At 61.2% G+C, this 57,671-nt stretch carries 50 protein-coding genes and 1 pseudogene (2 of these 51 only partly in view); 18 read left to right on the forward strand and 33 right to left on the reverse strand.

From position 1 onward, the window contains the following. A protein-coding gene (locus AC6JA3_RS11555) for an ABC transporter ATP-binding protein (RefSeq protein ID WP_035760651.1) crosses the window boundary here: on the forward strand, positions 1-858 show its 3' portion. The gene continues 42 nt to the left of window position 1, outside the view; 858 of the gene's 900 nt are visible here — the last part of the coding sequence; its start codon lies off the left edge, out of view; the stop codon is at positions 856-858. Next, positions 858-2,384 carry an ABC transporter permease gene (locus tag AC6JA3_RS11560; protein WP_497920132.1) on the forward strand — a complete coding sequence of 509 codons (1,527 nt, stop codon included), beginning with the start codon at positions 858-860 and terminating at the stop codon, positions 2,382-2,384. The genes AC6JA3_RS11555 and AC6JA3_RS11560 overlap by 1 nt, the downstream gene beginning before the upstream one ends. A gap of 143 nt (positions 2,385-2,527) precedes the next feature. On the opposite strand, the gene AC6JA3_RS11565 is transcribed toward AC6JA3_RS11560, so the two are convergent. After that, positions 2,528-3,010, reverse strand: a complete 483-nt coding sequence (locus AC6JA3_RS11565; RefSeq protein WP_026540489.1) for a pyridoxamine 5'-phosphate oxidase family protein — start codon at positions 3,008-3,010, stop codon at positions 2,528-2,530. 262 nt (positions 3,011-3,272) lie between these two features. On the opposite strand from AC6JA3_RS11565, the gene AC6JA3_RS11570 reads away from it, so the two are divergent. After that, a complete protein-coding gene (locus tag AC6JA3_RS11570; protein ID WP_026540488.1) occupies positions 3,273-3,695 on the forward strand; it encodes a pyridoxamine 5'-phosphate oxidase family protein in 423 nt (140 codons plus the stop codon). On the opposite strand, the gene AC6JA3_RS11575 is transcribed toward AC6JA3_RS11570, so the two are convergent. From AC6JA3_RS11575 to AC6JA3_RS11590, 4 genes are read right to left on the reverse strand one after another with little or no spacing between them, the layout of a single operon-like run. Further along, complete coding sequence (locus tag AC6JA3_RS11575) at positions 3,634-5,568, reverse strand: heavy metal translocating P-type ATPase (protein ID WP_347783661.1); 1,935 nt, start codon at positions 5,566-5,568, stop codon at positions 3,634-3,636. The genes AC6JA3_RS11570 and AC6JA3_RS11575 overlap by 62 nt on opposite strands. 9 nt (positions 5,569-5,577) lie before the next feature. Continuing rightward, complete coding sequence (locus AC6JA3_RS11580; protein WP_026540486.1) at positions 5,578-6,645, reverse strand: zinc-dependent alcohol dehydrogenase family protein; 1,068 nt, start codon at positions 6,643-6,645, stop codon at positions 5,578-5,580. Between the two features lie 48 nt (positions 6,646-6,693). Beyond that, positions 6,694-7,158, reverse strand: a complete 465-nt coding sequence (locus AC6JA3_RS11585) for a pyridoxamine 5'-phosphate oxidase family protein (RefSeq protein ID WP_026540485.1) — start codon at positions 7,156-7,158, stop codon at positions 6,694-6,696. After that, positions 7,155-7,625: a pyridoxamine 5'-phosphate oxidase family protein gene (locus AC6JA3_RS11590; RefSeq protein WP_347783437.1), complete on the reverse strand. Its 471-nt coding sequence runs from the start codon at positions 7,623-7,625 to the stop codon at positions 7,155-7,157. The genes AC6JA3_RS11585 and AC6JA3_RS11590 overlap by 4 nt, the downstream gene beginning before the upstream one ends. A 153-nt stretch (positions 7,626-7,778) precedes the next feature. Here AC6JA3_RS11590 and AC6JA3_RS11595 point away from each other — a divergent pair, with 153 nt between their 5' ends. Continuing rightward, complete coding sequence (locus AC6JA3_RS11595; RefSeq protein ID WP_223945344.1) at positions 7,779-9,488, forward strand: sensor histidine kinase; 1,710 nt, start codon at positions 7,779-7,781, stop codon at positions 9,486-9,488. Here AC6JA3_RS11595 and AC6JA3_RS11600 read toward each other — a convergent pair. Beyond that, positions 9,481-10,188, reverse strand: a complete 708-nt coding sequence (locus AC6JA3_RS11600) for a response regulator (protein ID WP_223945343.1) — start codon at positions 10,186-10,188, stop codon at positions 9,481-9,483. The genes AC6JA3_RS11595 and AC6JA3_RS11600 overlap by 8 nt on opposite strands. A 304-nt stretch (positions 10,189-10,492) precedes the next feature. Here AC6JA3_RS11600 and AC6JA3_RS11605 point away from each other — a divergent pair, with 304 nt between their 5' ends. After that, positions 10,493-11,356: a universal stress protein gene (locus AC6JA3_RS11605; protein ID WP_223945342.1), complete on the forward strand. Its 864-nt coding sequence runs from the start codon at positions 10,493-10,495 to the stop codon at positions 11,354-11,356. 216 nt (positions 11,357-11,572) lie between these two features. After that, entirely contained in the window at positions 11,573-12,982 is a 1,410-nt protein-coding gene (mtr, locus tag AC6JA3_RS11610) for a mycothione reductase (RefSeq protein WP_497920133.1), read from the forward strand. Positions 12,983-13,372: 390 nt separating this feature from the next. On the opposite strand, the gene AC6JA3_RS11615 is transcribed toward mtr, so the two are convergent. Further along, a complete protein-coding gene (locus AC6JA3_RS11615; RefSeq protein WP_162150370.1) occupies positions 13,373-13,954 on the reverse strand; it encodes a TetR/AcrR family transcriptional regulator C-terminal domain-containing protein in 582 nt (193 codons plus the stop codon). Positions 13,955-14,173: 219 nt separating this feature from the next. On the opposite strand from AC6JA3_RS11615, the gene AC6JA3_RS11620 reads away from it, so the two are divergent. Beyond that, the gene (locus tag AC6JA3_RS11620; RefSeq protein WP_347783439.1) at positions 14,174-15,418 is read left to right on the forward strand and encodes an MFS transporter; all 1,245 of its coding nucleotides are present in this window, start codon (positions 14,174-14,176) and stop codon (positions 15,416-15,418) included. Beyond that, a complete protein-coding gene (locus AC6JA3_RS11625) occupies positions 15,415-17,004 on the forward strand; it encodes an amidohydrolase (protein ID WP_497920134.1) in 1,590 nt (529 codons plus the stop codon). Before AC6JA3_RS11620 ends, AC6JA3_RS11625 begins: the two co-directional genes overlap by 4 nt. A gap of 228 nt (positions 17,005-17,232) precedes the next feature. On the opposite strand, the gene AC6JA3_RS11630 is transcribed toward AC6JA3_RS11625, so the two are convergent. Then, a complete protein-coding gene (locus AC6JA3_RS11630) occupies positions 17,233-18,174 on the reverse strand; it encodes a LysR family transcriptional regulator (RefSeq protein ID WP_026546662.1) in 942 nt (313 codons plus the stop codon). A 120-nt stretch (positions 18,175-18,294) separates the two neighbouring features. Between AC6JA3_RS11630 and AC6JA3_RS11635 the strand changes: the two genes are divergently transcribed. Genes AC6JA3_RS11635 through AC6JA3_RS11645 form a run of 3 tightly spaced genes read left to right on the forward strand, consistent with a single transcriptional unit; the run spans position 18,295 to position 20,929 of the window. Then, positions 18,295-19,287, forward strand: a complete 993-nt coding sequence (locus AC6JA3_RS11635; protein ID WP_026546661.1) for a DUF1852 domain-containing protein — start codon at positions 18,295-18,297, stop codon at positions 19,285-19,287. 20 nt (positions 19,288-19,307) lie between these two features. Continuing rightward, positions 19,308-20,354: a methionine synthase gene (locus tag AC6JA3_RS11640; RefSeq protein WP_026546660.1), complete on the forward strand. Its 1,047-nt coding sequence runs from the start codon at positions 19,308-19,310 to the stop codon at positions 20,352-20,354. A 2-nt stretch (positions 20,355-20,356) separates the two neighbouring features. Further along, the gene (locus tag AC6JA3_RS11645; protein WP_347783441.1) at positions 20,357-20,929 is read left to right on the forward strand and encodes a flavin reductase family protein; all 573 of its coding nucleotides are present in this window, start codon (positions 20,357-20,359) and stop codon (positions 20,927-20,929) included. A gap of 53 nt (positions 20,930-20,982) precedes the next feature. On the opposite strand, the gene AC6JA3_RS11650 is transcribed toward AC6JA3_RS11645, so the two are convergent. The 7 genes from AC6JA3_RS11650 to AC6JA3_RS11680 all read right to left on the reverse strand — a co-directional run bounded on the left by AC6JA3_RS11650 (position 20,983) and on the right by AC6JA3_RS11680 (position 31,104). Next, positions 20,983-21,660, reverse strand: a complete 678-nt coding sequence (locus AC6JA3_RS11650; RefSeq protein WP_347783442.1) for a response regulator — start codon at positions 21,658-21,660, stop codon at positions 20,983-20,985. Beyond that, positions 21,660-24,299: a DUF4118 domain-containing protein gene (locus AC6JA3_RS11655; protein ID WP_347783443.1), complete on the reverse strand. Its 2,640-nt coding sequence runs from the start codon at positions 24,297-24,299 to the stop codon at positions 21,660-21,662. Before AC6JA3_RS11655 ends, AC6JA3_RS11650 begins: the two co-directional genes overlap by 1 nt. A 49-nt stretch (positions 24,300-24,348) precedes the next feature. Beyond that, a complete protein-coding gene (gene kdpC / locus AC6JA3_RS11660; protein WP_026540471.1) occupies positions 24,349-24,954 on the reverse strand; it encodes a K(+)-transporting ATPase subunit C in 606 nt (201 codons plus the stop codon). Between the two features lie 7 nt (positions 24,955-24,961). Further along, on the reverse strand, positions 24,962-27,100 hold the full coding sequence (gene kdpB, locus AC6JA3_RS11665; protein ID WP_026540470.1) for a potassium-transporting ATPase subunit KdpB: 2,139 nt from the start codon (positions 27,098-27,100) through the stop codon (positions 24,962-24,964). Beyond that, positions 27,097-28,764 carry a potassium-transporting ATPase subunit KdpA gene (gene kdpA, locus AC6JA3_RS11670; RefSeq protein ID WP_051420774.1) on the reverse strand — a complete coding sequence of 556 codons (1,668 nt, stop codon included), beginning with the start codon at positions 28,762-28,764 and terminating at the stop codon, positions 27,097-27,099. The genes kdpB and kdpA overlap by 4 nt, the downstream gene beginning before the upstream one ends. A 6-nt stretch (positions 28,765-28,770) precedes the next feature. Continuing rightward, positions 28,771-28,869 carry a potassium-transporting ATPase subunit F gene (locus tag AC6JA3_RS11675; RefSeq protein ID WP_155854075.1) on the reverse strand — a complete coding sequence of 33 codons (99 nt, stop codon included), beginning with the start codon at positions 28,867-28,869 and terminating at the stop codon, positions 28,771-28,773. Between the two features lie 258 nt (positions 28,870-29,127). Next, a complete protein-coding gene (locus AC6JA3_RS11680; RefSeq protein ID WP_026540468.1) occupies positions 29,128-31,104 on the reverse strand; it encodes an APC family permease in 1,977 nt (658 codons plus the stop codon). A gap of 413 nt (positions 31,105-31,517) precedes the next feature. On the opposite strand from AC6JA3_RS11680, the gene AC6JA3_RS11685 reads away from it, so the two are divergent. Both AC6JA3_RS11685 and AC6JA3_RS11690 read left to right on the forward strand, forming a co-directional pair. Beyond that, positions 31,518-31,850: a carboxymuconolactone decarboxylase family protein gene (locus AC6JA3_RS11685; protein WP_223945323.1), complete on the forward strand. Its 333-nt coding sequence runs from the start codon at positions 31,518-31,520 to the stop codon at positions 31,848-31,850. A gap of 8 nt (positions 31,851-31,858) precedes the next feature. Further along, the gene (locus AC6JA3_RS11690) at positions 31,859-32,305 is read left to right on the forward strand and encodes a (R)-mandelonitrile lyase (protein ID WP_223945322.1); all 447 of its coding nucleotides are present in this window, start codon (positions 31,859-31,861) and stop codon (positions 32,303-32,305) included. 403 nt (positions 32,306-32,708) lie between these two features. Here AC6JA3_RS11690 and AC6JA3_RS11695 read toward each other — a convergent pair whose 3' ends face one another. From AC6JA3_RS11695 to AC6JA3_RS11705, 3 genes and pseudogenes are all read right to left on the reverse strand, one after another. Further along, entirely contained in the window at positions 32,709-33,461 is a 753-nt protein-coding gene (locus AC6JA3_RS11695; protein WP_238324866.1) for a hypothetical protein, read from the reverse strand. A 3-nt stretch (positions 33,462-33,464) separates the two neighbouring features. Beyond that, positions 33,465-34,112: pseudogene (locus AC6JA3_RS11700) on the reverse strand (carboxylesterase family protein); the annotation flags it as partial. A 52-nt stretch (positions 34,113-34,164) separates the two neighbouring features. Then, positions 34,165-35,484, reverse strand: a complete 1,320-nt coding sequence (locus AC6JA3_RS11705) for an MFS transporter (protein ID WP_026540466.1) — start codon at positions 35,482-35,484, stop codon at positions 34,165-34,167. A gap of 230 nt (positions 35,485-35,714) precedes the next feature. On the opposite strand from AC6JA3_RS11705, the gene AC6JA3_RS11710 reads away from it, so the two are divergent. Beyond that, entirely contained in the window at positions 35,715-36,593 is an 879-nt protein-coding gene (locus AC6JA3_RS11710; protein ID WP_162150369.1) for a LysR family transcriptional regulator, read from the forward strand. 71 nt (positions 36,594-36,664) lie between these two features. Here AC6JA3_RS11710 and AC6JA3_RS11715 read toward each other — a convergent pair whose 3' ends face one another. From AC6JA3_RS11715 to AC6JA3_RS11745, 7 genes are all read right to left on the reverse strand, one after another. Continuing rightward, a complete protein-coding gene (locus AC6JA3_RS11715; protein WP_035760648.1) occupies positions 36,665-36,877 on the reverse strand; it encodes a hypothetical protein in 213 nt (70 codons plus the stop codon). A gap of 131 nt (positions 36,878-37,008) precedes the next feature. Beyond that, a complete protein-coding gene (locus tag AC6JA3_RS11720; protein WP_026540464.1) occupies positions 37,009-38,406 on the reverse strand; it encodes an aldehyde dehydrogenase family protein in 1,398 nt (465 codons plus the stop codon). 115 nt (positions 38,407-38,521) lie between these two features. Then, entirely contained in the window at positions 38,522-39,850 is a 1,329-nt protein-coding gene (locus AC6JA3_RS11725; RefSeq protein ID WP_051420772.1) for an aspartate aminotransferase family protein, read from the reverse strand. Positions 39,851-39,943: 93 nt separating this feature from the next. Then, positions 39,944-40,342 carry a GlcG/HbpS family heme-binding protein gene (locus AC6JA3_RS11730; RefSeq protein ID WP_091470866.1) on the reverse strand — a complete coding sequence of 133 codons (399 nt, stop codon included), beginning with the start codon at positions 40,340-40,342 and terminating at the stop codon, positions 39,944-39,946. A gap of 102 nt (positions 40,343-40,444) precedes the next feature. After that, on the reverse strand, positions 40,445-41,398 hold the full coding sequence (locus AC6JA3_RS11735) for a phosphotransferase (RefSeq protein ID WP_223945321.1): 954 nt from the start codon (positions 41,396-41,398) through the stop codon (positions 40,445-40,447). 133 nt (positions 41,399-41,531) lie between these two features. Continuing rightward, positions 41,532-42,659, reverse strand: coding sequence for an N-methyl-L-tryptophan oxidase (gene solA, locus AC6JA3_RS11740; RefSeq protein WP_223945320.1), 1,128 nt, complete (start codon positions 42,657-42,659; stop codon positions 41,532-41,534). A 35-nt stretch (positions 42,660-42,694) separates the two neighbouring features. Further along, on the reverse strand, positions 42,695-43,309 hold the full coding sequence (locus AC6JA3_RS11745; RefSeq protein WP_223945319.1) for a TetR/AcrR family transcriptional regulator: 615 nt from the start codon (positions 43,307-43,309) through the stop codon (positions 42,695-42,697). Between the two features lie 224 nt (positions 43,310-43,533). Between AC6JA3_RS11745 and AC6JA3_RS11750 the strand changes: the two genes are divergently transcribed. From AC6JA3_RS11750 to AC6JA3_RS11765, 4 genes are all read left to right on the forward strand, one after another. Continuing rightward, complete coding sequence (locus AC6JA3_RS11750; RefSeq protein ID WP_223945318.1) at positions 43,534-44,331, forward strand: tyrosine-protein phosphatase; 798 nt, start codon at positions 43,534-43,536, stop codon at positions 44,329-44,331. A gap of 46 nt (positions 44,332-44,377) precedes the next feature. Further along, on the forward strand, positions 44,378-45,826 hold the full coding sequence (locus AC6JA3_RS11755; protein ID WP_347783445.1) for an APC family permease: 1,449 nt from the start codon (positions 44,378-44,380) through the stop codon (positions 45,824-45,826). 66 nt (positions 45,827-45,892) lie between these two features. Then, positions 45,893-47,461, forward strand: a complete 1,569-nt coding sequence (locus tag AC6JA3_RS11760) for an amidohydrolase (RefSeq protein WP_223945317.1) — start codon at positions 45,893-45,895, stop codon at positions 47,459-47,461. A 131-nt stretch (positions 47,462-47,592) separates the two neighbouring features. Beyond that, a complete protein-coding gene (locus AC6JA3_RS11765) occupies positions 47,593-48,444 on the forward strand; it encodes an SDR family NAD(P)-dependent oxidoreductase (protein ID WP_051420770.1) in 852 nt (283 codons plus the stop codon). Positions 48,445-49,836: 1,392 nt separating this feature from the next. Here the strand turns inward: AC6JA3_RS11765 and AC6JA3_RS11770 are convergent. From AC6JA3_RS11770 to AC6JA3_RS11805, 8 genes are all read right to left on the reverse strand, one after another. Beyond that, positions 49,837-50,781: a sporulation-delaying protein SdpB family protein gene (locus tag AC6JA3_RS11770; RefSeq protein WP_497920136.1), complete on the reverse strand. Its 945-nt coding sequence runs from the start codon at positions 50,779-50,781 to the stop codon at positions 49,837-49,839. Beyond that, positions 50,778-51,362 (reverse strand): SdpA family antimicrobial peptide system protein, encoded by a 585-nt coding sequence (locus AC6JA3_RS11775; RefSeq protein ID WP_431768468.1) that lies wholly within the window; start codon positions 51,360-51,362, stop codon positions 50,778-50,780. Before AC6JA3_RS11775 ends, AC6JA3_RS11770 begins: the two co-directional genes overlap by 4 nt. A gap of 45 nt (positions 51,363-51,407) precedes the next feature. Next, positions 51,408-52,109 carry a sporulation delaying protein family toxin gene (locus AC6JA3_RS11780; RefSeq protein WP_223945315.1) on the reverse strand — a complete coding sequence of 234 codons (702 nt, stop codon included), beginning with the start codon at positions 52,107-52,109 and terminating at the stop codon, positions 51,408-51,410. A gap of 45 nt (positions 52,110-52,154) precedes the next feature. Beyond that, complete coding sequence (locus tag AC6JA3_RS11785) at positions 52,155-52,604, reverse strand: SdpI family protein (RefSeq protein WP_223945314.1); 450 nt, start codon at positions 52,602-52,604, stop codon at positions 52,155-52,157. Positions 52,605-53,538: 934 nt separating this feature from the next. Then, positions 53,539-55,194, reverse strand: coding sequence for a dipeptide ABC transporter ATP-binding protein (locus AC6JA3_RS11790; RefSeq protein ID WP_347783447.1), 1,656 nt, complete (start codon positions 55,192-55,194; stop codon positions 53,539-53,541). Continuing rightward, positions 55,191-56,147 carry an ABC transporter permease gene (locus AC6JA3_RS11795; RefSeq protein ID WP_026546656.1) on the reverse strand — a complete coding sequence of 319 codons (957 nt, stop codon included), beginning with the start codon at positions 56,145-56,147 and terminating at the stop codon, positions 55,191-55,193. The genes AC6JA3_RS11790 and AC6JA3_RS11795 overlap by 4 nt, the downstream gene beginning before the upstream one ends. A 10-nt stretch (positions 56,148-56,157) precedes the next feature. Then, on the reverse strand, positions 56,158-57,105 hold the full coding sequence (locus tag AC6JA3_RS11800; protein WP_026546655.1) for an ABC transporter permease: 948 nt from the start codon (positions 57,103-57,105) through the stop codon (positions 56,158-56,160). 7 nt (positions 57,106-57,112) lie between these two features. After that, positions 57,113-57,671, reverse strand: partial view of an ABC transporter substrate-binding protein gene (locus AC6JA3_RS11805; protein WP_347783448.1) — the end only. 1,079 nt of this gene lie beyond the right edge of the window; the window shows 559 of its 1,638 coding nt (coding positions 1,080-1,638); its start codon lies off the right edge, out of view — the gene reads right to left on this strand; its stop codon occupies positions 57,113-57,115.

The raw sequence follows: 57,671 nt of genomic DNA on the forward strand, positions 1-57,671 counted from the left end.
GTCAAAACCTTCGGCAGAACACGTGCCTTGGACGGGCTGGATCTGCAGGTCGGCCCCGGGGAAGTCCACGGCTTCCTGGGACCCAACGGGGCCGGGAAATCAACAACCCTCCGCCTCCTCTTAGGACTGATGCGCCCAACGGCAGGAACAGCCCGGGTTTTTGGACTTGATCCCTGGCGGGACCCTGTCCGGGCGCACCGGGACATAGCTTATGTCCCGGGGGATGTGAGCTTGTGGCCGAACCTTTCCGGTGGTGAGGTCATCGATTTGCTGACAGGCCTGCGCGGGGGCGTCAATGAACCGCTCCGCCGGGTCTTGATCGAAAACTTCGAATTGGATCCGCGCCGCAAGGCCAGGACGTATTCGAAAGGAAACCGCCAGAAGGTGGCCCTGATTGCGGCGTTCGCACGCCCTGCACGCCTGTATCTGCTCGATGAGCCGAGCGCTGGTTTGGATCCTGTCATGGAGTCGGTCTTTCGTCAGCAGGTTCAGCGCGTAACCGCGGACGGCGCCACAGTGCTGCTTTCGAGCCACATCCTCAGTGAGGTTGAACAGCTCTGTGAAAAGGTTACGATCATCCGTGCAGGGCGCACCGTGGAATCAGGGACTCTCGCAGGTTTGCGGCACTTCAAACTCACTCATTTCAGAGTGGAATGCCCCGACCCTGCAGTCTTTGAGTCCCTGCCCGGCGTTCGGGACCTTGTAGTCGACGGCGGTGTGGTTGAGTTCGACGTTGACCCGGCCGATCTCGCGCCGGTACTGCGGGCAGCGGCAGCAGCCCGACTCAGCGGGCTCACCGTGTCCCCACCGTCGTTGGAGTCCCTCTTCCTCAGCCACTACAGCAGCCAGGTGCGTTGATGTCCGGCATGTTTGCCCTGCTCGTGGTTCAGGCGCGCAGGGAACGGGTGCTGCTGCCCGTTTGGATTCTCGGAATCGCTTTTCTGAGTTACATCATCTCCAGTGCCGTTTCCACCGAATTCGGCGACGAAGCAGCCCGGCGGGCGATCATCACTGTTGCTGTCCTTGCAGGTTTGATGAGCACGTTCTTGGTTATCCGGCACACCCGTACGGATGAAGAACTTGGGCGGGCGGAACTAGTCAGTTCCACTCCGGTAGGCCGGGCGGCACCTATTACGGCAACGCTTATCCTAGGAGGGGCAACGAACCTGGTTCTGGCAGTCTGTGTGGCGGCGGGGCTTGCCGCCACAGGTTTGCCCGGCATTGGTGCTCTCACCGCTGGAGCGGCCGTAGGTTCTGTTGGCTGGTTCTTCGTGGCCGTCGGTGGACTTGTAGCACAGATATTGCCCTCGGGGCGGTCGGCCAACGGCGCAGCAGCTGCTTTGGTGGGCGGAGCCTACTTCGTTCGGGGCATTGGTGACGCCTCAGGCATTCCGTCCGCTGATCTGACCCGAGTGACGAGTGGATGGTTTTCGTGGCTTTCCCCCATCGGCTGGGGGCAACGTTCCCGGCCTTTTACGGTGGCTGATCCCACACCTCTGCTGGTATTGACGACAGCGGGCCTTCTTCTGGCCTTGGCCGTGGCAGCGCTCAGGAGCAGAAGAGATTTGGGCGAAAGTCTGCTGGCCGAACGCACAGGGCGGGATCGGCTCGCGTCCGGGTCATCCTCGTTTCTTGGCTTGGCGTGGCACCAGCAACGCTTAACCATTCTTGGATGGTGTGTCTTCGCGGCTCTGCTTGGCAGCATCGCCGGTGGGCTGGGACCTGTAGTCACCCATGTCATCGGCGGCAATGAGTCTCTTCGCGAGCTGATTCTCCGGCTCGTTCCCGGCGGCCGTGGAGAGCTCATTGACGTTTTCACCACCGCCTTGCTGGGCATCGCTGGCGTTCTTGCCGCTGCCGCAGGCGTCCAGGTGGTGCTGCGGCTCCGGGCAGAGGAAGCGGAGGGACGCGCTGAACTGCTATTGGCGGCCCCGCGTTCGTCGGCGCGTTGGCTCGCCGCGAACCTGATAATCGCAGTGGCTTCTGCCGGCGTAGTTGCAGTAGTCGCGGGAACGGCAGCGACGGCAGGACTTGCCCTGTCAGGGGCGGCGAGTGGACCGCCTGGATTGCTGATCGGCGCCGCCCTCGCCCACGTGCCGGCCGCCGTCGTTTTCATCGCTGCTGCGGCCGTGGCCTTCTCTGTCATCCCGCGGGCGAGCATCGCCGTGGGCTGGGGGTTCCTGGCTGTCGGGCTGGTCCTGGGCCAATTCGGCGAACTGATGCGCCTGCCAACCTGGCTCCAGGACCTTAGTCCTTTCCGCCACACGGCGGCGATGCCCGTCGAAGCATTCGATCCCATGGCTGCCCTCAGCATGACCGGCATTGCCCTGGCCGGGGCAGGAATCGCCGGTTATTTACTCAGGCACCGGGACCTCGCAGCCTGAGGAGCTGCTGCAAGAGAGGCGCAGTTGCCCGGTCATGGGTACAAAGGGTGGGCTGGTCCGGACGTGCTGCTGTGATCCGTTATCCAGCATGTGCTGGGCCGCACTCTACTGACGCGGCCCACGCCGAAGGTGCCGTGCGTTGCCTAATGAGTGTCGCCGTCGTGATCGTCGGTGGCGGTCGGATCCAGCGGCGGCCACCACTTCGTCGGAGGTGCAATAACGAACCGGCGACCGGTGATCTCCGTGGGCGTGACCCTGACCAAAACGTCCTTGGCGCCAGGCTGCCATGGGGAAAGACCGGCTTCCACTGCCTCTTGGATGTCTTCAGGATGGGTCACGAACTCCGGGCTTCCTTTGAGGATGACACTCCAGGCGACGGTTCCGTACCGGTTGAACCCATCGGCTTCCAGCGCAATCACCGCCCCGTCCCGCAGGGCATCGTGCTTCGTCCCTGGTCCCGTTCTGAAAAGAACAGTTCCATAGTTCGGCACGTAGTTCACCGGAAAGATCTCGGGCTCTTCGCCGTTGATGAGGGCGATCCTGCCGATGGACACCGATTGAAGGTACTTCCAGCAGTCGTGGACGCTGAGCTCTGTGGTGTCTGGATCCATCGATGTGTTCTCCATGGGGCGAGCCTAACCCGTGAACCGACACGCTGATAGGGCAAAAGGTCCCGCCCCCAGCCCGCGCTCTTCGGCTTTGCTGAGGCGCTCCTGGGCCTTCCACCCAGCGGGCCCCAAGACCAGAGGCAAAGGTCATGATGACAACGTTTCCCCCGGGACCTTGGACTCTGTTGGTGGTGGGGAGGCGGTCATAGGCTCGGGAGCATCGAAACCAACGGCAACGCGGCGATTCGCAAGCAGCCATCCCACCCAGGAGACACAGACCATGGAAACCGACGAACGCCCAGGAACCGTCCTATCCGAAGCCGACTCATGGAAGGTTCTGGAACGGAACCAACACGGTCGTTTGGCAGTCAGCGTCCTGGGCGAGCCTGACATCTACCCACTGAACTTCATCGCCCACAACCAGCGGCTGCTGCTGAGGACGAATCCGGGGACAAAGCTCGCTGAGCTGACCGTCAATGAAAAGGTTGCCTTCGAAGTGGAGGAGATCGTCGACGCCGAAGCCTGGAGTGTTGTCCTTAAGGGCACTGCCAGGGTGATTGAGTCACAGTCGGAGATCGACGAAGCGGACAAACTGCCCTTGAAGCCGTGGATTCCAACGCGCAAATACACCTACGTGGAGATCAGCCCGACCCGGGTCCATGGCCGCCACTTTGAACTCGGTGATGAGCCGGAGCGGTATTGACCCCGCGGTTATCCGCCGCGCGCACTGGCACAACCGTCCGTCCGGGACCCAAAGCCCTGAGGGCATTGAGAATAGTGGCAAGATCCACCAACTCCTGCAGCAGCGCCCCTGCGACAGCCGGAATCATGCCTAACGAAGCCATCACCATCAGGCCGAGGCTCAGCAGTATCCCAGTCCAAATGCTGGTCCGCGCGATGTGAAGGGTACGCTGCCCGATGCCAACGGCAACGGCCGCCCTGGATAGGTCGTCGACCATAATCACCACGTCCGCTGACTCGCTCGCCGCGGTGGCGCCTTTGGCACCCATGGCGATGCCGACGTCGGCCGCTGCCAGTACCGGGGCATCATTGACGCCGTCGCCCACCATCATTACAGGCCTGAGCGGAAGGGCTGCTACGGCAGTAACTTTGTCAGCAGGCAGGCATTCGGCAATGACGTTGCTGATGCCCGCCTCCGCAGCGATGTGTTCGGCTGTAGTTGCAGCGTCACCGGTCAGGAGCATCGTCTCCGCGACCCCGAGCCTCCGAAGTTCCGTCAGGGTGTCCTTCGCATTCGGGCGCAATGGATCGCTCATGATCAGGGTGCCTGCAAACCGGCCATCCACACCGATGTCGATCCCGAGTTGGCCTCCGGGCAGTGCCATCTTGTCGAAGCCGGACACGAGGGAACCGACATAGGCAGGTTTTCCGACGACTACGTGGTGGTCTCCGCAGTCGGCCGTGACACCGTTGGTTGCATGTTCGCTGGCGCTCGTTGCCGGTACAAGCGCCAGGCCGCGCGATCGGGCTGCTGCCATGACTGAAGCAGCCAGGACGTGGGTGGAATACTGCTCGGCGGAGGCGGCCAGCTGCAGCAGGGCGTCTTGGGACAGTTTTGAGGCCGGGGCCACCCGAATTTCGGCCAGGGAAGGATTTCCTTGCGTGAGGGTCCCGGTCTTGTCGAAGACGGCGGTTTTGACTCTGCTGAGTTGCTCAAGCGTCCCCGCGTTTTTGATGATGATGCCGGCATGGGCGGCCCTGCTGGTCCCGGCAAGGAACGCGACAGGTGCAGCTATCAGCAGTGGGCAGGGGGTGGCTACCACCAGAACCTCAGCGAACCGTCCCGGATCCTGGCTGAAGAACCACGCAGCGCCGGCCAGCACCAAGGCGACCAGAGTGAACGGCACCGCGTATCTGTCGGCGAGCCGTACTGTCGGCGCGCGGCTTGCCGCAGCTTCCTGAACCAAGGCAACTATTTGGCTGTACTGGGAATCCCCCGCGGTGGCCGTGGCCTTCATACGCACGGCATCGGCTCCGTTGATCGAGCCGCTGAGCAGAAGTTCGCCCGTGGTTCGCTCAGCAGGCAGGCTTTCACCCGTTAGCGCTGACTCGTCAAAGAGTCCGACGGCGGACAGCAAGCTGCCGTCCACCGGGACCAACTCTGACGGCCTGACCAGGAGCACGTCCCCCGGAACCACGGCATCGACCAAGATGTCTTCCACCGGCAGGCCGGGCCGTTCCCGGTGAGCGTTCCGTGGGGACCGATCCAGGAGTGCTCGGAGCTCCCTGGTTGCGCGGCCTTGGGCAAATTGTTCCAGCGCTTCGCCGCCTGTCAGCATCAGCACCACGATCATGGATGCCAGGTACTCCCCCACGGCAACAGTCGAACAAATGGCCATCACGGCCAGGAGATCTATCCCCCAGCGTCCATGTAGGAGCCCTCTGATCATGGTGCCAGCCCGATAGAGGGCAACACTAAGTGCAAAAATGCTCGCCAGGCCTTGGGCCGCCGGCATGAGGCCGATAGCAGCCAGGACCGCGACGGCGGCCAGCACCACCAAGGTTGCTGTCACTAAAGGAAAACGCAAGGCCGGGTGCAGCAGCCGTTGTCTCATATCCACGGATCAGTCATGAGGGTTTCGGCTCAGGACCACCTTCAGGGCCCCTGTTTCCGCTGCACGCGAGAATGTGTCATAGGCATCCATGATCTGTTCCATCCCGAAATGATGCGTAGCGAACTTGTCCGCCGGGAGCTTGTGTTGGGCCACCAGGCGAAGCAGCATTGGGGTGGTGTTGGTGTTGACCAGCCCCATGCTGATGTTGATGTTCTGGATCCACAGCTCCTGGAGCGGAAGTTGGACGGGTTTTCCGTGCACACCGATGTTGGCTACATGCCCGCCGGGGCGAACCAGTCGCAGGGCCATGTCAAAAGTCTCCGGTACTCCGACAGCTTCCATGGCCACGTCCACCCCGGCGCCATCAGTGAAGGCCAGAACTTCCGCCATCCAGTCGGGGTTGCTGGGATTGACCGTGTGGGTGGCTCCGAAGCCGCCGGATTTGGCAAGCCGGCCCTCGTCCGGATCAATGGCCACCACGGTAGCTGCGCCGTGGAGTCCCGCTGTTGCCATGGCCGCCAGGCCAATGGGTCCTGCCCCCACGATGGCCACCACGTCACCCGGGGCCACGTGTCCGGCCTGGACTCCGATTTCGAACGCCGTGGGCAATATGTCGGAGAGCATGACGGCTTCCTCGTCGTTCACTCCGTGGGGCAGTTTGTGCAGGGAGTTTTCCGCATAGGGAACCCGGACGAATTCGGCTTGTGTCCCGTCAATGAGGTGGCCGAAGATCCAGCCGGTTCCAGCCTGTCCTTCATCACCAAGACAGTGGGAAAACAGTCCCTTCCTGCAATTGCCGCAGTGTCCACACGACTTGATGCAGGAGATGATGACCCGGTCCCCCGGGCTGAGTGAACTGACCGAACTTCCAACCTCGGTGACGGTCCCAACCCCCTCGTGCCCGAGGATGCGACCCGGCTGGACAGCTGGAACGTCCCCTTTGAGGATGTGCAGATCCGTGCCGCAAATGGTGGTGGTGTCGATGCGCACGATTGCGTCGGTGGGATGCAGGATGACGGGGTCCGGAACCTCTGTCCAGGACTTTTCGCCGGGGCCACCGTAGACGAGTGCCTTCATTGTGTTAGTCCGTCCTTGTCTTTGCCTGGTTCAAACACCGGGCGGGTGCTAGTGGAATTCGTCCAGGCGGGCGTCGTTCAAGGGGGTCCCCCAGAGATCCGGTCGTTTAGTCTCGAACCGCCGCCCAGTGACTGTCTCCGGCGTCAACCTCAAGTAGCAGTCCTTGCTGCCTGGTTGCCAGGGATCCAAACCCAGGGCATCGACGTCGGCTCTTTCCTGCCGGTCCAGTACCAGGTGCGTCTGCCCTCGGACAACGACGCTCCACGCCTTTCCGCTCAGGGGCCAGTAGCCGTCGCTTTCCAGAGCGCAAGGCGTGGTCAATGTGCTCCAAAACTTTGTACCTGCCCCGGTTCGGAACACAATGCTGTCACCGTCCAGCACATAGTTCACCGGAAAGATGTCAGGATGGCCGTCCACCAGGACGGCCAGGCGGCCAACGTTGGTCTGTGCCAGCAGGTCCCAGCATTCATCCGGAGCGAGGCGTTCGACGGCGGCACCCGGCTTGGTTGTCATTCCACACCCGCCCGGGTGGCGTCGTCGAGCGGACTCCACCACGTCAGCGGTGGCGTCACCTTGAAGCGGCGGCCGGACAAGGAAGTAGGAACAACACGGACGAAGTGATCCTTCCGCCCGGCCTGCCAAGGGAATAGCAGCAGGCCAACGGTGTCCATTACATCCTGTGTCAGCTTGATGCTCTCTGCTGATCCCTTGACCACCACGCTCCACGCGACGCCCGAATTTTGGTCTACGCCATCCGCTTCCAACGCTACCGGTGTATCGCTGAGGGCAGCGTGGAGCTTGCTCCCCTCGCCCGTGCGGTAGACCAGCGTCCCGTGATCTGCTTTGTAATTGATGGGAAAAATGTCCGGATGGTCCTGCGCCCAGACTGCGAGGCGGCCCACGGAGACACTGCGCAGCAGTTCCCAACACTGCTTGTTGTCCAGGACCTCAGCTTCCGGAACTGTGAGTTTGTTCGTCATGGTTAGACCGTAGGTCCGGTGGCGCCGGGGCAACAGGGCACAAAGGCCTACACATCCCGTGCGCCGTAGCCCGTTCAGAATCGCCGGAGTAGTCTGGCAGCAAGGAGCCCTTGGGACCCTCACAGGATTTCCAGCATTCTTCGAAAGGAACTTGTGAACGACTCAGAAACACCTGAGCCGCAGCCCAACGTTGTACCGCGGATCCGGATTGAAGACCTCCTGAAGGACTTTGTTGGCCGCGCCGGGGAACTTTTGCAGGCACAGGAAAGAACCCGGGGTCTACTCGAAGCAGTTGTCGCCGTAGCCGAGGACCTGAGTCTTGAAGCGGTGCTCAACCGCGTAGTGAGTTCCGCGTGCCAACTGCTTCAGGCCCGCTATGGCGCCCTGGGGGTCCTGGGCGAAGACAACGCCCTCAGCCATTTCATCACTGTGGGCATAGACGAAAACCTCGCCCAACGCATCGGCCCGCTTCCTACTGGACACGGCGTCCTCGGCCTGCTCATCACCGAGCCGGCACCCCTGCGGCTCCACGACCTCGGCCACCATCCGCGAGCCTATGGATTCCCTCCGCACCACCCGCCCATGAAGTCGTTCCTCGGAGTTCCCGTGCGGGTAAGGGACGTGGTGTTCGGCAACCTCTACCTGACCGAAAAGGAAGGCGGCGGGGACTTCACTCCGGAAGACGAGGACTTGGCTGTAGCGCTGGCTGCCGCGGCCGGGGTGGCAATCGAGAACGCCCGGCTGTATGAAGACGCCAGGCGTCGGGCGTCCTGGCTTGAGGCCTGCATGGACGTTACAGGGAGGATGCTGGGTGGCGACCAAACGGGGCAGGCTGAGAACTCTGCTCTGGACCTGATCGCGGCGAGGGCCCTCCGGGAGTCAGGTAGCCATCTGGCCCTGATCCTTGTCCCCTCGCCAAATGCGCCCTACGTAGTCGCTGGCACGGCCGGAGCCCACAGCCTTGATTTCGCTGGCGTGTCCCTGGATATGGACCACCCTGTAGTCCAGGCAGTCGCAAGCACCGGAAAGCCAGTATGCCTTGATGACTCCCGGGATCTCCTCGGCATAGCGCGCGAAGGAGCCGCAGCCAAGCTTTTGATCATCGACCTCAGTGCCCAAGGAGCCCACCACGGTCTCTTGGTGCTTGCCCGCGATCCCGGTATTGGAAATTTTTCAAAGACCGATGTTGAGATGGGGGCCGTCTTCGGTTCGCACGTTGCGCTCGCGCTGGCCCTGGAGCGGATTCACCGGCTACGGGAGCAAGTCGTGGTGTTCTCCGACAGGGACAGGATCGCACGGGATCTCCACGACCTGGTCATACAACGTCTGTTCGCAGCTGGACTGAGCCTCCAAAGCCTACGGCGTTTCACCACCGGCGAGTCTGCCTTGAGCAGGATTGACTCTGTGACCCAAGAGCTGGACACAAGCATCCGCGACCTCCGCAACACCATCTATTCACTGCAGGACAGTAGCCGTGAGCGGGAGCCGTTGAGCGGCCGTATCCTCCAGTCCATCCAGACTGCTGGCCAATCCCTGTCCTACGCGCCGAGTCTGACGCTGGCTGGCCCCGTTGACTCGGTAGAGGACGATGCCATCATCAAACACCTGCTGGCTGTCCTGTCTGAAAGCCTCAGTAATTCGGTTCGCCACTCAGGAGCGCATTCCATCAACGTTTTCGTATCCGTGGCCGAGGGACGGCTGAGCTTGGAAGTCGTGGATGACGGATGCGGGTTTGTGGAGCCAGCCGCGGGAAACGGCCTGGCCAACATAGCCCGGCGTGCGAGGGAGATGAACGGCACCAGTACCATCACCAGCACGCCTTTCAACGGTACAACCATGAGATGGAGTGTCCCGCTCAACTGATCGTTCGACGGTGGGAACCTGCGTCCCGGTCAGGTGCTTGTGCCATGAACACCGCCGCCTGGGTTCGCCGCTCAAATCCGAGTTTTGCCAGCAGGGATGAGACGTAGTTCTTGACCGTTTTTTCTGCCAGAAGCATTTCCTCACCGATTTGTCGGTTGGTCATACCTTGGCCAACGTATTCAAGGACCCGGCGCTCTTGGTGCGTGAGGGATGCCGTCCTGGGATCCTCCCTCTTCGCCGTGAGGCCCTGAATAATTCCCATCCTGACGGCTTCGTCGAACAACGACTCCCCGCCGGCGGCTTTTCTTAGGGCTCCCAGGAGGTCAGTGCCCCCGATTTCCTTCAGGATGTAGCCTGCGGCTCCGGCGAGAACAGCAGCGCGGAGAGCCTGTTCGTCGTCGTAACTTGTCAATATCAGGCAGTTCACGTCAGGGTCGACGGCGCGAACGTCCCGGCAGACCTCGATTCCAGTGCCATCGGGCAACCGTGCGTCCAGAACAGCGACATCGGGCCGCAGTGCGGGAATCCGGCGAGTTGCTTCTTCCGCGGAACCGGACATGCCCACAACCACGAAACCTTCGCCTTCCAAAAGTTCCTGCAGGCCTCGGCGAACCAACTCGTGGTCGTCGAGGATGAAAACCCGGATTGGCTCTCGGGGGGAAATGCCGATGGCTGGACCAGCTGTTTCTGGGCGATCCATGATTCTCCTGTCCGGCGGCTGAGAGCCGCGATGTCGAGAGCTCACACTGGGGCCCTGCCAAATTCTTGCTGACTGCCGGCCCTGCCCACAAGGGCCCAAGGACCCTGCCGCTGACGGGACTTCAGGCCAGCCGGGAACGTTCTTTCGTGACGGTCCATGGGCAGGACACCAAGATCAGGGACAAGGTGGGCCATAACCGAAATAAGGACTTTCGACCCTAACCCTCCCCGATGCAACCGGTACAAACTGGCAACAAGGCCCGGCCGGCGTCCGGGGAACCCATGAACGAAGAACGGGCCCAGCCATGAATGAAGCAATTGTCGTCGGCGTCAACGATTCCCCCAGCAGCGAGGCTGCCATGGGGTGGGCCATGCATCGAGCAGCCACCTTGAAAGTTCCGGTCCTGCTTGTCCATGCAGTGGACGATCGGTGGGTGTACGACGCCGTAGGGTACAACGAGTGGATCCGGGAATCCGGCGTCAACTTTCTTGCTGCGGCAAAGGACCGGGCCGCCAAGATGGAACCCACCGTCAAAATCACCACTGACCTCGTCTCAGGCGGAGCCGGCTACGCTTTGCGCAAGAGGTCCAAGAAGGCCGCAATGGTGGTCATAGGTTCCGGCCATGGTTGGGCCGGCGGTTCCCTGACCGATCGCGCATTACAGGTTGCTGCCATTGCACGTTGCCCCGTAGCTGTTATCGGTGAGCACGACATGACAAACCGCAAAGGGATTGTGGTGGGCGTGGATGGTTCTGAGGAGTCCACCCAAGCTGTCGCATTTGCCGCGGAAGAGGCCGACCGCCAAGGCCAGGAGCTGACTGTTCTCCATGCTTTCCTCACGCCCGAACCATGGGTTACCCGCGGTGTTCCCCGCACCAACTACTTCGAGGTCATCACAGAAGAAGAGCGCGTAGTCTTGGCCGAGACCGTCGCCGGCTTGACAGGCAAGTATCCGGATTTGGTGGTGCACCAGGTCCTCGACACCCACACACGGGCCGCCGAAGCATTGCTCGCGGCCGGAGCCACTGCACAATTGCTGGTGGTCGGCAGCCGTGGACGGGGAAGTTTTAAGCGACTCTTGCTGGGCTCGACAGCGCACGCGGTTCTCACCAAATTGCCGTGTCCCACGATTGTGGCGCGAATCAGCCCGGTCAAGCACTCCCACTGAGGTCTTCGCTGACGTGGCTGGCACCACTGATGCGGACAGGGCTCGGCTCATTCATTTCATGCTTCCGTTTCGGGGGTACGCACTACAAGCACCGGGCAATGCGCGTGGGCGATGCAAGCGACGAACGGCCCTCCTGCGCCGCCGGCAGGTCCCGTGCTGAGCCAAGCTGCCCACGTTCAGTAGGGTTAGGGGTGACCCCGGAATAAGGACAGCCCCGTGAACAGCCCTGCCAGTAAGACTGCCGTGGACCGGCACTACGACTTGATCATCATCGGCACAGGATCCGGGAACTCCATTCCCGGGCCTGGGTTCGAAGGCCAATCGATCGCGATCATCGAGAAAGCCTCGTTCGGCGGGACCTGCCTGAACGCAGGCTGCATCCCGACCAAAATGTACGTACACACCGCCGACGTCGCACTGCAGACCGCCGAGGCCGGAAGACTGGGTTTGGACGCCGAGGTCAACTCCGTCGACTGGCCGGGCATGGTGTCCCGCATCTTTGACAACCGCGTCGACCCCATTGCAACTGCCGGTGAAGAATATCGGCGCGGACCAAACACCCCGAACATTGACGTCTATGATCAACACGCCGTTTTTGTCGGAGAACGCACCTTGCGCACCGGGCAAGGTGCCCACCAGAGAACCATCTCCGGTGACCAGATCGTCGTCGCCGCCGGCTCCCGACCGTTCATCCCGGAGGCCATCGCCACCTCAGGCGTGAGGTACCACACCAACGAGGACATCATGCGGATGCCGCGGCTGCCCAAATCCCTGGTGATCATCGGCGGCGGTTACATCGCCATGGAGTTCGCCCATGTCTTCGATGCCCTCGGAACGGACGTTACGATCATCGCCCGCTCGACGCTCCTTGGGAACCTCGACGAAGACCTCCATGATCGCTTTAACGCCCTGGCTGCCGAACGCTTCGACATCCGGTTCGGCCGGACCACTATCGGTGCCGATCAAACGGATGAGGGCATCAGCGTCAGGCTCGACGACGGCTCCACCGCCACCGGGGAGGTACTGCTGGTTGCCGCCGGGCGCATCCCCAACGGAGACCTGTTGGACCTGCCCTCCGGCGGGATCGAAACGATCGGTGCCGGTCGGGTCCGGGTCGATGACTATGGCCGCTCAACCTCCGCTGCAGGTGTTTGGGCCCTTGGCGATGTTTCCTCGCCCTACATGCTCAAACACGTCGCCAACGCCGAGATGCGGGCCGTCCGGCACAACCTGTTGAACCCGGAAAAGCTGCAGAAGATGCCGCACGACCATGTCCCAGCCGCCGTGTTCACCCACCCGCAGATTGCCACCGTGGGGATGACCGAGGCCCAAGCCCGCAAAGAAGGCCACAACGTCGCTGTCAAAGTCCAGGACTACGGGGACGTCGCCTTCGGCTGGGCCATGGAAGACACCACCGGCATCTGCAAACTCATCGCAGATCAGGACACCGGCAAACTCCTCGGGGCCCACTACATGGGCCCGCAAGCATCAACCCTGATCCAGCAAATGATCACCGTCCTGGCGTTCGACCTCGACGTGCGACAGTTCGCTGCAAATCAATACTGGATTCACCCTGGACTTCCCGAAGTCACCGAAAACGCGTTGCTTGGACTCACGTTCAACTGACCGGATATGGCCAACTGAGCGCTGGTTACCGAAACCCTTATCCACCAGATCTTCCGAGGGGTCGCTCCGGTGATGAAGGGCTCGAGGTTTACTTCGCGGTCCTGGGATCAGTTTTTGTGGTCTTGGGGTGATTTCGCAGGACCTGGCCACCCGCAATGTCCAACCCTCAAAGCAACCCCCTTGAGGAGGGGTTGCCCGGCCCGAGGTGGGACTCGAACGTGATTCCAAGCCTTGCGACCGCTGGTAAGTGGAGGAGACATGCGGAATCCGGGCCAGTCAGCCCCAGTACGACCCGATCCGGGACGCAAAGAGTGGACGTTGTCCACACTTCTCGTCCGGACCGGCAGTACCCGCAGGGTCGCAACAATGGCCTGCCAGAGCCCCGGGATCTCAAGTATTTGTTAGCCGCGCCCTGAGAGAGTCCATGAGCACACTGACGCCTAGCTCAAAGGTGTGATCGGCCCGCGCCCTGCCCCGCTCGCCTGACTCTAGGAGGCGTCTCAAAGTGCGTGTCTCCTCGTTCGGCTGCCAGATATCGTCCGGCGCGGCGAGATCGAGGCCGAAGCCGATAGCAAATGCGTCGAGGACGGCGATGATCGAGAGGATCTCTTCTTCAAGGAAGCCGCCGTCGGCGAGGACCGTTGCCAGGTCATCATAGGCCTCCACGACAGTGGGGCTGGTCATGGTCTTCCCGACGAGCAGCGGCACCAGGCTTGGATGATCTGCATACGCCTGACGCTGTGCACGCAACATTGCCAGAACGTACTCCTCCCAGCGTTCCCTTGGTAAATCGACGCGATAGGTGGCCAGGAGACGGACACGCATGAGCTCGACGATGCCGTCCATGCCGTCCACGTGGTTGTAAAGCGATGATGACCGCACTCCGAGGTGTCGCGCGATCGCGTTAACTCCGAAAGGCTCGCCGGCACGGGATAGGGCGAGGCCGGCGTCTCCGATGATCTCCGGCGACAAGCGCGGAGTGGATGGCCTGGACATGGGATGACTCAACTCTCAGCAGAAATTAACTTCGACAATACCGGGGCTTCCCTAAGACTTCTCCTTCATGCATACTAATGAACACCATTCATTTACGAACATCATTCGTTTTAGGATGACGTGCTCCACGAAGGGCACCGCACTGCCTCCCCCATCCCGCACCTTTCGTGCACCACCTGCTCCCTGGAGTCCTCCATGACAGCAATCGATCTCGGCACACGAGTGCCACTCCGCCTACCCACGGCCACCGCCACCTTCGCAGTGGGCATCGCCGGCTATCTGGGCGTCAATCTCTCGCCTTACATGATCACAGCCGTACAAGCGGCCCTAGCCATTGACGTTCTGGAGGCGAGCTGGATCGTCACCGCGAGCCTGTTCCTCACGGCGCTGGCCGGCTTGGTGATCGCTCCACTATGCGCGGGCACCCTCCGCAGCACCGTAGCCCGGGTGGGCCTTACAATCGCCGCGCTCGGCTTCGGGGCAGCGGCCCTTGTGCCCGCCCTCATGATTCCGGGTCTCCTCGTCGGTGGCGTCGGCGCAGGTGGGGCCATCGCCGCAGCAGGCGCCGCAATGGCAGCCTTCCGAAATCCCGAACGCGTCGCCGGTATCAGCGGACTCGTGAAAGGCGGCCTCGTCACGATCGTGATCGCCGTCATCCCGCTCATCGGGCTCGCTCCGATCACAGTCTTCGGCGCACTCTCCCTGTTCAGCCTGCTCGGACTGCTGTTCTCGACGTGGCTGCCGGCCGCTCCCGTCCTCGATACGCAGGCTGGCGCCGCTGTGGCGCAGGCCATGCCGATCGAGGTTCCATCGACAGGGGCAATTCGAATCACACCCGCCCCCTCCCCCACAGTGAAGCTTGCCGGGTTCGGACTGTTGGTCGTCTTCACGCTCTGGGCTGTGAGTGAGGATTCCCTGTGGGCGATGGGCGGCGTAATGGGTGCCGACCAGGCGGACCTCACACCAGAAGGACTCGGTATCGCTCTCAGCGGGGCTACTGCCGGAGCGCTCATCGCCGCGGTGCTTCTCATGATCGTCGGCGACAAGTTCGGACGCGGGGTGCCGCTGGTGATCCTGCTGCTGGCGGGCGGCGTCCTCAAGATTGTTGAGGGTTTCACCACCGATCCCACGGCGTTTATTGTCGTGTTCATCGCTTGGAACACCGTCTATGCTGTCGCGTTCATGTTCTTCTTCGCCACATCTGCCGCACTCGACAGTGGCGGGCGTTGGTCCGCACCCATGCTGTCGGTCTACCTCGTCGGGTCAGCCCTGACGCCTGTGATCGGCGCCGCTCTGATCAACATTCTCGGTTACCAAGGCTTCTCGATCACCCTCGGTATTGCGAGCTTCATGCTCGCCGTCCCGGCTGGGGCAATAGCCCTACTCACCACGCGCCTGGAGCGCACCAACACCCACCACATGGAAGAGATAAACGCATGACTCGCACGCTGTACCGCAATGCTCGCTTCTTCACTGCCGACCACCCGCAGTGGGCCGACGCCGCCGTCGTCGACAACGGCTCGTTTGTGTTCGTCGGCACGGAAGCTGACTCTCCTGCGTGTGATCGGGTGGTGGAACTCGAGGGACGGCTCGTGCTACCCGGCTTCACCGACGCCCACACACATTTGCTCCTGACGGGCGGTGCGCTCGGTCAGGTCGGCCTCACCGATGCCGGTACACTCGACGAAATTCAAGAACGGCTGCGCACGGCACGGGCCCATGCCAAGGATGAGATGTACGGTGGCGGCTGGCTCTTTGACGCCATCGACGGCGGTGCTCCCACCGCCGTGATGATCGACGCCGCGGTTTCCGACATCCCTGTCTACCTCTTCGCGAACGACTATCACTCATGCTGGATGAACAGCGCGGCGCTCACGAGACTCGGCATCACCAGTGACACACCCGACCCGATTGGAGGACGTATAGAACGTGACGCCGACGGCCAGGCCACCGGCATGCTGTACGAAACTGCGCTCAAGTTTGTGTGGTCACATCGTGACGCGATGACCACAGACGCACAGCGGGACGCCGACATCGACCGAGTAGTGGCCGCCTACCTTGCATCTGGCGTTACTGCGGCTGTAGACATGGCCCTTGAGGAAAATGGACTCGCCGCGCTCAACCGCGCCGCCGAACGTGGAGCGCTACCTTTGCGGATCGACGCGCACTGGTTCATCCTCAACACGGGACAGGACGCCGACAATCTCGCACAGGTGGCCCGCGCTGCCGAGCTCGCGGCGGAAAACCATCCGGGCGTGCGTGTTCTCGGCATCAAGTTGCTGGTGGACGGCACGATCGACGCGTGCACCGCAGCGATGAAGCACCCCTATGCCGACGGTTCGAACGCCGAAACGATATGGCCCGCCGAACGGCTGTTCCCTGTGATCGCTGCGGCGGATGCTGCGGGTCTTCAGATCGCGATGCATGCCATCGGGGACCACGCCAGCACACTCGCATTGGACGCGATCGAGGATGCCATGGTCGCGAACGGCGATCTTGATCGTCGCCATCGCATCGAGCACCTGGAATACGCGGCACCCGGCACGGCCGAACGGATGTCCCGGCTGGGTGTGACCGCATCGATGCAACCCGTACACGCCGACCTCGCGATCTTCCCGAACTGGAGTGCGCAGCTTGGTGACGAACGGGTCGACCGCGCATTCGCCTGGTCTGAGTACGAGGATGCAGGGGCGCTGCTCGCGTTCTCCACGGACGCCCCAACCGCCCCCTTCGAGGCACTCACCAACATGTACGTAGCTGCCACCCGATCCTCCGCGCTCAATCCGCCCCTTCCGACCGAGCAACCGCAGTACGCCATGCCGCTGGAACGAGCTATCACACACGCTACGAGAGATGCTGCCGCGTCGGTTGGCGACGGTGAGTGGCGCGGCCGTATCGCTGTGGGGCAAGCCGCCGATTTCTGTGTGCTCGACACCGACCCATTCACCGATGGTGAGTCGTCGCTGCTCACCGCCCGCATCGTGCGCACGTTCATCGCAGGACGGGAGGAGTACTCGGTGGAGTAAGGCGGAGCCGCATGATCGCTGCACCAACATGCAGTGATCCCTGATGACCTTCGGGTGAACGGTATTCCACCCGCATCCACGCGTCATCGGGCAGCTCGTGTCCCTCGCAAACTCGAAGTGCCCGTGGCGATCACCACGGGCACTTTCAGTTGACCATATCGCTTGGGTGTTCATTTCCGCGATGGACGGGCCATGCCCACGACGGCGGACCCGCGCGCTCACCTGCGCTCAGTCGAGCAGCGCCACACCGAACTCAGAGACGACGGCCCGCAATTCCCTGAGGTAGTGCTGCGCTTGGTCGGTGAGCGGGATCGCTGCGTGACCGATCCAGCCGATCTCGATGCGTTCGTCAACGTCGAGCGGGATGGCGACGATCTCCGGGTCGAGCTCCCCGCTGATGATGCCCGTGGAGATCGTGTAGCCGTGGAGCCCGATCATCAGGTTGAAGATCGTGGCACGGTCAGAGACCCGGATCTCCTGCTTACTGGACATGGTGGAGAGAATCTCTTCGGCGAAGTAAAAGGAGTTGTTCGCACCTTGATCGAAGGTCAGCCGCGGCATCCCGGCGAGATCATCGAGGGTCGCACGCTCTTTTGAGGCGAGCGGGTTGTTCCGTGCGACGAAAATGTGTGGATCGGCGAGGAAAAGCGGAGTGAACGCGAGCCCGGATTCCCGGAGCAGCTTGTCGATGACCTTCCGGTTGAAATCGTTCCGGTAGAGGATGCCTATCTCGCTGCGCAGCGTCCGGACATCCTCGATGATGTCCCAGGTACGGGACTCACGGAGTGAGAACTCGTATTCGGCCACGTCAGTGGCCTTGACCATCCGGACGAAGGCGTCCACCGCGAACGAGTAGTGCTGCGTTGACACCCCGAGCAGACGGCGCCGTGGTGGCCTGCCAAGGTAGCGCTGCTCGAGGAGAGCGAACTGCTCCACCACCTGCCTCGCGTAGCCAAGGAACTCTACCCCGTCAGCGGTGAGGGTGGCCCCGCGGGCGGAGCGAACCAGGAGCGCACGGCCCACCCGGGCCTCAAGGTCCTTCATCGATGCGGACATCGTCGGCTGGGCTACGTAGAGAAGATCGGCAGCCGCGGAGATCGACCCCTCTGCTGCAACTTCAATGAAGTAGCGGAGCTGTTGCAGGGTCAATCCGCTCGAAATCTGGGCCATAGGAAAATTCTATATCAATGCATAGCAACCACTAGTTACCTGATACCTCGCCCCAGGCTGCACCATGGATACATCACCTTCGGAAAGGCCGTCTCCGGCCCATCAACGGAATGGCAGCACATGGCAGACGACTTCACGTTCAGCATCACCACCACCCCCTTCGACGAGGACTACTCACCCTCGGAAGGCTCGCGGATCACCACGAATTTCGCCAACCTGGCACGCGGCGAGCACCGCCAGGAGAACCTCCGCAACGCCTTGACCATGATTCGACGCCGCTTCAACGACCTCGCAAGCTGGGACAACCCGGACCGGGACCGTTACACGCTCGAGCTTGAGATCGTTTCCGTGCAGATAGAGTTCACTGCCGAAGGCACCGATCAGAAGTTCCCCCTGTTCGAGGTCCTCGACATCCAGATCCTGGACCAACTGAATGGCGTCCGCCACCAAGGGATCGTGGGGAATAACTTCTCCTCCTACGTCCGTGACTTCGACTTCAGCGTGGTACTGCCAGCGGCATCAGCGGAGGCAGGCAAGCCCACAGTTCCCGAGAACTTCGGCGATCTGCACGGCAAACTGTTCCAGCAATTCCTCGATTCCCCGGCATGCCAGGAACGTTTCCCGCAGCCGCCAGTGGTGTGCATCAGCGTCTCCACCACCAAGACGTACCGGCGAACGGAAAACCATCACCCCGTCCTGGGCGTCGAGTACCAGCAGGACGAGTTCTCACTGACCGACGCGTACTTCGCAAAGATGGGGCTGCAGGTCCGCTACTTCATGCCACGCGGCAGCGTAGCGCCGCTGGCCTTCTATTTCCGCGGCGACCTGCTCAACGACTACTCCAACCTGCAGCTCATCGGCACGATCAGCACCATGGAGACGTTCCAGAAGATCTACCGCCCGGAGGTCTACAACGCGAACTCCGCCGCCGCCGTCGTCTACCAACCGAGCCTGGGAGAGCAGGACTACTCGCGGACCCAGATCGATTACGACCGCGTCGAGCGCAGTCAGCTCGCGGTCATCCAGGCGAAGTACACCGAGGAACACTTCATCACGCCCCACAAGGATCTTTTGGACCAGTGGACCGCCAAACACCCCGCCCTCGTCAACTGACCCACGGAGAATCGTCAATCATGAACACACTTTTGCCCACCACCGTCGTTGGAAGCCTGCCGAAACCATCGTGGCTCGCACAGCCGGAGACCCTGTGGTCTCCCTGGAAGCTGGAGGGAGATGCGCTGCTCGAGGGCAAGCAGGATGCGCTGCGCATCGCCATCCACGAGCAGAGCCGACGCGGCATCGACATCGTCAGCGACGGCGAGCAAACCCGCCAACACTTCGTCACCACCTTCATTGAGCATCTCAGCGGGGTCGACTTTGAACAGCGCAAGACCGTGCGCATCCGCGATCGCTACGACGCGAGCGTGCCCACCGTCGTCGGTCCGGTGCGCCGCGAGCGGCCCGTATTCGTCGACGACGCGAAGTTCCTCCGCGCAACCACCGACCGGCCGATCAAATGGACTCTTCCCGGCCCCATGACCATGGTGGACACACTCTTCGATGACCACTACAAGAGCCGCGAGAAGCTGGCCTGGGAATTCGCTGCGATCCTGAACCAGGAGGCCAAAGAACTCGAGGCAGCCGGCGTGGACATCATCCAGTTCGACGAGCCCGCGTTCAACGTCTTCCTCGATGAGGTCAAGGACTGGGGCGTCGCTGCACTCGAGCGAGCGGCAGAAGGGCTGCGTGCGGAGACCGCCGTGCATATCTGCTACGGCTACGGGATTAAGGCGAACAATGACTGGAAAGCGACGCTCGGCTCGCAGTGGCGGCAGTACGAGGAAACGTTCCCGCTGCTTCAGAGCTCCAGCATCGACATCATCTCGCTGGAATCCCAGAACTCCCACGTGCCCATGGACCTCATCGAGCTCCTCCGCGGCAAGAAAGTCATGCTCGGGGCAATCGACGTCGCCAGCGAGACCATCGAGACCCCGGAGGAAGTCGCCGACACCCTCCGCAAGGCCCTGCAGTTCGTCGATGCGGACAAGCTCATAGCCAGCTCCAACTGCGGCATGGCCCCGTTCCCCCGCGACGTCGCACTGGCCAAGCTGAGTGCCCTCAGCGCAGGGACGGGAATCGTTCGCGAGGAACTCGAGCGCTCCGCACCCAAGGTGTCCTAACGATGTTTCACGCCTACCCCCCAGACACTTGGCTGGGGGCTCCTGAGCAAAGCTTCCCGTCCTCCCTCTCGGCTGACGAATTCAAAGCACTGTTCCGTGGCCACCCGGGAGGTGTCGCCGTCATCACGGCGGATGCCGGCGAAGGACCGGTGGCACTGACGGTGTCGTCGGTGGTGTCAGTGAGTGCCGAACCTCCGTTGCTGATTTTCTCGGTCTCGGCACTGTCCTCTGCGTCGACGGTGCTTTCCCGCGCTGAAACCGTCGTGGTGCACCTGCTGGACGCGCACGACGTCGACTTGGCGAAGTTTGGAGCGACCCCCGGCGCCGACCGCTTTGACCAGACGCACCGCTGGTCGGCCCTTGCAACCGGCGAAGCGGTGTATGACGATGTCCGTGCCTGGGTGCGCTGCGCCGTCATCAACCGCATGGAGGTAGGGACCTCCACCATCGTCGCCGTTCACGCCCTGGAGTCCCGCGTGATGCGTGACGTCCCAGCGGGAGAACCCGGCGACGCTCTGGTCTACCACAACCGTTCATGGCACCGCCTGGGCGACCACTCCAAGCTTGAAGGCTGAACGCCTCGCCAACAATACGGGGCGCCAAGCCGATACCAGACGTATCAATGCACTCACGGCTGGAAGCGGTAACCCATCCCTGGTTCGGTGATGAAGTGTTGCGGATTACCCGCCTCCGGTTCGAGCTTGCGCCGAAGCTGCGCCATGTAAACCCGGAGATAGTTGGCTTCCTTGGCATAGGCCGGCCCCCATACCTCGGTGAGGAGCTGTTGCTGGGTGATGAGTTTTCCGGGGTTCCGGACAAGAACGTCCAGAATGCTCCACTCGGTGGGAGTTAATCGAACGTCATCACCACCGCGGTTGGCCTTTCTCCCTGCCAGATCGAGCGTGAATGAGGACGTCGCAACTACGGGAGATTCATCGGAAGGTTCCACCGTCCGTCGTAGGATCGCCCGGAGCCGCGCCAGTAGTTCCTCCAGGCCAAACGGCTTGGTGATGTAGTCGTCCGCTCCGGCATCCAGTGCCTCAACTTTATCGGTGGACCCGTGCCGTGCGGACAGGACCAGGATGGGCACGTCGCTCCATTCGCGGATCCTGGTGATGACGTGAATCCCCTCGATGTCGGGTAGTCCGAGGTCAAGGACGACGACGGCGACCGGGTACTGTGCCGCTGATAGTAAGGCGGCTTCACCGTCTGCGGCGGTCGTTACGTCATAGCCGTGGGCCTTCAGGGTGATCTGCAGGGCTTTGAGGATGTGCGGATCGTCATCCACCACCAAAATGTTGCTCATCAGAGGACCCGCCTGATGTCAGCAGGTGGGACATGGGGGTGGTGAAGCAGCACAGATTGCGCCTCCATGGGCGCCTGCCCGGAAGCCCGTTCCATGGGCGCTCCGGTGGATAGCGGCATCCGGATGACCATGGTCAGGCCTCCGCCCGGTGTTGCCTCGGCCGTCAGGGTTCCTCCCATGGCTTCCGCGAAGCCCTTTGCGACCGCCAGGCCCAATCCGACGCCGGTGCTCGCGGGTACGTCATCCAGCCGCTGGAAAGGCTGAAACATGCGCACGACGCCGTCGGCGGGAACGCCTTGGCCGTGGTCGATGATCCGCAGCTCTCCCGAGGGTCGGCCGCCCAGGGACGTGGTGCTCAGCCCGCCGCCCGAAGCAACGATCACGATGTCCGAGCCCGGCGCATACTTGACGGCATTCTCCGCGACGTTGGCGATCACGCGTTCCAGCATGCCGGCGTCAGCGTCGATGGCGGGTAGGTTCGCCGGCAGGTCCACGCGGATACTGCCGGAAGGTACTCCACGTAACGCGGGCGGGATGACCTCATGCCAACGGACGGGTTTGATCAGGGCGTTGACCGAGTCGGAGGTGATCCTGGACATGTCCAGGAGGTTTCCCACCAGGACATCGAGCCGATCCGAACACTCGTCAATGGTAGTCAGCAAGTCCTGCTGTTCCTCGGGCGTGTAGGCCACGTCGTGTTGTTTCAGTCCGCCGACGGCCAGTTTGATGCCGGCCAGGGGTGTGCGGAGATCGTGGGAAACGGCGCGAAGGATGGACGTTCGCATGATGTTGCTTTCGGCCAGCCGCATGACTTCGCGGCGGCTGGCCGCAAGCTGCCTGCGCTCGAGCTGGGCTGCAAGATGCGCGCCGAAGGCTCCAAGAAGGCGTCGGTCGCTCGCTGGAAGAGTCCTGCCGTAAAGAATCAGACGGGTCCGATCATCGATCCGCTCCGTGGTGCCGCCGGCAAGCTGACCATTGCTTTCAGGAGTCGCTGAGTCCGTCTCACCGGCTTTGGCCAGCAGTCGCCAGGCCCTTTCGGGCTCTGATCCGTCGTCGGCCGTGAACAATGACGCCCCCCGCATTTGGAAGACTTCCAAGGCCTGCGCCAGCAGTCCCTGGACGGTATCCTCGGCATCCGTTGCTCCGCGCGTCAAATCAGCCATGGTCGCTGCTTCTGCACTGGCGCGCTTGGCCTCCTTTGATCGCCTTGCCGAGATGTCGACGACGGCGGCCACCGCGGCCGAGACGCCGACGAAGACAAGGAGCGCCAGCAGGTTCTGTGGATCGCTGATGGTCAAGTTTCCAACAGGTGGCGTGGAGAAATAGTTCACCAAAAGGCTGCTCCAGACTGCCCCCAGGAGCGCTGGCCAGAGTCCACCGACCAAGGCAACAGCGACCGAACCGGTGAGCTGGACGAGAACCGCCGTCGCGATGTTGTGGGACGGACTCGCCGCCAGAATGAGCTGCAACAATGCCGGCAGGACAACCGCAAGTCCAAACCCTACTGCCGCGCGGGTCTTCCCGAGTTCACCACGGTAGGGTCGGTCCACACCCTGGCCGCCCAGCGGATGGGAGACCATGTGAACGTCGATGTCTCCTGATTCCCGGACAACCCTGTTACCGACGCCGCTGCCCATCAACCGCCCGGCCAGGGAACGGTGGCGGGAAACGCCCACCACGATCTGTGTCGCGTTAACGCTGCGTGCGAAGTCCAGGAGCGCCTGGGCCGGGTCCTCCCCCGCCACCGTGTGGTAGCTTCCGCCGAGGTCCCGTATCAGGTGTCGCTGCGATTCGAGATCCTGTGGTGACTCAGCGGAAACACCATCGGCTGCGCGGACGTGGACCGCCAGGAGGTCGCCGCCGTTGACCCGTTTGAGTATTCGGGCGGCCCTGCGGATCAGGACTTCGCCTTCGGGGCCACCAGTCAGCCCGATAACGATGCGTTCCCGGGCTGGCCAGCTGGCATCGATGTTGTTCTCTGCCCTGTACTTAGCCAGTCCTTCATCCACGCGGTCGGCAAGCCAGAGCAAGGCGAGCTCCCGCAATGCCGTCAGATTTCCGAGCCGGAAGTAGTTCGACAGGGCTGCATCCACTTTGTCGGCCGCATAGATCTTCCCGTCCCCTAAACGCTGGCGGAGCAGTTCCGGGGAGATGTCCACCAGATGGATCTGGTCGGCACGGCGCACGACGTCGTCGGGAACGGTCTCTGCTTGGCGGACTTCCGTGATCGCCAGGACAACGTCCCCCAGTGAGGCCAGATGTTGGACGTTCACGGTGGACAGCACGTTGATGCCGGCCTCGAGGAGTTCCTCGATATCCTCCCAGCGTTTTTTATTGCCACTGCCGGGGACGTTGGAGTGGGCGTACTCATCGACGACGGCGGTGTGCGGCCGCCGCGCCAAGACGGCGTCGAGATCCATTTCCTCAAAGGCCGTCCCCCGGTACTGGATGGTCCGTGATGGGATTGATTCCAGGCCCTGGGTCAACGCCCGCGTATCGCTGCGGCCGTGATCCATGGCGAAGGCCACCACAACGTCCTCGCCGCGACCAAGCAGCCGGTGGGCCTCTTCGAGCATGGCGTAGGTCTTGCCGACGCCCGGGGCAGCCCCCAGGAAGATTCTCAGTGTCGCCCGTGCCATAGCCTCATTCTTTCACCCCGAAGGCCCTCCGCTCCGATGGTCAGGTGCCTCACCGCGCGGCCTCCGCAACCGCCAGGTTCAGTTCGGCGACATTCACCGAGGGCTGACCGAGGAAAGCCTCAAGTCCATGGCTCGTGTGCTTGGTCACGAGGCCCTGAAGCGCGTCCGGGGTGAGCCCTTGCGCTTTGGCAACTCTTGGGATCTGGAGGGTGGCATACTCGACAGAGATGTCCGGATCCAGTCCTGAGCCGCTGGCCGTCACGGCATCTGCAGGCACGGCGGACTCGCTGACGCCTTCCAGCTCCGCAACAGCGGCACGGTTGGCGGTGACGGCGTCGAGCAATTTTGTGTCGTTGGGACCCAGGTTACTGGCCGACGACGTCGCCGGGTCCCAGCCGACCGCCGAAGGCCGTGCATGGAACCAGGCCGGGTCCTGTGTACCTGCCTCGTCTGCGGAGGCCTGCGCGATCAGCGCTGATGCCGCCGGATTTCCGGCGTCGTCTTTCACGATGGACCCGTTGGCTTGGAACGGGCCAACAGCCTGTCCCACACCGAAGACTGCCAGCGGATAGGCAAGCCCCAGGATGAGGGTGGAGAGCAGCAGGAACCGCAGGGCGGTGCCTGCTTGACGGAGATAACCGAGCAGCATGTTCATGGTGGTCCTAGCCGATACCGGGGATGAGGGAAATGAGCAGGTCAATCAATTTGATGCCGATGAACGGCGCCACGAGCCCGCCGAGGCCGTAGAGGAGCAAGTTCCTGCCAAGCGCCTGGTTTGCTGAGACCGCCCGGTATTTCACGCCGCGCAGTGCCAGAGGCACCAGAACGATGATGATGAGGGCGTTGAAGATCACAGCTGACAGGATGGCCGAGGCCGGGGTGGCCAGGCCCATGAGGTTCAGCAGTCCCAGGCCCGGGAACGCTGCAGTGAAGAGCGCGGGGACAATGGCGAAGTACTTTGCAACGTCATTAGCTACGGAGAACGTGGTCAACGCACCCCGGGTTATGAGAAGTTGTTTTCCGATGCCCACGATGTTGATCAGCTTGGTGGGATCGGAATCCAGATCCACCATGTTCGCCGCTTCCTTGGCAGCCGGTGTCCCGGAGTTCATCGCCACGCCCACGTCGGCGGCGGCAAGGGCCGGTGCGTCGTTGGTGCCGTCGCCGGTCATGGCAACCAGGCGGCCTTCGCCCTGTTCGCGGCGGATGACGTCCAGTTTGTCTTCGGGGGTGGCTTCAGCGACAAAGTCGTCGACTCCGGCCTCCGCGGCAATCGCTTTGGCCGTGACAGGGTTGTCGCCGGTGATCATCACCGTCCGGATGCCCATCCGCCGAAGCTCGGCGAATCTGGCGTGCATGCCGGGCTTGACCACGTCGGCCAGGTGCACTGTTCCCAAAACCCGGGTTCCGCCGTCGTGCGTGCTTTCGGCGACCAGCAGCGGTGTGCCACCCTCCGCCGAAATTTCCTGCACCCGTCGCTGAACCTCGGCGGGCATGCGCCCGCCTGCCTCCATGACATAGCGTTCGACGGCGGACGCGGCACCTTTTCGGATCCGGCGTCCGTCAACGTCCAAGCCGCTCATGCGGGTGCTGGCCGTGAATTCAACGATGGCAACCTCCTTCGACGCATTCCGGATCTCCTCCATATCCGGACCGTTCCTGCCTTTGTCGTTGGCAAGGTCCACAATGGAGCGCCCTTCAGGGGTTTCATCGGCCAAACTGGACAGGCGAGCGGCCTCGATGAGATCGGAGTCCTCCACGTCATTGGCCGGGAAGAAATTGACTGCGCGCCGGTTGCCGTAGGTGATGGTGCCGGTCTTATCCAGCAGCAACGTGGTGATATCGCCCGCCGTTTCCACCGCGCGCCCTGACGTTGCCAGGACATTATGCTGGACCAGCCGGTCCATGCCCGCGATGCCGATAGCCGGAACCAATGCGCCAATGGTGGTAGGAATCAAGCACACCAACAGGGCTACCAACACGATGGGTGACGGCGTGGCCCCGGCCAAGGATGCGAACGGCGCCAGAGTCATGGTGACCACCAGGAAGACGATGGTGAGCGATACCAGCAGCACGTGCAGGGCGATTTCGTTGGGCGTCTTTTGACGGACTGCTCCCTCAACGAGTTTGATCATCCGGTCAATGAACGTCGCTCCAGGCTCGGCAGTAATGCGGACCAGGATGCGGTCTGAGAGAACCTTGGTGCCACCGGTGACGGACGAACGGTCACCACCGGATTCACGGATCACCGGCGCTGATTCGCCCGTGATGGTGGACTCGTCAACGCTGGCAAGGCCCTCGATGATCTCGCCATCGGACGGGATGACGTCGCCGGCTTCACAGATGACCACATCGTTCAACTTAAGGTCCGTTCCAGGAACCTCCTTGATGCTCCCATCCTCCAAACGGAGCCGCGCGAGAACCCCTTGGCGGCTGGCCCGAAGACTGTCGGCCTGGGCCTTCCCGCGGCCTTCGGCGATGGCCTCCGACAGCGTGCCGAACAGCGCGGTGAGCCAGAGCCAAACAGTGACGGCTATGCCAAACACGTCTGGTTTGACCATACAGATCACCGTGCAGATGGCGGCACCCGCCAGCACCACGAACATCACTGGCGAATGGATCATTTGCCGAGGGGAAAGTTTTTTCACGGCCACGGGAAGGGCCGCCCGGATAGTAGCTGCGTTCAGCTTCGCCGGCGCTTTGGTGTGGTGTTTATGGTCTCCCGGAGTGCCAAGGGGGTTGCCGTCGGCGTACGTCAGCGCGGCGTCATCCGTTGCCGATGCCGTGGTGGACGGAGTCATTTGATGAGTCCTTCTGCGAGGGGGCCCAAAGCCAGGGCCGGGAAGTAGCTAAGTGCGGTCAGGATCACGGTCACGCTGAGCAGCAGTGATCCGAAGAGCCAACCGTGGGTGGGCACGGTTCCGGAGGAGGCTGGGATTTTACGTTGCCTGGCCAACGAACCTGCCAGCGCCAGGACGAGCGCGATGGGCAGGAAGCGGCCGAGCAGCATGGCGATCCCGAGCATCACCGAAAGGTAGGGACCGGAGCTGGTGATGCCGCCAAAGGCAGAACCGTTGTTGTTGGCACCGGAGGTGAAGGCGTAGAGCACCTCGCTGAACTGGTGCGGACCGGACGCCGGGGCGTTGGACATGACGCCCGGCAACAGCACCGTGACGCCTGCCATGACCAGCACCAACGCAGGTGTCACCAGAATGTAGAGGGCTGCGAGCTTCATCTCCCGGGGGCCGATCTTCTTGCCCAGGAATTCAGGCGTGCGGCCCACCATAAGGCCCGCAATGAAGACGGCGATGATGGCCAGGACCAGCATTCCGTACAGTCCGGATCCGGTTCCTCCGGGGGCCACCTCGCCGAGCATCATGTTCAGCATGGCGACACCGCCCGCCAGTGGGGGCAACGAGTCGTGGGCAACGTTGACCGCTCCGGTGGACGTAAGGGTGGTCGAAGCTGAGAAGATCGAGCCGGCAGCCGGTCCCAGACGCTGTTCGAAACCTTCGCCCAGACCTCCGGCAGCCGCCGTCGCGGTTCCTTGGGCCGAAGCAACAGCCCACCCCATCAATGCTGTGGACGTCAGCCAAAGCCCAGCCATGACGCCCGCAACGGTGTAGCCCTGACGCTGGTCCCCCACCATCCGCCCGTACATGTACGGGAGCGCCGAAGGGATCAGCAGGATCAGGAAGACCTGGAACATACTTGTGAAAATGCTCGGATTCTCAAACGGATGCGCGGAGTTTGCATTGAAGTAGCCGCCACCGTTGGTGCCCAGAACCTTTATTGCTTCCTGGGAAGCGACCGGTCCACCGGGAATCAGCTGGGTGACCCCACTGGCCGTATTGGTGACCTCCGTGGACCAGAAATTCTGGACGACGCCGCCGATCACCAAGGCGATGGCCCCCACGGTTGCCAAGGGAAGAAGGACGCGGAAGGAGGCCCTTGCGAGGTCAACCCAGAAGTTGCCAAGACGCTCTGTCTTGGTTCGCATAATGCCGCGGATCAGGGCGACCACCACCACAATCCCTACGGCGGCCGAAAGAAAGTTCTGGACGGCCAGCAGGCACATCTGGACGAAAATGCCCACAGTGGCCTCCGGCACGTACGTTTGCCAGTTGGTATTCGTGACGAACGAGATGGCTGTGTTCATTGCAATCCACGGATCCACGCCCGGAAGGTCGTTGCTGCCGGGAAGAACGCCTTGGAGTCGCTGCAACAGGAAAATCATTAAAATGGAGACCGCCGAGAACACCAGAACGCTGCGCAGATACACAGACCAGCTCTGTTCAGTTCCGGCATCGACCCCGGCCAAGCGATGGAACAACCTCTCAGGCCGCGACGATTCAGTGCCCGAGAAAACCCGTTCCAGATACACGCCCAAGGGCTTGTGCAACAGCACGAGAACGAGCACCAGGACGACTAACTGGGTGATGAAGGAAGCAGCGCTGAAGACCACCGGCCATCACCACTTTTCCGGGTGAAGCAACACTGCCAGCAAATAGCCCACAGCGGCGAGGCCGGCCAGGAACAGTCCGATCCACATGATCGCATCCAGCGTCATTGCCCGCTCACCGGACCATCGCCGTCGACCATTTTGCCCAAGAGGTGGGCAACCCACATCACGATTCCCATGCACGCCATAAGAATCACCACAACAGCCACGTCGGCCACTGGAACGTCCTTTCATCAGCGCCCCGTTCGCGGGGCTGATGTCAGTCAATCCCTTGAAACGGGACGAAAAGACGATCCTTACGGTTCCTTAATGCCGGCGGGGTGGTTCTTGATGAATCCTTAACGCCAAGACGGGCCAGCTCAATGTTCAGCCGACGTGGACCCACGGCCGCCGCGTGACATCCGGTTCGGCTTGCCGCAAGACTTCACGTGTTACCGGGGCGATTTCTCCTTCGCCCAGGAAAAGGAAACGCACTAGATTGAGCACGGGATTGCCCTCCGTCCAGCGGAAATAGATATGCGGCATCAACCCGGTTACGTCCCGGATATGCAGAAGTACTGAGGCGATGGTGTTCGGCACAGCCGGTGCGTGAACTTCCAGGACCCGGTAACCGTGCCGGACAACCCCCTTCACTTCCAATGCGGTTTCGAAATCCGAGGAGTCATCCACCACCACTTCCAGGAACAGCGCCGGGAAGTCCGCAGGCAGGTGGCTGACAGCAACGGCAGAGTCGAACTTATCCCGGTATGCCTTCGCGGTTTGCCTCAAAGGTTCATGCGAGATGATGCCAATGGGTCCGTCCTCGATGGCTGTGATGAACTCGATGGCCTTTTGGTCAAAGCGGACATGAGTGGCGTGCAGTTCGAACGAGCGCAGCACCCTGGACAACAGCGAGATCAAGATGATGCCCAGAATGAAAAAACCGGCGATCCTGATACCCTCTGGCCTCTCAATAATGTTTGCCACTGTTGTGTAGATGAAGACCACGGCAATGACTCCGAAGCCCCAGGTGCGTTTGGGTTGCTGTCGTCTGCGGGCCGATAGGGTCACTGCAACGGCGGCAGAGGTCATGAGCACCAGGACACCGGTGGCATACGCTCCGCCTTGGGCGTCCACATCGGCATCGAAGAGGTAGGTGACCAGAAAAGCGATGGCCGCGAAGACCAACACCAGGGGGCGCACGGCTTTAGCCCACTCCGGTGCCATGCCAAACCGTGGAAGGTACCGTGGAACGAGGTTCAAGAGCCCCGCCATGGCCGAAGCGCCGGCGAACCAGAGAATGGCAATCGTGCTGACGTCGTACAGGGTGCCAAAACCGGCACCCAGATGCTCGTGGGCCAGAAACGCCAAGGCGCGCCCGTTGGCCTCTCCGCCTGGTTGGAATTCACTTTCAGGGATGAGCACCACTGTGGTGAAACTGCTGGTGATCAGGAACGAACTCATGATCACCGCCGCTGTTGTCAACAGCCGGCGGGTCCCCTTGATGCGCCCTTCAGGGTACGCTTCCGTATCCGAAACGTGGCCCCTGACCTGGGGCATTACAGCCACTCCGGTTTCAAAGCCCGACAAGCCCAGAGCGAGCTTGGGGAACACCAGCAAGGCGATTCCGACGGCCATGAACGGATTCCCATGTGACGTTGTCAGCGCTGTCCACCAATCCCCCACAGCAGACTGGTGCGTGAAAACCTCCACGAGCGTTGTTGCCACCACCACGACATTCAGTGCCAGATACAGGGCAACCAGCACCACCGCCACGCCAATGGCTTCCTTGAAACCGCGCAGAAAGACGGCGGCAAGCAACGCAAGCAAAATCAGTGTGATGGCCACATGCTGCCCGCGGAACCATCCCGGCACGAAGGGATTCTCAATCAGGTGTGCCGTCGCGTCGGCTGCAGAGAGTGTCATGGTGATCATGAAATCGGTTGCCGCGAAACCGAGCAGGACCAAGACGAATAACTTTCCGCCCCATCTTGGCAGCAAACGCTCGAGCATGGCGATCGAACCCTCGCCCCTGTGGCTTTCTCCCGCAACACGGCGATACACAGGTAGCGCCCCCAACAGCGTTACAGCAACGAGGACCAGCGTAGCCAACGGGGAGATCACCCCTGCCGCCAATGCCGCGATGGCTGGCTGATAGCCCAGAGTGGAGAAATAGTCGACGCCCGTCAGGCACATGACCTGCCACCAGGAATGCGTCTTCTCCCGCCTCGAACGCACACCGCCGGGCCCCTGATGGGAACCTCTGGAGTCCTGGAGGCCGAACAACAGCCACGATCTGAATCGCTCCGGAACCCTTGGACCAAGGGCGGACGGATCCGCTGGGGGCCTGCTCATAGTGGTCATAACTGCCTCCCGTGGGATGCGTACCCTGACTCCTACGGCGAACCTAGCACCAAGTACCCATCGCTTCTGCTTGAGCGCTTATATCTTGATGAAATCCTTGCACCCGAGCCCAGATCCTCAGCAAAGGTACCCAACAGGGGCGCCCGCGAGTCCCGCTTCTCACCCAATTCCTGCTGGGTTTGGAACATTTTGGGGTACATCTCCTTGCTTGGGTTTCAGCCTCTACTGCCATAGCCGACGTGGTGGGGATCCGGTGCCCGGAAAACCCAGCCGGGCTACTTGCTGGCCAGGCCTCCTGATGGGGGTACTGACCAGGACTCCCACAAGATCTACCGCCGGTGTTCACTGGAAACGAGGGATATTTTGCGAACAACCGGCCATTATCAGGACTCATCAGAGAGAGAAGGACCATCATGACTGACCAACCGAAGCAACTAGGCGGAGGCCGCAAAATGCTGGGAGAGTTCGCTCCGAAGCTCGCCGAACTGACCGACGACGTGCTCTTCGAAGACGTCTGGAACCGCCCCGAACTGAGCGCCCGCGACCGAAGCCTCATTACAGTAGCGGTCTTGACAGCCCGCGGGAACACAGACCAGTTGGGGTTCCACCTCGGCCGCGCCATCGACAATGGCGTGACCCAGGCAGAACTGCTTGAAGCGATCACCCACGTCACGTTCTACGCGGGCTGGCCCCAAGGCATGTCCGCAATGAGCGTCGCCAAGGAACTCTTCACCGATACCAAGTAGGGAAACCCATGAATATTGAACCCACGATTCCAACCACCAAAAATCCTTCCGCGCAGTTCTCGGGCGACGTCTGGCTCGATCCAATCGCACTCCCCCACGAGCCCGACCAGACCATGGTTGTCGCCACCGTTCGCTTTGCTCCGGGCGCAAGGACAGCGTGGCACTCGCACCAGCACGGTCAGTACCTGCGCGTAACCCAAGGGGTGGGTCGCTTCGGTACCCGCGACGGCAACATCATTGAAGTCCACGCTGGGCAGACGATCTACACTCCCCCTGGAGAGGAACACTGGCACGCCGCCGCCCCGGGCTGCTTCATGGAACACCTTGCCATGCTTCAAAACGGCGAAGACCCCTCGAAAACCACCCACTGGGGCGAGCACATCACTGACGACGAGTACAACGGCCGATCAGCGCATGCTGAGGACACCGCGACCGGTATCGATGGTGCCGAATAAGTATTACGTGGTTCCGGGATGTGCAGGCAGCTCAACCACGTTGTTGCTTTCGCTGCGCATCGTTGAAGCCCACGTGGCGAGGAGGTTGAGGGCGTCGTGTCCAGGGCTGCCGGGCACACCCCGCGGCCATCGTCAGAGGGACCTGACCAACCGGAATGACACACGATAAAGCAAAAAACTCTCTGACGAGGGGGTAGTCCGTGCCCGAGGGGGCACGAACGGGATTCCAAGCCCTGCAACCAGTGGGAGTGGCGGACACATGCGAATCCAAACCACTCTGGTGGCTGAACGAGGCAGCCCGGGGTGGAACGTGTGGACATTGTCCACACGTTCCTTCACCCCTCCAAACGAGAGCAGCCGCAACCACACCCCGTCCCAATTCCAGCGGAGATCACGGTATGGCTCAGGTGGCAGTTATCAAGCGCCCTACGGGGTTGGACTTGGGCAGTGGGCTGGATGCGAAGTCCGTGAATCCGCCAATGAGATGCGCGGACAGTTCGTCGAAAGTGTCTACGTCGCAGTTTCTCATCATGGGCGCGTCGGCCCATTCGTCGAATGTTCCGAACTGGAAGGGAAGGTCCAGGCAGTGGCCGCTGAGTTGGCCCTCCACTGCGCCACGGTAGGCGAACTCATCAATCATGGCGGGTATGCCGACGGTTTTGTATTCGTTCACAAGTGAGGTGGGCACCGACTTGTATTGAATCCACGATGATACGGCGAGGATCCTTTCGTAGGGTGACTTTTGCCCCCATAACGGATCGCCAATGACATGGTTACGTAGGCTCCCCGCGGGCAAGCTTTCCAGCCACTCCTGCACCCGCCTACTATCGGCGTGACGGAGCGTTGGGACGTTGTGGAAGAATGTTCCCGTCTCTTCGGCCGTGTACCGCGCGTAGACTGCTTCGGCACTGCAGAGCTTGGCAGCCGAAGTTGGATCAAGAAGATCCCGGGGGACGTTGTCGGTTTCGTGGGGCACGTATCCAGCAGCTGCATGTCCGAAAGCGGCCGGGGGCAACGCTGACTTGAGCGCTCTTTCCCCTGCGTCCAGGAGCTCGCGGAATGGTGCGCTCTCGACGTCGAACGGCGACAGTCTCTGGTTCGCGGCAGAGTGAATCCGGGCTTGGACGGCCGTGGATCTGGGAGTTCGGGTGCCCATGCTCCATAACGCCAGTCTCTCGAATAAGCCACGCGCTTCCGGGAGCACACTCAGGAGATGGGCGTACCACCCACCGGCTGATTGTCCGGCCAAGGTGACCCGGCCCGGGTTCCCCCCACACTTCGAGATATTGTCTTGAACCCAGGCCAACGCAGTAAGTATGTCCTGAACAGGTCGGCTCGGCGTAGGCCTGCCGCCGACGGCTGGAGGCGCCAAGTGAGCTACCGGCCCCAGCCTGTAGTTGAGAGTCACGACGACGAGGCCGCCCGCGGCTAGATGCCGACCGTTGTACCACTGGACCGATCCGCCTCCGCTCGTCCATGCGCCGCCATGTAGAAAGACCACCACGGGAAGTCCATCAGCGCCGTCAGGTGCCCATACATTCAAGAAGAAGGCATCCTCTGACTGTGGGTTTATGGTGTCAGCGCGTCCGAGAACATCTTCAAGTCCGCTCCCCCGGCTGGGAAATACCGGGACATCCGTTAAACGTTCGACGTCGGCCTGCTCCTCACCCTGGACCGGCACCGGCGGAGAAAATCGCCTTCCGCCAAGCAACGCCGCATATCGGATTCCGTAAAATGCGGCGACCTTGGCGGACCGGGGAGCCCCCCGTCCGGTTCTGTCGTACCCCTCCGTCATCAGAAACTTCATTTTGCACCAGTGCTTTTCAAGTAGTTGCGCCAAGCATCAGCCATTTGCGGCATTATTTCGTCAGGTCACGGCTGCGGGTTTCCTGTGAGATCCACAGGAACACTGCGCTGATGGCTGATATGGCCGCGATAAGAATGAGCACCGGCATGATTGACTTCTCAGACGCAGCGTAAACAGCGGCCACAACTGTCGGGGTAAAGCCCGCACCCACGAGGCTTGCAAGCTGATATCCCACTGAAGCGCCGGTGTACCGGCTTTGGGTAGCGAACTGCTCCGAGATAAACGCCCCCATTGGTCCGTAGATGGCGTTTTGTCCGATGCAGAACACGACGAAGGCGAGGGCGGTGAACATTATGCCGCCGGCTTTCAGCAATTCAAACATGGGGTAGATAAGAACGATTGACGCTATGCAGCCGAAGATCATCACAGGGCGCCGGCCAACACGGTCCGATAGCTTTGCGTAGGCAAGGATGAGTACGATCGCGGCAATCTGGCCGATGGTAAAGCCGAAGAGTACGTCCTCACGTGCCGAGCCTTGATCGACAGCATACGAGAGGCCAAACGTTGTAATGCTCGACTGCAGGGCAAAGCTTGCGATGCAGGCCAGGGCGACGACGAGGACTGTACGAGGCGACTTCATAATTGCCACGATTGGAGCGGCAGTGCTTTCTTTACCCTTCTTTTGATGAGCCGCAGCAACGAAGAGCGGGCTCTCGGAGACTTTCAGCCGAATGTAGAGTCCGAGGGCAAGCATGAGGGCGGAAAGGAGGAAGGGTACGCGCCAGCCCCAGGACAGGAAGTCGGCTTCATTGAGAATTGCCGAGAAAAGGCCCATCACCAGCGTGCCAATGATCCCGCCGGCAGGCGCACCGGCATTGACAAAGGCGGCCATGAATCCCCGTTTTCCAGGGTCGGCGTGTTCAAGCGCCATAAGGGTCGCTCCACCCCACTCGCCACCTAAAGCCACACCCTGCATGAGCCTTAGCAGTACGAGGCTGACTGCACCCCAAGGACCTATTACCGATTCCGGCGGTACAAGACCAACCAGGAACGACGCGACTCCCATAATGGACAAGGACCAGAGCAACATGCTCTTGCGGCCGAGCCGGTCACCGAAGTGTCCGAAAATGATGCCGCCGATCGGCCGGGCCAGGTAACCCGCCGCGAAGGTTCCCAACGAAGCGATGGTCGCTACCGATGATGGGAGATTCGAGAAGAACACTGGGCCGAACACCAGCGCGGCTGCGACGCCGTAGAGCAGGAAATCGTAAAATTCCAGAACGCTTCCCAGAAAGCTGGACTGGACCACGCGGCGCGCCTCACGGTGTCGTTCAACTTCGGATAATGCGAGGGTGCTTTCGATAGACGTCATCGTCTCTCCTAATAGGCAGTTTTTGGGTACCAGTCCAGGCACGCTGCAACGCTGCCTGCCTTACCCCTATGGGTGATTGGTTACCTCAATTTTTACCCGCACCCCAATAACTGTCTAATGACAATTACCCCTTACCTATATAACTATTCGGAATGCCTTTCAGGCGCTCAATACTTCATGGGATCCGCGAGACTCGTCTCCTGACCCTCCTTGTGCCCTACCCTGAAGCAATGGATAGGAGAGCACTGGAGTACTTTGAGACAGTGGCCCGACTGGGTTCAGTCAGCGGTGCGGCCGCTGAGATGTCCGTCACCCAACCGGCCATCTCCAAGCAGATCAGCCGCCTTGAGGCAGAACTGGCAGTACGGTTATTCCACCGCACCCCCACCGGCATGTCGACAACCGCCGCCGGGCAGGTACTGCTTGAGCTCGGCGAAGATGTCCTGTCGCGTTTCGAGCGTGCAGAAGGCATCATCAAGTCAAGGTTTCGAGGGCAATCATCCTTCCGCATCGCCTGTCCTCATTCCACCGCCGACATTCTCGCTTCTTTCATTTCCGCAAGAGACGCACCCATCGTCGACGTCGAAATTCTCTTGGCCAATGAACTGGATGGTGTACTCGACCGCGAGGTTGACATGGCTGTAAGCTCGCTGTCGCCACCTCGCAGCCGGGCCCAGCTCCCAGTGGCAACCATCCCTATCACTGTACAAAGCCAACCGGATTCAAATGCCCGGTTCGGCACAGCCTCACACGTTGATCTGGAAAGCCTGAAGGACGACTGGGTGATCGTGGCTCGAAGCGGCGTGCAGGTAGTGGTGACCAAGGCCATGTCCGGCTTCGGCACACCCGCCATGATCCGGGACGTCTCCACCGGCGCCATGGCCCAAGCCCTTGCAGCAAACGGGCACGGGCACGCCCTCGTGACAGAGCCTGCGCGCTTCGGCCTTCAAACCCTCCCCGCCTATGCGGACAACAGGCCATTGGAAATAGTCCACCATGCATCCTGGGACGCCACCCATTACGCCTCCGACGAGCTTCGACGCCTGGCCCGCGAACTCCGTCAATTCATGACCGACGACTGGGAGTGGCGACAAACGACAAGTTCATAGCACCAGGTACTGGACACCCCAGCGACTGCAAGGATTCGGACGTCGACGTAGTTTGCGGCGTCGAACGTCTGTTAGGTCAGGCGCCAGATCTTGTAATCGCCCGAGTTCAAAATTTGCCGATCTCCGCTGGACTGCCTCCGGACCCAGAGCACACCCAGCTCCGGTGCTGTTTCCTCTATCTTCAGCGGGTCCTTGGCATAGGGATCGTCCGCGATGGCCACCATTTCACCGGCCTTCAGAACTGACCAATCGCTCACTTCAACTGCATGTTTGCTCTGTTTCATGGGGTTCCTCGCTTCCTGGTGGGCTGGACTGCTGTGACTGCAATGGGCCTGACGGGCGAAACTCTCGACCCGATGCTGAGGTAGGCGACACGACGGACGCATGGCCCGCCGTGTCGCCCGGTTGGGTTTATTTAGCCGTTGATGATCTGGGGAACGCCGAGTGCTTTGAGGCCTTCGACGCCGAACTCCAGGCCGTAGCCTGACTGCTTCGCACCACCGAACGGGACGCGGGGGTCCACAGCGCCGTGCTTGTTGATCCACACGGTTCCGGCCTGGATCCTGGAAGCGACTTCGCGGGCCGCGTCCAGGTCGGAGGACCAGACTGAGGCCCCCAGTCCGACGTCGAGCGCGTTCGCTTTGGCGACTGCCTCGTCAACGGTGCTGTACCTGATAATCGGCAGCGCTGGTCCGAACTGTTCCTCGGCGACCAACGGGTTGTCGTTGTCGATGTCCGCGATCAGCGTGGTGGGGTAGAAGTAGCCGGGCGCGTCGGCGTCGGGGTTGCCGCCGATCAGGACGCGGGCGCCGGAGGCCTTGGCCTCCTCCACCAGGCGGGCGACGATGTCGTACTGCTGCTGGTTCTGCAGCGGGCCCAGGACGTTGTTCTCATCCAAGCCGTTGCCCATCGGCATGGCTTGTGCAACGTTGGTCAGTGCATCGCAGACGGCGTCGTACTGGGATTCGTGCACGTACAGGCGCTTCAGTGCTGCGCAGGTCTGGCCGGTGTTGATGAACGCGCCCCAGAACAGGCCCTCGGCGATGGCCTGGGGATCGGAATCGGGGAGGACGATGCCGGCGTCGTTGCCGCCGAGTTCCAGTGTGAGGCGCTTGACCGTGTCGGCCGAGGAACGGATGATCGCTTTGCCCGTGGCTGTGGAGCCGGTGAACATGACCTTGCCGATGGCGGGGTGGGATGCGAGGGCTTCGCCGACGTCACGGCCGCCGGAGACGACCAAGACAAGGTTCTCGGGGAGGGCCGTGTTGATGGTTTCAACCAGCGCCAAGACCGACAGTGGCGTGTACTCGGAGGGTTTGACCACCACGGCGTTGCCCATGCGCAGGGCCGGGGCGATCTGCCAGACGGTGATCATCATAGGCCAGTTCCATGGGCCGATGGCGCCGACGACGCCGATGGGGCGGTAATGCAGTTGGGCGCGGGTTTCGCCGTCGTCCACTACGGTTTCGGCCTCCAGGGGTGTGCCGGCAGCTGCTCGCAGCCACGCGGCACACGCGCCGACTTCGAAGCGGGCATTCGGGCCGTTCAACGGCTTGCCCTGCTCGCGGGAGAGCATCTTGGCGAGTTCCTCGGCGTTGGCTTCGACGGCGTCGGCGGCTTTCATGAGCGCGGCTGACCGTGCTTCATGGCCCAGAGCGGCCCAGGCAGGTTGCGCTTCGGTGGCGGCGGTGATGGCGGCTTCGAGGTCCTCGACGGTGTGGACCGGTGCTTCACCGACAGCTTCACCGGTTGCCGGATCAAGGATGGTCCGGGTCGGTGTGGATGTCGAGGTGAGCAGGCTGTTGGTGTTCATGGTTCCTCCTGGTTGGAAAAGTTATGAAGCTGATTCGGTGGTTGCTGTTCGATGGCAGGACGTGCGGGGCGGGACCGGATGGGTCCGGGCTACGTCGTTGGTGTGGGGAATCTACTCATGCGGTACGACCTTCGAGTGTTTCCAGGGCCAGGCGAAGCTGTTCGATCATGTACTCGGCATTTTCACGGTCGAAGACCATCGGCGGTCGCATTTTGAGGACGTTTTCGTGGCGGCCGATCTTTCCGATAAGAACCCCGCGTGTGCGCAGCTCTTCAGTGAGTGCCTTGGTGATGACAGGGTCCGGTGTCGTGTCTTCCGGATTCACCAGTTCCAGACCAAAGAAGAGGCCGCTGCCTCGGACGTTCTTGATCCGGGGGTTGCCTTTGGCCAGGGCGGCGAGTTCGTCAGCGATGTATTTGCCCAGTTGGTGGGCGTTTTCCAGCAAGCCCCGTTCTTCCATGACGCGCAGGACGGCAAGGCCGGCTGCGGAGGACACGGGGCTTCCCGCGAAGGTGTTGAAGTAGGTGTTGTTTTCCCCGAATTCCTCCAGGAGGGCTGAGGTGGTGATGACGCCACCTACGGGATAGCCGTTGCCCATGGGCTTGCCGAGGGTGACCAGGTCGGGTGTTGTTCCGAAAGCCTGGTGTCCCCACATGTGGGTGCCGATGCGTCCGAAGCCGGACTGGACCTCGTCGGCGATGACCAGGCCGCCGGCAGCGTGGACCCTGTCGGTGACCGCTTCGATGTAGCCATCGGGGGTTTTCAGCAGCCCTTCGGTGGAGAACAGCGGGTCGTAGAGGATGGCGGAGAGGCCGTAGCCCTCTGCTTGGAGTGAGGCTATTGCTGCGTCGACTTCGCGCAACGCCTCCGTCAAGACACGCTTTCGCTTGGCAGCTGTGAGTCCGGCAGCATCGGGTATGCGGATGGCACGGACGTTGGCGCCGAGGGGTTCCTTGACGTGAAGACCAGTGGTCAGCTCAGCCAGGGTTGTGGTGTTGCCATGGTAGCTGTGGTCGGAAATAAGGACGCCTGTGTTGCCGGTGTGCTGCCTGGCGATCCTCAAGGCCAGCTCATTCGCTTCCGAGCCGCTGTTGGTGAAGAACACCCTGTCCAGAGGCTGATCGAAAAGTGAAAGGAGCTTTTCGGCGTAGTCCACCACTCCGGAGTTGAGATACCGGGTGTGAAGATTGATTCTCTGGAGCTGGTTGGTGATCGCATCCCTGACGTCCGGGTTGGAATGCCCGACGTGGGGGACGTTGTTGTAGACATCCAGGTATCGTTTGCCCGCGGCATCTTCGACCCACACTCCTTCACCGGCCACAATCTCCAACGGCGTGGCATAGAACAACGGCGAGTGAGGCCCGATGGTGCGTACACGGCGGTCCATGAGGCTTTCCTGGAGGATGGCCTCGGGGGCCGGTTCTGTGGCTGTTTCGAGTGTCATTGCTGTCCTTGGCCGTTGAGCGGATTCGAATCGGGAAACGTGGGTAGGGGGCGTTGCCGGGCCGGACGGTCGATGGCCTGACCCGGCAACGGTCTAGAGGGCGTTGACGCCGGCGGTGGCAACCAGGTGGTCGTTCTCGACCGAGCTGCCGCTGACGCCGATCGCGCCGATGACGACGCCGCCCTTGGTCAAGGGGATGCCTCCGGGGAACGTGATCAGGCCGCCGTTGGAGACTTCGATGTTGAACAGCGAACCGCCGGGCTGGGAGATGGCACCGATGTCTCCGGTGGGCATGTCGAAGTACCGGGCCGTGCGCGCCTTTTTGATGGCGATGTCGATGCTGCCAAGCCAGGCACCATCCATGCGGGTGAAGGCTTTGAGGTTTCCGCCGGCGTCCACCACGGCAATGTTCATCAGGGTTTCGGAGGAACGTGCTGCTTCGCGCGCTGCCTCAAGTACCTGCTGTGCTTGTTGTTCGGTGATGTCATTCATGTCGTGCTCCTGTTGGATCATTCCCGTTTTTGGGCGTGGTTGTCACAGCTGATGGGGAGTCAGCCGGTCTGATCGGCCCGTCGGGTGGTGGTATTTGGTTGTCTAGACGAGTGCTGCCGGCGTGGCAGCGGCCTTAATGAGTTCAGGGAAGTCAGGGGAAGTGATTTCCCTGATCAGCCCTTCCCAACTGGTTCGCAATTCCCCTGCATAGTCGGCGTCGTCGTTCGGTCGGGCGTTGCCCAGTGCGGTGATCCACAGCCCGCTGTTGGACCAGTGGGCCACTGCCATGAAGAGCCGTGCGCGGGCAATTTTCACGGGGTCCTCGTTGCCGAAGTAAGCCCGGAAGAGGGCGTGGGCTTTGTCTTGTCCGAACCCGTTTTGGGCGGCGACGAAGCCGACTTCGTAGCAGGGGTCTGAGTTGCCGGCGAGGTCCCAGTCGATGATGTTGTACGTCATCGAGGAGGTCTGCTTGATGATGTTCGCGTCCCATATGTCCAGGTGGCAGGGCACGAACTGGGCTGGATCCAAGGCCAGGACCGTCTCCAGGCGATCCATCAAGGCTTGTATGGCCCGCGCTCCCGGGGGAAGTTCGATGCCGTGCGTTCCCGCCGCAGCCATCCTTTGTCTGGCCTGGTCGAAGGGATTGATGTCGTTGAGGAAGCGGCGGCCTGAATGGTGCAGCCGGTGGAGCGCGGGGACGAGCCGGGTGATGGAGTCCTCGTCATCGTTGAGCTTGGGGTGGCCGCCCGCGACGAAGTCCAAGGCCAGCGCCAGAGGGTCAGCGGAGACCGTGATCACCGGTGCGCCGACGCCTATGACAGCTGCGATCTTCGTGTTTTCCAGCACGACGTGCGCTGCTGGAAGAACGCCTACAGTTTCCCAGTAGTTGTTCCAGAGCTTGACGACGCAGCGGCGCTGCCCGTCTTCGACCAGGTAGTTCTTATGTGCTTGACCGCCAGAGAGCGAACGCGCGGTGACATGGCAGCCACCCCACTCCGGGGAGGATGAAAGCACCGCCTCAATGCTGGTGATTTCGGTTTCAGGGACGATGGTCATTAGAGTTGGATGTCCTTCGAATTTGGAATGCAGGTGCACTGTGTTGTTGTCGGGGACCGTCCTGGCTGCACTGTTCTACGAGCTCCCACAAGCTCTGTAACGGTGCGGTCAGGACATCAACGGATGACATTTCTCATGCCTTTGCTGTGACGAACCGCGAAGGCAGGAACAGGCTGGTTTCCGGTCGGGAAACGCCGTCAACATGGTCGGCCAACATTTCCCCGACAGCAGCCGCGTAGCGGAAGCCCCGGCCCATGTCGCCGGTACCGATGACCACTTTCGATGACTCGGGGTGCTCGCCGATGACCCAGTGACCGTCTTCGACTTCGGACCACATACAGACTGTGGTGGACACCGGGTTGGGGTCAATCTCCGGAAGCCTGTCGCGCAGCACGTCCTGGATGCGTTCGAGGTCTCCGGGACGAAGGTCCTGGCTGAGATCCTCCGGGTCGATCCAGTTTCCCTTTCCAGGGACGGAGAACTTCCACTCACCACTGGGCTCGGAGCAACCGTAGGACGGCGCCTCATCCGATCCCGGAGGCTTCGCGAAGTAGATGGCTGGCTTCGGCGGCCCGACCTGGCGGAAGTTGGCCAACACCTGACGGTCCACCTTGTAGGGCAGTTCCAGCTGCATCAAGTGGTTGGCGCGCGCACCCACGGTTACGACAATTTTGTCGGCGGTGTACTTTCCCCGCTCGGTGTTCACAACGATGCCCGAGGCTGTCTCGTCCCAGCCCAGAACGGACTCCCCTGTCCGAAGGGTTGCCCCCAACCGCCGGGCTTCGGATTGGAGTGCCTCGATGGCTGCGTGGACGAGGGCGACCGTGCCGTTTGGTTCCCACACGGCGACTTCTTCGTCGGCGATGCGGGCCCAGGGAAAACGCTCACGTGCTGTCTTGCCGTCAAGGACGTCATATTCGAAGTCAGAAGATCCCAGGGAAGCGACGGTCTTGTCGAACCACATCGATCCGGGCTCACCGACGAACACCGTTCCGGATCGCTCCAACAAGCGGGTACCGGTCTTCGCGGCCAGCTCATCCCACAGTTCGAAGGTCCGCTTGGTAAAGGGCGTGTATTGTGCCCCGGCGCTGCTGGACTGACGTGCCAACCGTGTAGCTCCACCGTGCGAGCCGTGCATATGCGGAGGCGCAAATCGATCCAGACCCAGGACGGTCTTGCCGCGGGCCGCCAGATGCCATGCCGTCGATGAGCCCCACGGGCCCAATCCGATAACGATGACATCGTAATGTTGTTCAGACACAAGTTCCTCCGTTGGTGTTTTGACCCAGTGGCGGGTCAGACAGTAGCTCGTACGAGAAGTCCATCAATGAGCAGCCGCACAGCCTCGACGGCCTGCTCTGCGTTCGCAGGTTTGCCTGCTGCAGCCGCTCCGGCGGCACGGATAGCCCCGGTAATCGTTGCGGCCAGGACCTCGGTTGGTGCGTCCGCATCCAAGGTCCCGTCCTCTTGGGCGTGCTTCAAATCCTGGGCAATCAGTTCCTCAAAGGAACGGGACGTCGAACCCAGGACACCGGACAACGCCGAGACCAGGTCCGGACCCATGACGCCATAGAACCGGCCCGCGGGCTCCTTCGTGGCCTCCACCAAAGCGAATGCCAGGGCGGTGATCCTCTCGCCGGGATTGGTCAACGCATCACGCAAGCTGATACCCCGCACGTAGACGCCATCGGCGATCCGGAGATAGACCTCGCGGACGATCTCTTCCCTGCCGCCCGGGAAGTGGGAGTAGATCGTCCCACGCGAAACACCCGACCGTTGGCTGAGAACTTCGATAACCGTCGCGGCATACCCCTCTGAGCCCAGAAGCTCGGCTGCGGTGTCCAGGATGTCCCCACGGGTCCTCATGCGGTTCCGTTCCCGTACCGAAAGGGGCTTGTCAGCGGTGCTCATTTTCGTCCTTTGCTTAGGTAATTAGGTGACCTGCTTCACATGATTGCACACCCAATCCTAAAAGTGAACACTCAGTCCAAACTTTGGCAGAAGCTGGCAAAATCTGACGATGAACCGCTCGCACAAGAACATTGAACAGTATGACCAGCTTTTGGACTAGCTGTTTAACATCGAATTAGCATGTTCTATTGCCGAACGACACATACAGGGTTTAGCTTTGCTGTATGAAACAGGTCACAGTCGGCTCGGGTGCATCCATGGCACTGCAGAGCGTCCGGAACTTCCGGAGCATTGGTGGTCTGCGCGCCCACGGAGGATCCCGCCTCGCTGAAGGACTCGTTTACCGGAGCGGACACTTCGGGTCCGCTACCTCCCGGGACCGTGAGCTGCTGCGGTCCGCAGGCCTGCAGTTCATTGATTTGCGTAACCCTTGGGAATCACACGCCGAAGACCGCACTGTTCCTACCTGGAAGGGCGTCCAAACGCCCCTCCAAACCAAGGACGGCAGAGATGCTGTTCTCTGGTCGGCGGTCCGGGAAGGCCGGCTCACAGAACTGGCCGACACCCTCACCGCCGAAGAAGCTGAAGAAGCGATGCACCGCCTCTACGCAAACGACATCGCCGGCAACCCTTCAGTATTTGCCAAATTCCTTACCTCCCTGGCCACCGGCGACCTGCCCGTGGTCGTCCACTGCTCAGCAGGAAAAGACAGGACCGGCTGGGCCATAGCCGTACTCCTGACCGTCCTGGGTGTACCCGATTCCGTAATCCGCGATGACTACACCCAAAGCTCTTTGCCCGAAAACCAGTACCTCATCCGCACCACCGCAGGGGACGTCCCACCCATCGACAAGCACCTGCGCACCATCATCACGCCCCTGCTGGAAGCCCGACCCAGTTATCTCGACGCCGCTTGGCGCAGCGTCGAAAACACCTGGGGATCTCGCCGTTCCTACCTGGAAGACGGACTCGGGCTCACCCCGGCACTCAGCCAAAAACTCCAGGCCCGGCTCCTCGTCTGAGGACTCCGCGCCCCGGCTACGGCCGCCCTTTTGAAAGAGAAACCCCATGATTGATAACGTCAGCGAGTTGCCGGCAACGACGCCGTCCAACACTCCTGCACCGCAACCAGGTCACCTTCGCTCCAACAAACTCGGTGTCTTCGCCATCGCCTTTTTCGTCATCGCCGCCGCAGCGCCGATGGCAGCGGTGGTCGGAACCGGTCCTGTTGTCTTTGCCTCTGTAGGAGGCGCCGCCCCGCTTATTTACGCCATTGCGGCTCTGCTCATTGCACTTTTCTCCGTCGGGTACCTGCGGATGAGCCGGTTCGTCATCAACGCCGGCGGCTTTGTTGCCTACATCGCCAAAGGTCTCGGCACGCCGTGGGCCACAGCAGGTGCCGGACTGGCGGTACTGATGTACCTCAGCCTGCAGGTAGGGCTGTGGTCGCAGTTCGGCGTGTTCGCCGGGCAGCTGCGTGAGAGCCTCACTGGACTCGCCGTTCCCCCGGTCATCTGGATTATCGTGTTGCTCGTCATCACCACGGCACTGACCATGCGGGGCATCGACGCAAGCATCCGGCTTTTGGCTGTCCTGATCATCGGCGAAACCCTTGTTGTCGCAGCCCTGGTCATCACGCTCGTAGCCAGCAAAGGCCCTGAGGTCTTCTCGGTTTCCGGGTTTACCGCTGACAACCTATTCAGCCCGGGCCTGGGCATCGCTTTGCTGTTCGCGTTCCTGTGCTTCACCAGCTTCGAAGCCACGGTCGTGTTTTCAGAAGAGGCAGTCAACCCGCGCAAAACCATCCCGCGGGCCCTCTATGCCGTGATCGCCTTCGTTGGCATCTTCTACACCCTCTCCATCTGGGTTATCGGTGGCGCCATCGGCGTCGACAACATCCAGCAGACCGCCACCGAAGACCCTGCAGGATTCATCTTCAGCCTCGCCAGCGCCAGCGGCGGCGACGCTCTGAGCATGTCCATGCAGGTCCTGGTCGTCACCAGCTACCTGGCCATGCTGCTGGGCCTGATGAACATGTTCGCCCGCTACCTCTTCGCCCTGAGCCGCGCCGGCGTCCTACCGACCCGACTCGCCGCAGTCTCCAAGGCTGGAAGCCCCTCCCCCGCAGCCCTGACCAACGGCATCGCCGTGGGCATCGTCGTTGTCGCCTTCCTGCTCTTCGGCGCCGACCCGATCACGGTCGTTTTCGCCTGGTTCAGCGCCCTGGCAACAGCGGCGTTCATCACCATCCTGATTGTGACATCCATATCGATCGTCGTGTTCTTCGTCCGGACCAAAGACTCATCCAACATCTGGGCGACCAAAATCGCCCCCGTACTCTCCACACTGATCCTCTCCTACATCGGATACGTGACCATCGAGAATTACGACTCACTCATCGGTCCTGACAACGCGGCCGCGAAATGGCTGCTCATCCTCATCCCGGTCCTGATCGTTGCCGGCCTGCTGTTCGGCAAGGCCAAAGGCAGCATCGACTACGCCAAAGAGAACGTCTAACTCCTGCCCGGTCGTCACTTTCCCGAAGACGGCAAGAAATCCACATTTGCTTGGAAGGACCACAGAGTGAGTACTGCGTACACGAATGGAAAAATCTACACGGTCAACCCTGACCAGCCCTGGGCTGAAGCCCTAGTGGTCGACGACGGGGTCATAGTGGCCATCGGAACCGAAGAGGACATCCGACTCAGGATCACCGAGGACATCGAGGTCGTGGACCTGGAGGGTCGGATGATGATGCCGGGCATCCACGATGCACACCTGCATCTGCTCTTCAGCGGCCTCAAATTCCGGTTCGAACCCAGGCTGAGCCCGGGCGGTGACCAGCAGCGGGTCATTGAAGACATCCGCTCGTGCAACTGCAGCGGGCCGGTTGAAGCGGACGGCACCAGCTGGGTTCTGGGCGGGGACTTCTTCCCGCCGGACCTGGGACCGGGCGGCGTCACCAAGGACTTCCTGGATGGGGCCTTCCCCGATCAGCCGGTCTTCCTGTACGACTACACGATCCACCACGGCCTGGCGAACTCGAAAGCCCTCGAATTGGCCGGGATCTCCGAGGACATCACCGACCCTCCCGGGGGACGCTACATTCGCGACGAAGCCACCGGTGCATTGACCGGTGAGATGGTCGAACAGGCCCGTTGGCCTGTTCTGCGGTCGATTCCGGACTACTCCCGCACCACCAATGCCGAAGCCATCGCCTGGGCGGTATCGGTCTGCCACGAATTCGGCATCACCTCCGTGCAGGAAGCGTCCGCATCCCCGCAAGCCCTGCAAGCGTTCCGCGATCTGGATCAGGAAAACCAACTCAAGATCCGCATCGCGGCGCACCTGGTGTGGCGTGATGAAGGCTTCGGCATGGCCACGCTCGACGCCCTCGAATCCACGATCAAATCCCGGGACGAATGGGCCTCACAGCACGTCGACACAAAATTCATCAAAGTCTGGCTGGACGGGGCACCCTTGCCTCCACACTTCACCCAGGCAGACCTGACTGAAGACGGGGCGGTTGATGAAACCAACATCTTGGTTCCCGAAGAGGAATTCGTCACCAGGCTCGCTGAGTTCGACGCCGCCGGCCTCACCGTCAAAATCCATTGCGCCGGTGAAGGATCCACCCGCCGGGCCTTGGATGCCATCGAAAAAGTCCGCACCATCAATGGCCCCGACGGCCCGCGCCACGAAATCGCACATGCCGGGTTCATCAGTCCCAGCGACTACGCACGCCTCCACGAACACAACGTCGTCGCCGAAATGTCCCCGGCCATCTGGCACGTGCCCGAATACGGGCTAACCGACTACTACCACTTCAACTCCGTGCTCAAGAATGATGCACACATGACCGTCGGATCGGACTGGATCATCACCTCCGATCCCAACCTCTTCCCGGCACTTCAAGGCATGCTCCAGCACGCCAGCGAATCCATCGACCTCCCGTCCGCCCTTGAAGCGATGACGATCAGCGGCGCCCGGGCCGTCGACCAGCAAAAACACCAAGGCTCCCTTGAAATAGGGAAAACAGCCGATTTCATCGTCCTGGACCGGAACCTCTTCGACGTACCCGTCAATGAAATAGGGTCCACCCAAGTAATACGCACCGTCTTCGAAGGCGAAACGGTGTTCCACAGGCCATGACCCGGCACACGTCGAGGGCACGATGACCGCTGACCGTCACCGTGCCCTCGACAACCCCACAATCACCCATTTCGCCTAAGCGGGCGGGCCATGGGCCTACCCACGGCCGCCCCTTCACGTGAGGATTACACATGAACAACTCTTCAGTCGCGATTGTCAGCGGCGGAGGTACGGGCATTGGCGCCGCCACCGCAACAACGCTTCGAGACCAAGGATGGGAAGTAGTCATCTGCGGCCGACGCCCCGATGTCCTGAACAAGGTAGCCCGCAGCACAGGATCACATCCGGTCATTGCCGATGTTTCCTCAGATGCAGACATGAAGCGACTCGTCACCGAAACCATCGACCGATTCGGCGCCCTTAACGGCCTGGTACTCAACGCCGGAATCGTCAGAGCAGGTGTGGCCGGGGACCTGAACGACGAAGACTGGGACGCCATGCTCAGCACAAACCTGACAGGACCGTTCTATCTGATCCGCGCCGCCCTACCCCACCTCTTGGCCACCAGAGGAGCCATGGTCGGCGTCGCCTCCGCCGCCGCCCTGCGGGCCACTGCAGGTATCGCCGGCTACGACGCCACCAAAGCAGCACTGGCAATGCTGATCCAAACCGTCGCCATTGACTACGGCCCTGAGGGTATTCGAGCCAATTCCGTATGCCCAGGCTGGACCCAGACCGAAATGGCAGACATGGAAATGAGCGAATTCGGTTCCGAACTCGGCGTAAGCCGCGAAGCCGCCTACGAGCTCGCAACAGCCTTCGTCCCCACCCGGCGCCCCGGCTCTTCCTCCGAAGTCGCAGCACTCATCGCCTGGCTGCTATCAGATCAAGCGTCGTACATAAATGCCGCTACGATCCCTGTCGACGGCGGGCTAGTAGCTGTCGAACCAAGCGCAATCGCCTTCGACCCGCGAGTGACAGTCACTTCCAACAACCAGAACAACGGCTTGGAAATACCCACACACATGGTCCAAGCAGGATAGATCTAGCCCCTCAGAACAGGACACCCCACGGGGAAATGCAAAGGATCACTCCCGCCGACCCTCAGTAGCACCGCCGGTCGGCGGGAGTGGCTTCCTTCAGCGACCCGCATGGGGCAATTTCCGGGACGGTTACACCATGTGTTCTCCGGCGGATAGATAGAGTTCTTGCGTGGAACCCATGAGCGCCGTCGCTGCAACAATCTCAATAGCGAGCGGATCCTCTGGCCTCTTACAGACCGGGACCAAGGGCCTCCGTTCGGCCTATCGCCGCGAACGGTTAAGCGGAACAATCGACCAGAAATGCTTGAAGCTGGACGCACTCTCAGGCAAGGACATTGAGTTTTCTGCCCGTTTCTACTCCGCGTCCCGGTGGCCGATAGCGGCGAGGCACCCTCGAAGCAACTATCGGTTCCGGCTTGTCACCCGCCCACGGTCCGTATCATCGGACCCATCGGCCAAGCGTTAGACGCTGGCTTCGCGCTTCAGGCTTCGCTGGGAACGTGCGTCGGGCCCGCCTCCAGTTGATTTCAATGTACGCGTCGATGGCACGGCCAAGACCAACTTGAAAGCACTCAGCCGACCGCCACTGAATCCCCCCTCGGAATGACCCCTAGTATGTAGAGCGCTTCCTGATCGGCGTCATGTCGCTATAGACACTCACATGCATGAGTAGATATAGGCCCAAGGAGGGAAGAGCACATGGCTGCAATCAGTTGCAATAAAGAAGACTTAAGTGTGGACAATGTCCACACCCCCTTTGGCCGGACAAAGCAGCGACAACGCAGGCTCCACGACATCATCCGCGAGCCAAAAACCACGAACTCTATCGAAGGATTTCGAAGTCATGTTGCGCTCAGTTCCCCTACCCATGAAGAGGTGTAGGCCAACCACGACCTACCCGACGAACCAAGAGAGGCACACATAACCCCAGATTAAAGCCAGCGGACGGTCACCAGCCTCGACCCTGAACCCGCTCTCCCACAACCAAACAGGCGTCCCGCGGCGCTAGGCACACCCCGCGGCCAGTGTCAGAGGGACCTGACCATCCGGAATGTACACACGTTAAAGCAAAAACCCCCTCTGACGAGGGGGTATGCCGTGCCCGAGGTGGGACTCGAAGGTGATTCCAGGGCTTGTTATTGCTGGGAAGTCGCGGAAACATGCGGAATCCGGGGCAGTCCGGCCCGTGTACAAGGCAGTTCGAGGTGGAAAGTGTGAACAGTGTCCACACCCGGGTTCGGGTCGCAGTCAGTGCGCGGAGCGTCAAAGCAGGCTTCACCTTGAACAGCGGATGATAGACGCCCGACGAATCGGTCCGGCTGGGGCTCAATGACGGGCCGGGCACAGACAACGGTCCGGTCTCGCTTCAGCAACCTCCGGACGGCTCACTGCTCAAGCGATGGGCGCCGGCTTGCCGCGCGGACTCACGTTGAAGGGCAACTCCGACAAAAGCTTGTTCATGACAGGACCCCCCCGCGACGCTGCAATCATGACGGAAAAAACCATGGCCAGTGCGAAGGACCAGATCCCAATGAACATGATGATGCCGACATGCAACAAGACGCAGGCGACGAATCCTGCGGTCTGCACCATGGGTCGCCTGCTAAGAAGGGTTCCTGCAATGACGCCTTCCATAATCATCGTTCCCCAACTAAGTGTTAGGGCAACGATAGGAACGGATGTAAGGAAGAAAACGAAACTTTGAAGAAAGTTCGCAGTTCCGAAGAACTCACCGCGAACGATGTAGTACAGGGCGCTTCCCTCGCTCCAATTCTCAACACTCAGTTTTGCCAACGCACTGTGCAGATAAATATACGCAATCTGGATCCTAAGAGCCCAATGTGCGGCCCACGAAATTCCTTGCCACGCACCAAATCTGGTAGTGGACCGTGAGTGGCCTTGCGGCCAGTGCCAAAGCCGGTTATCTGGTAGAGAGACAAACACGAGGAAAAAAGTAGTGAAAACCAATACCGTGTCGCCACCGTCAGGTAGGGCAACTGTTTGGGCAAATGAGTAGGAAAGCCAAAGGTGGAGAATTGACGTAAATCGAGGAAGAAACCCGGAAGCCACAACGATTAGACCAATAATCATCAAGACTTGCACAACTTCATCCGAGAGCTCGCTCGCAACGCAGAATAACGATACGTTCTCCAGTGCACGGGTGCACTGTCCGGTTGGAGGCTGTCCCAGAATCGGAACCGAGTAGAGGTAGGGTGCTGGTGTCAGTAGGAGTGTCAGTACCTGGGAGAGCGCCAGACCGCTCCTGGCGACAGCAATGATTCGGGATTGTGGATTGAATGACCAGATGTCATTGTTCAGCCTGGATATTATTCTCATCGCACCTTGCATCTCGAATCCACAACCGCACCTTTGACTTCAAACCGGGCTTCTGATTCAAATTCCCGGTAAGCCCAGGGGACTGCTTTGGTCTGAAAAATTACTATCCGGCCGCAAACGGAAGCAACCGGTGAGTCATTGTCGACGATCTGGGTTTCCAGGGATCGCACCCTCTCAAGGCAATCCTGTCGACCGCCGTCGGGGCTGCAATCGGCCCATTCCCTTATGGTGTTACCAATCACGCCCAGCTCCGGCCCCTGAGACCTTTGTTTACGACTTAGTCCGAAGTAGTTTTCGGGCCGGGTTTGTGGAGTCTGCATCAACGACTCTACGGATCCGTCATCTCGGAGCTGATAGACGGCGAATTCCGGATCGTTGGGCGGCTTTGTGAAGAATGCCCACGCTTGGGGTGCAACTGACACCAATGTGCGGCGAAGGGGCTCCCCCTCCTTCACGGCTAACACATTGCTGGGCATGGCGTAGAAGATCGTAAGCGCGAAGAAGGCGCCAAACAGTGCTAGAGAAATTACTCCCGCAAGCGCCGACGTTCTTGATCTCTGTGAGGGGTCATGCAGGGTCATGGCAAGTCTGGGCAGATAGCCAGTTCAGGGATAGGAGTGACGAATTCATCGCAGCGCCCGTGTGAGCTCTGCAATCGCGGTGTCCCGCCCGATCTCTTCTACACCTGCCGTTGTCATGTAGTCCTTGTTTGCCAAATAGCCGGGAACTACTAGCAAAACCAAAACGGCGCCACCGGCGACGACCACGAAGGTCGCAACCGCTACGTTGGCATACAAGGCGCCGTTTGCCACTACGAAGGCAGCCACCGCTGCACATGTCCATGTCACGCCGCACCCATAGGGCGTAACTTGCTGCGCATCCTGAGGATCGGTTATCGCCTTGCGATAGGCCAGGTAGTCATAGAACTTTTCCGTGAAAGTGGCCAGGCCAGCCTCGACCGAGCGGGGCTTTCCGGAGCGGAGCTTTGGCAGTACTTCGGAACTAAACCCTGGGTAATAGACCAGGAAGTCCTGAACGATCGGGTCAACCTCGGCAAGAGTTGGGACCGGACGATCTGCGGCAAAACCCAGCAGGCTAAGCAATCGTGGGTTACTTTCGGCCAATGGGCCGATACCAGCTAGGAGAAGCCGGAGCGCATCTTCGGCGCTGTAGTTTCCTCGGAAATCTGTTTTCTTCGTTGAAACAGTGGTAGCTACAGATGCTTGAGCGGACGAGATACCAACCGGGCCGAGCAGAAGAGATAGCAACATAGCCACGCTGATGCGAAAAGTTCGACTAGATGAACTATAAAACACAATATCCCCCAATATTAATGAAAATAAATTTAGTTGTAGACTGATTGCCGCTTTGGATTATTCATCGCCCTCAGTAATGTGTCGAGCCAGCGAATCGGCTTTGTAGTACATGTGCATGAGCAGGGCCACCATGATGACCGTGAACCCCATACCCGAGAAGAAGATCCACGGAACACTCGAATCATCCTTGGGTAGTACTGCGAATATGACCCACAGTGTTGCCACAAAGCCGATGAGCATCACCGGAATAGCTTTCAGGGCACCAAGCGCTGAAGTGTGTGCAGCGTTCCATGCACGCTCAGACGACAGAGTAGCCTTCGAACGGATGCCAAACGTATAGTTAGGCTTCGAATCGCCGGACTTAACCTGCGATGCCAGCATTTGAAGTAGGCCTGCTACAACCAAGAACGCAATCGTGAACATTGTCGTGCTGAAAACCGCCCCCAAAACGATCCTTTCACTGTTACGTACTCGGATGACCGAGGAAACTCCAGATTGAAATGCCACGCTAACATCGGCCGTGGCCCGTCACAAATCACGGCCTTTGATTTGCTGTGCCTCCGACCCCGACCCCGCTTCAGTCATTCGCTAGCACCTGCGAAATAGGGAGATAACTCGTCGGCGGAGTTACGTTTGTCCTGCAGAGGTCGGAATGGACCCAGCCTGGAGAAGGCCTAGGGCCCCATTGACGGGCCTGGCGTCGACGCCGTCGTCAGTGTCATGGCGGCAGACTGCTTCCCCGCTCCCCGCTGTCTCTGTCCCACCGCCCAGACCTCGATCTCTGACAAGGCCGCCACAGCTCGGATCCGGCAACTCAGGACTCGCCGGCCGGGGAGCCGCCCACAATGCACACGTGGCCAAGAAGGTCTCCGACGTAGGCGGAAGTACACGCATCAGACCTTCGCCTCCTTCGCCTCCTGCGTCTGCTAAACATCATTGACACCAGATACTGTCGAGCCCGCCCACACAACTACAGCGAGCACCCCCGCCGCCAGGCCAAAGGACTATCTGACCTCGTCGACCCCGCACTCTAATACGCCGCAACACTGGAACCTGAACGCGCCCAGTGTAAGACCTGCCCAAGAGGATCGATCATCGACATAACCGGAGAAAAACTAGGAGGTCCCACCACAAATCAACTCGTTGAGACATCGAGACTCATGGCGGCTGACGGATTCCCGAAAGCTAGGAGCTCACTCATGGACACTCAGGTAGCCGATAACGGCGCATATGTCGGGACTGGAGGAAGCGCCGGCCCAGCCGGTGCAGTGATCGGGCCAAGCGATGGCCACAAACCGGATAGCCACGGACCTCGCCGCTGGGGCAGCCGTCCTACCGCAGCACACAGGTGCGAGGACAGAGCCCTAGATGCGTTCACCCTTAAACTCTGTTCAGCTTAATCGGTCACACCCGCGGCAACTGCCGGGTAACGGAAATGCCTCTAGCCCGTCACCCGCCCCGGAATCGCGGAAATCAGTTGGCGGGTGTACTCCTGAGTGGGACTGTCCAGCACTTCGAGTGCCTCGCCGATTTCCACCAGCTTCCCTGCCTGCATGACCGCCACGCGGTCTGAGATTTGCTGGACCACGGCAAGGTCATGAGAAATGAACAGGTAGCTCAACGACTCCTGAACCTGCAGCTCAGCCAACAGAGTCAGAATCTGCGCCTGCACCGAAACATCCAGGGCCGAGACCGCCTCATCCAGTACCACGAGTTCGGGCTTCAACGCCAAGGCCCGGGCGATGGCCACACGCTGACGTTGGCCGCCAGAGAGTTCGGCCGGACGACGGGAACCGTAGTCCGAGGGAAGATGGACTTCCTCAAGCAAGGCCTTCACCCTGCCCTTCCGATCAGCCGGTGTGCCGTCCGCAAAGGCCCGCAGTGGCTCGGCAATGATGTCCTCCACAGTGAAACGAGGGTCCAGGGATGCATAAGGACTCTGGAACACCACTTGGAACCGGCGTCGGAGCTGGCGCAGCCTCTCCCCTTTCGCACTGGCCAGATCCACGCCGTCGAACACCACCGAACCGGACGTTGGCTTGTCCAACCTCAGCAACAAGCGGGCAACAGTGCTCTTTCCGGAGCCGGACTCCCCCACCAGCGCCAAAGTTTCGCCGCGCTTAATATTCAGCGAAACGTTGTCGACGGCGGTCAGCGTCCTTGCGCCTCCGGCTGCACGCGGGAGTGTGAAGACTTTCCTGAGCGACTTGGCCTCCACCAGAGGCGAGCCGGATGCAGTGCCGCCGGCCGGCGTCGTCCCCCGGTCAACAACTGACAGCGTCGGCCGCAGCCTGCGCGGGTTCAGCCCCGGTGCTGCCTCAATGAGTTGGCGGGTGTAACTGTGCTGTGGGCTTCCCAGCACAGCCGCTGCTGACCCTTCCTCCACAATCTCTCCGCCACGCATCACAATGATGCGGTCCGCGCGGTCAGCCGCGACGCCGAGGTCGTGGGTGATCAGCAGGACCGCGGTCCCCCGCTCCGCGGTCAAGGCAGCAATGTTGTCCAGGATCTGCCGCTGTACCGTCACGTCCAGCGCACTGGTGGGCTCATCAGCGATGACCAGTTTCGGCTGGGCGGCAAGCGCTGTGGCAATGAGGACACGTTGGCGCATGCCACCGGAGAACTGATGAGGAAACTGGCGCGCCCGGGAGGGAGCGTCGCGGATTCCAGATTCCTTCAGCAATCTGACGGCACTTTGCCGTGCAGCTTTCCTGGGCTGGAGCCGGTGGATGGTGAGCGCTTCCGCCACTTGTTCGCCCACCCGTTGGAGGGGATCCAATGACGCCGTGGGGTCCTGCGGAATCAGTCCGATGTCCTTGCCGCGCACGCCCTGCCACTCCTTGCGCGTCAGTTGCGTCAGGTCCGTGCCGTCGAAGGTCACGCTGCCGGAGGAAACCCGGGCGTTGCCGGGGAGCAGGTTGATGATGGAGTGCGCCGTGGTGGTCTTGCCGGAGCCCGACTCCCCCACAATCGCCACGACTTCGCCCGCCCGGACCTCAAAGCTGACATCGGCCACCGCGTTCCGCGGGGATCCGTCCACCACATAGTCCACGCGTAGGTTCTCCACCTTCAACAGCGGTTCAGCGTGGGAGCTCATGGCCGGTTCCTTTCAGAGTCTTGGAAAGCATGCGAAATACGGTTGGTGGACAGCACGACGGCGGCAATCACCACGCCCGGCAACGTCACCAACCACCACGCAGCCACCAGGTAGTCGCGACCTCCGGCCACCAGTGAACCCCATTCCGCAGAGGGTGGTGGTGCGCCGAACCCGAGGAAGCTCAGCGATGAAATCGACAGGACTGCCATGCCGAATTCCAGCGCGGACAAGGCCAGAACCGGGCCGGCAGCGTTGGGGAGGACATGTCGGAGGAGGATGGAGTGCCACCGGACACCCGAGGACCGTGCGGCCTCAACGTACACAGCCGTGCTCACCCGGAGGGTTTCAGCACGCATGATCCGGGCGAAGTTGGCCACACTGGCAATACCCACCGCGATGGCGATGTTGATGGTTCCGAAGCCCAGCACCGTGATGAGAGCCAAGGAAAGCAGCAAGCTGGGAATGGCCAGCAGCACATCCATGACGCGCATGATGGCGTCATCCACCCACCCCCTGATGGAGCCAGCCAGCAAACCTAGCGCCGATCCCGCAACCAGGCCGACGGCGACAGCCACAGCCGTGGCAGCCAAGGACGTCGCCGAGCCGTGGACCACCCGGGAGAACAGGTCGCGGCCCAGGCTGTCTGTTCCGAACCAGTGTTCCGCGGACGGCGGTTTGAGCCGCGACGACGGAACACCCGTGTCGGGAGGCCACTGGGTAAAGGCCTGGGGAACCAACGCCCACAGGATCACCACGGCAAGGACCAGCACGGACAGCACCAGGCCGGGCTTGGCAAGGAACCTCCGGGCTGCGGCCCAACGGGCACCAGCCCAACGGACTAAAGCTTGGGCGGCGGCCGGCGAGACGGGAACTGATGCCTCGGGTCTGGTGGCCTGCTGCCCCGTTCCGGAGCCCGCCTCGGAGCGAGTCTCTTTCACAAGTTGCTGCGTCATGATGGCCCTCCTAGACCTTGGCGCCGCGCGCTGTGTTGATGCGCGGGTCCACGAGCGGATAGATCAGGTCAACGATCAAGCTGGTGATGACAAAGATGGCGGCGGCCAGGACCACCAAGGTCTGGACCACCGGGATGTCCCTGCTGTTGACGGCCGTGACCGTGAGCCGCCCTATGCCTGCACGGGAGAACACTGTTTCGCTCACCACTGCCCCGGCCAGCAGATTTCCCACCAGGATTCCCAGCATGGTCAGCGTGGGAATGGCTGCATTCCGGAGGGCATGGCCAAAGTTGATCAGCGCTTCACTGGCTCCCTTGGCCCGGATCTGTTCGATGTACGGTTCGCCCAATGTTTGGCGCAAGCTGCGCGTCAGCAGCTGGGCGATCACGGCAGAGGTGGGTATGGCCAGAGTCAGGGCTGGAAGCACGAGGCTCTGGCCGCCGTCGTTCCCTATCGCAGGAAACAAGCGCAACCGAAAGGAGAAGAACTGCAGGAGCAGGAGGCCGATCCAGAAGGTGGGCACCGCGATGCCCAAAGGCGGCAGCGAGGAGAAGGCCTGGCGGATCCAGCGGTTGCGGCTGAACGCCGCAACCACTGCCAGGGCACTGCCCAGGAGCACCGCGAGCGCGAATCCCGCTACAGCCAACTTGATGGTCTCCGGCAGGACTTCCGCCACAGTCTGGGTTGCAGGGACACCATTCTTGATGGATAGCCCGAAATCCAGCTGGAGCGCCTTGAACAGTGCCACGAAGTATTGCTCGTAAAGAGGCCTGTCCAAGCCATACTCCGCCCGCAGCTTCTCAACGAGTGCCGGATCCACTGCGTTCTGTTCGTCGCCGCTGGCCATGATGCTCACGGCGTCGCCGGGCAGCAAGTACAGAATCAGGAAGGACACTGTGTAGGCGGCCCAGAGGACGAACGCGCCTTGCAGCAACCGTTGGCCGATGTAGCGGATCATGGGATTCCTACTTGCTCAGCCAGGCGTCGTAGAAGTCCAGGCGGCTGGAAGCTTCGAACGTGAGGCCCTTGACTTTGTCGCTGGCGGAAATGGTGGTGGACAGCTCATAAAGCGGGATGGAGTGGGCGTCCTTGATCAGGATTTCCTGTGCTTCGTCCACCAGCTTCTGGCGTGCGTCCTTGTCCAGTGCCGCGGCCTGCTCACCCAGGACATCGTCCACGGGCAGCTTCTCGCGGAGGTTGCTTCCGCCACGGGCTGTGGTGGAGGCGAAGACGGTGCGCAGGACGTCCGGGTCGCTGCGGGTCAGGTTGCCGTAGGAGAAGTCGTAGGTCTTGTCAGCCTGGGCAGCCGTCACGTCCGCGATGGTGGTGAACTTCAGCTGCAGGTCCACGCCGATCACCTTGAGCTGCTGCTGCACGAGTTCCAGCACTTCCTTGGGCGACTGCCAGTAGGTGACCTTGAAGGACAGTTTCTCGCCGTTCTTCTCACGGATGCCGTCCGTTCCCACCTTCCAGCCGGCATCGTCCAGGAGCTTCTTGGCGCCATCGGGATCGTTCTTCAGCAGC

The organism is Arthrobacter sp. TmtSoilC79 (assembly GCF_059739405.1).

Excerpts from the sequence above, each read along its gene's own strand:
- AC6JA3_RS11765 (WP_051420770.1), top strand. The coding sequence starts at position 47,593 with ATGAACAACTCTTCAGTCGCGATTGTCAGCGGCGGAGGTACGGGCATT.
- AC6JA3_RS11710 (WP_162150369.1), top strand. The coding sequence starts at position 35,715 with ATGGATAGGAGAGCACTGGAGTACTTTGAGACAGTGGCCCGACTGGGT.
- AC6JA3_RS11630 (WP_026546662.1), bottom strand. The coding sequence starts at position 18,174 with ATGGCCCAGATTTCGAGCGGATTGACCCTGCAACAGCTCCGCTACTTC.
- AC6JA3_RS11795 (WP_026546656.1), bottom strand. The coding sequence starts at position 56,147 with ATGACGCAGCAACTTGTGAAAGAGACTCGCTCCGAGGCGGGCTCCGGA.
- AC6JA3_RS11625 (WP_497920134.1), top strand. The coding sequence starts at position 15,415 with ATGACTCGCACGCTGTACCGCAATGCTCGCTTCTTCACTGCCGACCAC.
- AC6JA3_RS11770 (WP_497920136.1), bottom strand. The coding sequence starts at position 50,781 with ATGAGAATAATATCCAGGCTGAACAATGACATCTGGTCATTCAATCCA.
- AC6JA3_RS11655 (WP_347783443.1), bottom strand. The coding sequence starts at position 24,299 with ATGGCACGGGCGACACTGAGAATCTTCCTGGGGGCTGCCCCGGGCGTC.
- AC6JA3_RS11575 (WP_347783661.1), bottom strand. The coding sequence starts at position 5,568 with ATGAGACAACGGCTGCTGCACCCGGCCTTGCGTTTTCCTTTAGTGACA.
- AC6JA3_RS11620 (WP_347783439.1), top strand. The coding sequence starts at position 14,174 with ATGACAGCAATCGATCTCGGCACACGAGTGCCACTCCGCCTACCCACG.
- AC6JA3_RS11750 (WP_223945318.1), top strand. The coding sequence starts at position 43,534 with ATGAAACAGGTCACAGTCGGCTCGGGTGCATCCATGGCACTGCAGAGC.
- AC6JA3_RS11755 (WP_347783445.1), top strand. The coding sequence starts at position 44,378 with ATGATTGATAACGTCAGCGAGTTGCCGGCAACGACGCCGTCCAACACT.
- AC6JA3_RS11640 (WP_026546660.1), top strand. The coding sequence starts at position 19,308 with ATGAACACACTTTTGCCCACCACCGTCGTTGGAAGCCTGCCGAAACCA.
- AC6JA3_RS11690 (WP_223945322.1), top strand. The coding sequence starts at position 31,859 with ATGAATATTGAACCCACGATTCCAACCACCAAAAATCCTTCCGCGCAG.
- AC6JA3_RS11790 (WP_347783447.1), bottom strand. The coding sequence starts at position 55,194 with ATGAGCTCCCACGCTGAACCGCTGTTGAAGGTGGAGAACCTACGCGTG.
- AC6JA3_RS11570 (WP_026540488.1), top strand. The coding sequence starts at position 3,273 with ATGGAAACCGACGAACGCCCAGGAACCGTCCTATCCGAAGCCGACTCA.
- AC6JA3_RS11600 (WP_223945343.1), bottom strand. The coding sequence starts at position 10,188 with ATGGATCGCCCAGAAACAGCTGGTCCAGCCATCGGCATTTCCCCCCGA.
- AC6JA3_RS11745 (WP_223945319.1), bottom strand. The coding sequence starts at position 43,309 with ATGAGCACCGCTGACAAGCCCCTTTCGGTACGGGAACGGAACCGCATG.
- AC6JA3_RS11695 (WP_238324866.1), bottom strand. The coding sequence starts at position 33,461 with ATGGGCACCCGAACTCCCAGATCCACGGCCGTCCAAGCCCGGATTCAC.
- AC6JA3_RS11725 (WP_051420772.1), bottom strand. The coding sequence starts at position 39,850 with ATGACACTCGAAACAGCCACAGAACCGGCCCCCGAGGCCATCCTCCAG.
- kdpC (WP_026540471.1), bottom strand. The coding sequence starts at position 24,954 with ATGAACATGCTGCTCGGTTATCTCCGTCAAGCAGGCACCGCCCTGCGG.
- AC6JA3_RS11580 (WP_026540486.1), bottom strand. The coding sequence starts at position 6,645 with ATGAAGGCACTCGTCTACGGTGGCCCCGGCGAAAAGTCCTGGACAGAG.
- AC6JA3_RS11605 (WP_223945342.1), top strand. The coding sequence starts at position 10,493 with ATGAATGAAGCAATTGTCGTCGGCGTCAACGATTCCCCCAGCAGCGAG.
- AC6JA3_RS11675 (WP_155854075.1), bottom strand. The coding sequence starts at position 28,869 with ATGACGCTGGATGCGATCATGTGGATCGGACTGTTCCTGGCCGGCCTC.
- AC6JA3_RS11560 (WP_497920132.1), top strand. The coding sequence starts at position 858 with ATGTCCGGCATGTTTGCCCTGCTCGTGGTTCAGGCGCGCAGGGAACGG.
- AC6JA3_RS11635 (WP_026546661.1), top strand. The coding sequence starts at position 18,295 with ATGGCAGACGACTTCACGTTCAGCATCACCACCACCCCCTTCGACGAG.
- AC6JA3_RS11590 (WP_347783437.1), bottom strand. The coding sequence starts at position 7,625 with ATGACGAACAAACTCACAGTTCCGGAAGCTGAGGTCCTGGACAACAAG.
- AC6JA3_RS11650 (WP_347783442.1), bottom strand. The coding sequence starts at position 21,660 with ATGAGCAACATTTTGGTGGTGGATGACGATCCGCACATCCTCAAAGCC.
- AC6JA3_RS11705 (WP_026540466.1), bottom strand. The coding sequence starts at position 35,484 with ATGACGTCTATCGAAAGCACCCTCGCATTATCCGAAGTTGAACGACAC.
- AC6JA3_RS11680 (WP_026540468.1), bottom strand. The coding sequence starts at position 31,104 with ATGACCACTATGAGCAGGCCCCCAGCGGATCCGTCCGCCCTTGGTCCA.
- AC6JA3_RS11645 (WP_347783441.1), top strand. The coding sequence starts at position 20,357 with ATGTTTCACGCCTACCCCCCAGACACTTGGCTGGGGGCTCCTGAGCAA.
- AC6JA3_RS11585 (WP_026540485.1), bottom strand. The coding sequence starts at position 7,158 with ATGACAACCAAGCCGGGTGCCGCCGTCGAACGCCTCGCTCCGGATGAA.
- AC6JA3_RS11730 (WP_091470866.1), bottom strand. The coding sequence starts at position 40,342 with ATGAATGACATCACCGAACAACAAGCACAGCAGGTACTTGAGGCAGCG.
- AC6JA3_RS11735 (WP_223945321.1), bottom strand. The coding sequence starts at position 41,398 with ATGACCATCGTCCCTGAAACCGAAATCACCAGCATTGAGGCGGTGCTT.
- AC6JA3_RS11775 (WP_431768468.1), bottom strand. The coding sequence starts at position 51,362 with ATGACCCTGCATGACCCCTCACAGAGATCAAGAACGTCGGCGCTTGCG.
- AC6JA3_RS11720 (WP_026540464.1), bottom strand. The coding sequence starts at position 38,406 with ATGAACACCAACAGCCTGCTCACCTCGACATCCACACCGACCCGGACC.
- AC6JA3_RS11685 (WP_223945323.1), top strand. The coding sequence starts at position 31,518 with ATGACTGACCAACCGAAGCAACTAGGCGGAGGCCGCAAAATGCTGGGA.
- AC6JA3_RS11565 (WP_026540489.1), bottom strand. The coding sequence starts at position 3,010 with ATGGAGAACACATCGATGGATCCAGACACCACAGAGCTCAGCGTCCAC.
- AC6JA3_RS11715 (WP_035760648.1), bottom strand. The coding sequence starts at position 36,877 with ATGAAACAGAGCAAACATGCAGTTGAAGTGAGCGATTGGTCAGTTCTG.
- AC6JA3_RS11800 (WP_026546655.1), bottom strand. The coding sequence starts at position 57,105 with ATGATCCGCTACATCGGCCAACGGTTGCTGCAAGGCGCGTTCGTCCTC.
- kdpB (WP_026540470.1), bottom strand. The coding sequence starts at position 27,100 with ATGACTCCGTCCACCACGGCATCGGCAACGGATGACGCCGCGCTGACG.